Genomic DNA, 53,669 nt, shown 5'->3' on the forward strand with positions numbered 1-53,669 from the left:
GGCAGCCAGCCGGCTCGGCTACCGGCGCCTGGCATTGGCGGCCACGCTGGCCGTGGCCAGCGCCATCGTGGTCAATGCCCTGGCGCCATCGCGCGCCGACGCGGCCGCGCTCGACCAGTTCAAGCAATTCGTGGCCAGCACCCAGTCGGCCAAGGGCGAATTCACGCAGCGCCAGGTGCGCACCGAGAACGGCGTGGCCAAGGTGGTCAATACCTCCAGTGGCAGTTTCGTGTTCTCGCGGCCCGGCAAGTTCATCTGGACCTACCAGAAGCCGTATGAACAGTTGATCCAGGCCGATGGCGAAAAACTGTTCATCTACGACAAGGACCTGAACCAGGTCACCACCAGGAAGCTGGGCAATGCGCTCGGATCGTCGCCGGCGGCGATCCTGTTCGGCAGCAACGACCTCGAAAAGAACTTCACCCTCAAGGAGGGAGGCACCAAGGAAGGCCTGGAATGGCTGGAAGCGGTGCCGAAGAGCCGCGACACCACCTTCGAGCGCATCGGTATCGGCTTGAAGAATGGCACGCCGATGGCCATGGAGTTGCACGACTCCTTCGGCCAGGTCTCGCTGCTGACGTTCGGCAGTTTCGAGAAGAACCCGACATTGAAGGTAAACAGCTTCAGCTTCACCGTGCCCAAGGGCGCCGACGTATTTAATAACTGAATTGGCGCCGGACGTGAAATGAACCACGCCGTGCAATCAGCGGCATGCCGCTCGGTCATCTGCCGAGCGGCTTTTTTGTTCCGGGAGTTCGTACTGGCTGGATCCGCCGGATCGTATCGAAGGCGTTCCGGCGCAACGGCAGGCGCGCCTTCGATACGCTGCCAAGGCAGCTACCCGGTGCGAACGGGAATAGATTGTTTTTTGTCGACCACCTGAAAACCGTTCGGGCTGAGTAGGTCCGCAGGACCGTATCGAAGCCGCGCACGCGGCAAAGTCGTCAGCGCCTTCGATACGCTGCCAAGGCAGCTACCCGGTGCGAACGGCGATAAACAGGGTGATGCCGCAATTGATCGTACGCCGGTGCGGCAGTCGGTGTGCTGCGACGTTACTGCCCGGGGTCATCCAACTGCAGCAGCGGCAGCTTGTCGGGCACGTCCTTCCACTGCGCATGCCCGGCCATGGGCGCCTTGGCCTGGGTGATCGGCTTCCAGCCGGGGTGCTGCGCCAGCCTGGCATTGAGGTCTTCGAAGTGCGCCATTGCCGCAGGCAGGTCGGTGGCGTTATAGATGGCGCCGACCGGGCACTCGGGCACGCACATCGAGCAGTCGATGCAGCCATCGGGGTTGATCGCCAGGAAATTCGGTCCTTCGACAAAGCAATCCATCGGGCAGACGCTGACGCAATCGGTGTACTTGCACTGGATACAGGAATCGGTGACGACGAAGGGCATGTGGGCTCTCGAGATGACGAGGCCGTATTCTAACCGTTTGCGCCATGCCGCACCGGGCACGGCACGGTGCGTTAGACTAGCGCCTTTGACGCGGCGCCCGCTGCAGCTGGCAGCGCCGCATTGCTACCGAAACGAAATCTCCATGGTTGATCTGTTCGCACAGGAGCCTGTTGCTCCACTGGCCGAAGCCCTTCGCCCCAAGACCCTCGACGAGGTGGTCGGACAGTCGCACCTGCTGGCCGAAGGCAAGCCGCTGCGCCTGGCTTTCCAGTCGGGCAAGCCGCATTCGATGATCTTCTGGGGTCCGCCGGGCGTGGGCAAGACCACGCTGGCGCGCCTCACCGCCAGCGCCTTCAAGTGCGAATTCATCGCGCTGTCGGCTGTGTTCTCGGGCGTCAAGGATATCCGGGCGGCGATGGAGCAGGCCGAGCAGAACCTGGCACTGGGCAAGCACACCATCCTGTTCGTCGACGAAATCCACCGTTTCAACAAGTCCCAGCAGGACGCGCTGTTACCCTACGCCGAAAGCGGCCTGGTGACCTTCATCGGCGCCACCACCGAAAACCCGTCCTTCGAGGTCAATTCGGCCCTGCTGTCGCGGGCGCAGGTGTATGTGCTCAAGTCGCTCACCGACGACGAGCTGAAGCTGTTGCTCAAGCGCGCGCAAGAAAAGGCGCTGGGCGAGCTGGTGTTCGACGCGCCTGCCACCGACACCATCATCGGCTATGCCGATGGTGACGCCAGGCGCTTCCTGAACCTGCTGGAACAGACCGGCACCGCAGCCAGGACCTCCGGCATCACGCTGATCACCGCCGAGTTCCTGCAGAACGCCCTGACCTTGAATTCACGGCGCTTCGACAAGGGCGGCGACAACTTCTACGACCAGATATCGGCGCTGCACAAGTCGGTGCGCGGCTCGCATCCCGACGCCGCGCTGTATTGGCTCACGCGCATGCTCGACGGCGGCGCCGACGCCCGCTACCTGGCGCGACGCATCGTGCGCATGGCCTGGGAAGACATCGGCCTGGCCGATCCGCGAGCCATGCAGATCGCCAATGACGCCGCCCTGACCTATGAGCGGCTGGGCAGCCCGGAAGGCGAACTGGCCCTGGGCCAGGCGGTGATCTACCTGGCAGTCGCGGCCAAGAGCAATGCCGGCTACAACGCCTACAACCAGGCGCGGGCGTTCGTGAAGCAGGACAAGAGCCGCGAAGTCCCGGTGCACCTGCGCAATGCGCCCACCAAGCTGATGAAGGAGCTGGGCTATGGGCATGAGTACCGCTATGCCCATGACGAGCCCAATGCTTATGCCGCCGGCGAGACGTATCTTCCGGATGACCTGGCCGAGCCGGGCTGGTACCAGCCGGTGCCGCGCGGGCTGGAGATCAAGATAGCCGAGAAGCTGGCGCTGCTGCGCAAGTGGGATGAAGAGGCGGGGCAAGGCTGAGGGTGTCGAGCCGATGTCAGGGCCGACGGTCTGATGGAGAAATCACAGGTATTCGGCCCAGAGTGCATTCGAGAATTTGCCTGTGGGATCGATTGCATGCTTGAGCGCGCGTAGCGCCGAAGCTTCCGGATAGGATCGAGCGAACTGCTTCCCGGTGGCATGCAGCTGGTAGGGCAGGTAATAACGCCCGTCGTATTTCAACGCCGTAGCGATCATTTCCCGGGTCCAATCCCCGGCGCGTCGCATGGCAGCCTGATGGATGCGCTGCTTGTAATAGACCACGAACGAAAAAACCTCATCCTTGGCCCAAGGCAGCAATGCCAGGGTGTCTGGCGGCGAATGACGTATTGAGATATTCAGGACGTTGGCCTCATGCTTGCGGATGACGCTGGCCATTTCCCGGGTAAATTCCATGAAGTGCCGTGGTGGAACGAAATATTCCTGGAGCGCATAGGTCGACATTCGCCTGGTGCGTGGTTCCAGCTCGGCCACGTCCAGGCTGGCCGCGAAGTTGCGCCAGACGACGGCGGGTTTTTTCAGCAAGAGCGGATCGATCAGCTTGGCGCGAATGGCTGCGCCACCAGGCAATTCGGTCAACGTGAAGATGACATTCTGCTCGGTGCCGTATGACTTGTTGCGTGCGATCAGTTTCGCCGGCTCGGTCAGCGGCTGGTTGGTTCGTCGCCATGATATCGCGACCGGGGCATTGAACAGCGGAGGCAAGAGGTCTGCATTATGCAGGATGCAATCAGCGTCGCCTTTTACCGATTCCTGGAAATAGGCGGGATAGTCCTCTAATGCGACCGGGATCACGCTTCGTTCGATGCGTTCGTTGAGCGCCAGATCCAGTTCGACCTCCGTGATCGCGCCGATGGCGCCATAGCCGCCGATCGCTGCCCTGAACATCTCGGGTCGCTGCGTGCGTGAGGCTTCGATGACGGCCCCATCGGCCAACACCAGTTGCAATGCGCGCACCGAATAGCCCACCGGCCCGTTGCCGACATATCGTCCATGGGCATTGACGGAAACGGCACCCCCGATGCTGAAGTTGGAATAGCTCTGCATGGTCATGACCGCCAGGTCAACCCGATCTATTGCTTCTTGCAGGTCGCGCCAGGTCATTCCAGCCTGAACGCGTACCGTCTTGGCAGCGGCATCGAGCCACACCAGTTGGTTCATTGCCCGCATGTCGAGGTGAAGGCCTCCAGTGATGGCGATTTGCCCGCCCATGCTGTACCGGCCACCGCCTATGCAGATTTTTCCGGGCCAGGCCCGGATCGCCCTGGCAACATCCGAGGTGGACCTCGGCGTCGCTACCTTGGCGACCACCACCGGATACAAACCAGTGATGTTCGCAATCGAAACGCCTGGGGCCGATTGCGCCCGTACTGGGGCAATGGTGAGCAAGCCGGCGCTGGCAAGGGCGCGGGCCATGAACGTGCGACGAGAAATTGGCATTGCGCTGGTATACCGACCCGGCACAGCTTGCGGCAATACTTGGCGCGTTTCTCTAAATGGTTTCGGATGGTTGCGAGGGCTTTATGGCCGGATCAGGCAGTCGGGCGCTTCCATATCGCAAAGCTGCCCTCCAGCGCCGACATCGCCGCGATCACGCTCTGGTAGGTCCGGTCGTCGCTGAAGCCGGGCAGGCGCGCTTTGAATGCCTCGGTCAAGGCGTCCAGTCCCTCGGCGTCGTTGGGTACCAGCACCCCCTTGACGTCGTCGCCGACGCGCCCGGCGATGATCCATTGCGGCTGCGGCAGTGCGCCCTCGCTGATGCGGATGGTGATGTCGCTCAGGTCGTTCCAGGCGATGCCCTCGCGGCGCACGCCGCGCACCGTGGTACGGATCTCCAGCTCGTCGAATTCGACGTCGATCCTGCGCGCGGCCTGGGCCGCCAGCTTGGCCGGGCTGAGGCCGGCCGCATCGACTTTCCAGCTGCTCTTGCGCGCGCGCGGTGGCACGAAGTGATGCTTGATCTGTTGGCCGAAGGCAAATGCGGCGCCGAACGACAGGCCCGCGGCCAGGCCGTAGAACAGGCTGGCATCGTTGCGCATGTAGTGATTGCCGGCCCATAGCGCGATGCCGATGGCGGCGGCCAGGCCGAACAGGGAAAACGGCAGCGAAATCTTGCGGGGGGCGGGTTTGGGTTCGGACATGGGGCGCATCAGGCAGAAATCGGGATGGCGCATGGTAACCGGTTGCGGCCCGCTACGCCATCCTGCCAGCGGCGCGCCGGGCTTGGTACAATCGCGCTTTCGCGCATCAATTCCATTTGCCTATTTGTTCCCATGATTGACATCCAACTCCTCCGTAAAGACATCGACAGCGTGGCAGCGCGCCTGGCGGCCCGCAAATTCCAGCTCGACGTGTCCGGTTTCAATGCGCTGGAAGCCGAGCGCAAGCAGATCCAGACCCGTACCGAAGAACTGCAGGGCAAGCGCAACAGCCTGTCCAAGCAGATCGGCATGATGAAGGGCCGTGGTGAGGATGCCTCGGCGCTGATGGCCGAGGTCAACGGCATCGCCGACGAGCTCAAGAGCTCGGCTGCGCGCCTGGAGCAGGTGCAGGAGCAGCTCAATGCCTTCCTGCAGGCAGTGCCCAACCTGCCGCACGAATCGGTGCCGGTGGGCAACGACGAGAGTGGCAACGTCGAATTGCGCAAGGTCGGCACCCCGCGCAGCTTCGACTTCGCCATCAAGGACCATGTCGACGTCGGCGCTGCGCTGGGCCTGGATTTCGATACCGCCACCAAACTCACCGGTTCGCGCTTTGCCGTGCTCAAGGGGGGCATCGCCCGCCTGCATCGCGCACTGGCGCAGTTCATGCTCAACACCCACACGCTGGAGCATGGCTATATCGAGTGCTACACCCCGTACATCGTCAATGCCGATTCATTGCGCGGCACCGGCCAGTTGCCCAAGTTCGAAGCCGACCTGTTCGCGGCCAAGAAGGGGGGGCAGGAAGGCGAGGCCGAAAATGCGGCGCTGTACCTGATTCCCACGGCCGAGGTGCCGCTGACCAACTTCGTGCGCGACGAGATCGTCGCCGGCGATACGCTGCCGCTGAAGTACACCGCCCACTCGCCGTGTTTCCGCTCCGAAGCCGGCTCCTATGGGCGGGATACCCGCGGCATGATTCGCCAGCACCAGTTCGACAAGGTCGAGATGGTGCAGATCGTGCATCCTGAGCAGTCCTATGCGGCGCTCGACGACATGCTGGGCCATGCCGAGAACATCCTCAAGCAGCTCGGCCTGCCGTATCGCGTCATCACGCTCTGTACCGGCGACATGGGCTTTGGCGCGGCCAAGACCTTCGATATCGAGGTCTGGCTGCCCGCTCAGGATACCTATCGCGAGATCTCGTCGGTGTCGAACTGCGAAGCGTTCCAGGCGCGCCGCATGCAAGCCCGCTTCCGCAATGCCCAGGGCAAGCCGGAACTGCTGCATACCCTCAACGGTTCGGGCCTGGCCGTGGGGCGCACCCTGGTGGCAGTGCTCGAGAACTACCAGCAGGCCGACGGCAGCGTCGACATCCCCGCCGTGCTGCAACCCTACATGGGCGGCGTGACCAGGCTGGTGCCCGGCGCCTGAGCGGCGGCATGCATGACGCAACGGCCGGTCCCTCGCGGGGCCGGCCGTTTTGCATGGCAGCCTGCGTTCAGGCCTCCTTCACGGCCCACGAGAAGGTGGTAGGGATGCGGCGCTCGATGAACAGGCTGTTGCCGACCATCTTCTTGGCCTGCTTCTTGGCACGGGTGGCGGCCGAGGCGATCTGGTGCGGCGACGAATACTGCGACGGCTCGATCTTGACCGCGCCCAGCGACACGCCCACCAGCGGGTGCAGCACCCGGTTGCCCTGGCGATCTTCCGAATGGTAGCCGCCGCGCACCCGGTCCTCGTCGTAGTAGCAGGCGGCCGATTCGACGGCGAAGTTGTCGAGCAGGGTGCGGCAGCGCTTTTCCCAGTCTTCGCTCTGGAACATGATCAGGAAGTCGTCGCCACCGATGTGGCCGATGAAGTCCAGGTCCGGGTCGCACGCCTGCTGCAGGATACGGCCGGTTAGCTGGATCATGTCGTCGCCCTTGCGATAGCCATAGACATCGTTGAAGGGCTTGAAATGGTCCAGGTCGCAATAGCAGATGCAGAATTCGACGCCGCTTTGCAGCAGGTATTCGATATGGTCGTTGATCGGTACATTGCCCGGTAGCTGGGTCAGCGGATTGGCATGGCGCGCCGCGTCCATCTGCATCTGGGTGATCTCGCGCAGCAGGTCGTGGCCGGTGCCCAGGCCCACGTACTGGCCGCGATCGGTGATGATGAAGCCATTCGACAGGTGATGCGATTCGGCGTGTACCAGCAGGTTGGACAGGTCCTGCAGGCTGGTGTCCTGCTCGGTGATGATGGGGCTCGGGTCCATGAAGAAGGCGCACGACTTCTTGCCGTACAACTCGCGGCCATACAGGCGGGCGAAACGCTCGACCATGCTGTAGCGGTTGATCAGGCCGATCGGCAGGCCATTGCTCACCACCGGCAGCGCCTGCAGTTCGGGGTCGTTGACGAACATGCTGTAGACCTGGTCATTGCTGACCTCGGGGCTGACATAGCGGGTCTCGCGCAGCAGCTTGAAGACCGTCGCGCGGCCCTTGCCGGGGCCGTATTTCTGCGCCGCCAGCGGCACCTTGTCACGGCGCAGGGTCTTGGTGACGTCGTCCGAGATCGCCGTGGGCGGGTCGGCCAGCGGGCGGCCGATGTGATAGCCCTGGCCGCAGGCAATGCCAAGGTCGCGGATGGTCAGCAGCTCGGCCTGCGACTCGATGCCCTCGGCGATGACGATCGAGCCGGACTTCTCGGCGATTTCCTGGATCGAGCGCACGAACTGCAGCTTCATGGGGTCGTGATTGATCCCTTGCACGAAGTGCATGTCGATCTTGACGTACTCGGGCTGGAGTTCCGACCACAGCCGCAGGCTGGAAAAACCCTCGCCGAGATCGTCGATGGCGATCTGGAAACCCATGTCGCGATAATGCATTGCGGCATTGCGCAGCAAGGCATAGTCGTAGGTAGGTTCGTTCTCGGTCAGCTCGATGATGATGCGTTGCGGGTTGATGCCCAGGCGCTCGAGGTAACGCAGCGTCTCGCCCTGGATCGCCTCGGGTTGCATCAGCGCGCCAGGCGTGACGTTGAGGAAAAGGTTGCCGGGCAGTCCCGACTGGGCGAAGCGCGCCAGCACGATGTGACGGCACAGGTACTCCATCTGCACCGACAGGTTGTGCGCACGGGCCACCTTGAACAAGGCCAGCGGCGAATGCAGGGCGGTATTGGAGGGGCCGCGGATCAGGCCTTCATAGCCCAGGATCTCGCCGTTGCGCATGCGCACGATGGGCTGGAACAGTGCCGACAGCTTGCGCTGGGCGATGATCTCGTGCAGCAGTGCCAGCATCGGATCGTCGGTGTCGGCGGGCAACGCGCCGTGGGAACGGGCGAACAGCTCGACAGACAGGCCATCGAGCGGGAATTGGGCGTTGGAAAGAGGGGCCATGTTGGCGTTGTCCCGGTGGACAGAACTTAGTAAACGGAAAATTGTTTGCGGATGCTAGAAGTGATTTGTGACAAGACGATGATATGCGGGGTGTTTATCTTTTTTGCTGCGTCAGTTAAGTTTTTTTAAAAATAGGTATTCCATTCTAAAAAACGTTCTGATATAGTTGCGTGCTTTGCTGCTCCACGCAGTAAAGCGACCGTAGTACTGGAGAGGTGGCAGAGTGGTCGAATGTACCTGACTCGAAATCAGGCGTACGTTAAATCGTACCGTGGGTTCGAATCCCACCCTCTCCGCCAGTATTGAAGGCTCCGAGCCTGGAGGAAATCCCGCCTAGTGCGGGATTTTTTTTGCCCGCATTCCGGACACTGGGGAAGGTCCGGCTCCCGGCGTCCGGGAACCGATGCGCGCGGGCCATTGCGACTTGTCGCTTATTTTCATTCCGGCTGACGAAACCCTGCCGCCGATCGTGCGGCCTTGTTATATTTCTAAATTAATAGAAAGATTTCGACTCGGGTCTCACTACATGTCCTTGAACCGACTGTTCCGGCTGATCTCCAGTGCGTTGCTGATGCTGTTTTTGGCGCTGGCGGTATCGCTGGTCTGGATCCAATGGGGCTTGTACCAGCGCGGCACCTACAGCGTGCCGGCATTGCAGAACTTTCGCCTGGGCCTGATCGCGATGGAGAAGGTGTCCAGCGAACGCGGGCCGTCCAATGCCTATATGGGCGCGCGTGCGCACGAGCGTCACGGTTTCTACCAGAACCTGCAGGCGGCACGGGTGGCCAGCGACGCCGCCCTGACCAACCTGCTCCTGGCGATGGAAAAGGACCCGCGCCTGGAAGGCGCGGCCACCGTCGGCAATATCCAGACGGTGCAGCAGGCGCTGTCGGCTTCGCGCCTGGCGGTCGACCGCCTGGGCGCCCAGGCCGAGGACGACCGCAACCAGATGTACGTGCTTTCGGCGGTCAAGAGCACCATCGACATGATGCCGCTGCTGGTGCGGGTGGTGGCCGAGCTGGCCAGCGTGGCCGACCAGGCCGATCCGGAGCTGCGCGATGGCCTGGCGGCGGTGCGCGCCACGGCCAGCCTGCGCGAATATGCCGACCAGGCCGGCTCGGCCTTCATCGCACCGCTCATCGCCCATCGCATGCTGGATCCGGAAGAGGTGGTCGAGATCGGTCGCATGTACGGGCGCATCGAATTGCTGCGCTCGCTGCTGTCGGCACAATTGCGTACCTATTCGTCGGAGCCGGCCTTCAAGCGCGGCCTCGATGAGCTCGATCGCCAGTATTTCGACAACGGTTTCCAGTTCCTGGATTACCTGTTGCAGGTAGGGTTGAAGTCGGGCGAGTACGGGCTTACGCCGGCTGAACTGACGCAGCGCTACGGCCCGCGCTTGCAAAGCATCCTCGACCTGAGGGACTTGGTGCTCGACGACATGCTGGTGCAGGCCGAGCTGCGCAACCTGCGGGCACGCAATTTCCTGATCGCGGTGATCTTGCTCACGGTGATCGCCTGCCTGTTCTTCCAGCTGCTGATGGTGCTGATACGCCGGCGCGTGGTGCAGCCGCTGGTCAATGCCACCGAGCTGGTGGTGGGCCTGGCCGAAGGGCGGCTCGACCGCGAGATCCCGGCCACGCCTTACAACGATGAGATCGGCGGCATGCTGGGCGCATTGACGGTGCTCAAGGAGCGTATCCTCGAGCGCAATAGCCTGGCGCGCGAGCGCGAGGCCCTGATCACGCAGTTGCAGGCCTCGTCCAATACCGATTTCCTGACCGGCGTGCTGAACCGGCGCGCCTTCTTCTCGCACGGCCAGCAGCAGATGGCGGTGGCGCAGCGCTACGGGCGCGACCTGTCGGTGGTGTTGTTCGATATCGACCATTTCAAGCGCATCAACGACAGTCATGGCCACCTGGCCGGCGATGCGGTGCTGCGGGGCGCGGCACAGACGGCGTTGCAGTTGCTGCGCAAGGTCGATGTGCTGGCCCGGTACGGTGGCGAGGAGTTCATCATCCTGTTGCCCGAATCGGACCTGCAGCAGGCCGTGCAGGTGGCGCAGAAGCTGCGCCTGGCGCTGCGCCAGCAGTCGTTCGAGATCGATGGCGGCGAGCGGGTCGGTATCAGCGCCAGCTTCGGCGTGGCCGCACTGGCCGACGGGCGCACCCTGGAGCAACTGGTCAAGCTGGCCGACAACGCCCTCTATCTGGCCAAGCAGACCGGGCGCGACCGGGTCGAGGCCAGCAGCTAGGCTGGCAGGTTTCGTCGATGCCGGTGTTGACGCCGGTTTTTTTGCGGCCTATGATGTTCGCGCGAACATTGCATTTGCAGCATGCCGCGACAGGCATGCGGGACAAGCCATCCGGCGCCAGGACAAAAGGAGACAGTGATGATTACGCAACAACAGGTTTCGCAATACCGGGAAGAGGGCTGGCTGGTGGTGCCGGATCTGCTCAACGACATCCTGCGCCACCGGATGAAGGATGCGCTGGCCCAGTGGATAGAGCAGTCGCGCTCGGTCACCGACCACACCGATGTGTTTGACCTGGAGCGCGGCCATAGCGCCGAGGAGCCGCGCCTGCGGCGGATCAAGCAGCCGCACCTGAACCATCCGGTGTTCGACGAATTCATTCGTTCGCAGCCGGTGCTGGACGTGCTGGCGGCCCTGCTGGGGCCAGGCCTGCGGCTGCAGGGCTCCAAGCTCAACCTGAAATCGCCGCGCTTCGGTTCGCCGGTCGAATGGCACCAGGACTGGGCCTTCTATCCGGCCACCAACGACGACATCCTGGCCGTGGGCGTGATGCTGGACGATACCTCGCTGGAAAACGGTGCCATGCTGGTGGTGCCCGGTTCGCACAAGGGGCCCACCTACGATCACCACGACGCCGCCGGTCGGTTCTGCGGCGCGCTCGACCCGAATGCACCGGGCCTGGGACTGGAGCGGGCGGTACCCATCGTCGGCCGCGCCGGCGCGGTGTCGTTCCACCATGTGCGGGCGATCCACGGTTCGGCCCAGAATCGCTCGACCATGTCGCGCAATTTCCTGCTCTACGAAGTTTGCGCCGCCGATGCCTTCCCGTTGATGGGGGTGCCGGATTTCGACGATTTCAATGCGCGCCTGCTGCAAGGCGAGCCGACCATCGTGCCGCGCTTTCGCGACGCCCCGGTGCGCATGCCCTTGCCGCCGGCGCAGAACCAGGGATCGATCTACGAGAACCAGTCGGCCAGCGGCAAGCGCTTCTTCGAGCAGGTCGAGGTGCCGCGCCAGGCAGCCAGCACCTGAGCCGGGGCGCCGGCAGACCAGACGTGCCCGCTGCCGTCGGCGGCGGGCCACCCGCACTCTTTGCAACAGGTCATCCCCATGCAAACGTTTCGCGTGTACCAATCGCTGTGGGCCATGGAGCGCCGTCGTCCGGATGGCCTCGAATGGTCGCTGGAGCAGAAGCTGGCCATGATCCGGGACGCCGGTTTCGACGGCGCCGGCGTGCGCTTCGCCGATTACCAATATGCCCGCACCGTGACCACTTTCCTGCGCGAGCATGGCATGAGCTGGCAGGCCCAGTGCTACCCGCGCACGGTCGACGAGCTCAAACCCATCATCGAGCACGTGCAGGCGCTGGGCGCCGATCATATCAACCTGCAGGCCGACGTACGGCCGGCCACGCTGGCCGAGTGCATTCCCTATGTCGAGGGCTGGACCCGGCTGGCCGATGACGCCGGTATCGCCCTGCATATCGAGACCCACCGTGACCGCATGACCACCGACCTGTTGTTCACGTTGCAGCTGCTGGAGCGCTTCCCGACGCTGCGCTTGACGGCGGACCTGTCGCATTACGTGGTGGGGCGCGAATTCGCCTGGCCGATCTCGGCCGAGAACCATGCCCTCATCAAGCGCATCCTCGACCAGTCCTGGGGTTTTCATGGTCGCGTGGCCAGCCGCGAACAGATCCAGCTGCAACTGGGCTTTGCCCAGCATCGCCAATGGGTCGACCTGTTCATGCGCTGGTGGCGCGAAGGCTTTACCGACTGGCGCAAGCGTGCGCCCGATGGCGCGGTGCTGACCTTCCTGTGCGAGCTGGGTCCGCCCGAATATGCCATGACCGGTGCCGACGGCTACGAGCTGTCGGACCGCTGGCACGAAGCGCAAGAACTCATGCGCATGGTGCGTGCGCTATGGAAGAGCACGGAGTTGGACCTCGATGCAGCATTCACCAAGGAGCAAGCCCCCAGCAACATCTGACCGCAGCAAGACGAGGACGGCGCCGCAGCGAACAATAAAACAGCCGGCCGTCGCACCAGCGACGCCAGCCGCCCGTCCCATAAAAGGAGAGAGACAATGAACACAATCGCCAGCTCCCGGACCCATCCGGGCCATGTCGGCCGTGCGCAGCCTGCCGGCCAACCCGATGCAATCGAGCCCGGGCAGCAGGACGCGCCCAGTGCACTGGAGATCCGACAGCGGCGCATGGCGCTGCGCTCGTCGGTGATCGGCACCGCGCTGGAATGGTATGACTTCTTCCTGTACGGCACTGCCGCGGCGATCGTCTTCAATGTGCTGTTCTTCACCAAGCTCGATCCGATGATCGGCACGCTGGCCGCGTTCGGTTCGTATGCGCTGGGATTCGTGGTGCGGCCGCTGGGCGGCTTCGTCTTCGGTCACATCGGCGACCGGATCGGGCGCAAGAACGTGCTGGTGGTGACGCTGCTGATGATGGGCTTGTCGACCACCCTGATCGGGGTGCTGCCGACCTACGCCAGCATCGGCATTGCCGCGCCCATCCTGCTGACCTTGCTGCGACTGGTGCAAGGCTTTGCCGCCGGCGCCGAGTTCGGCGGTGCGGTGACCATGTCGGCCGAATATGCGCCGGTACACAAGCGCGGCTATTACGCCAGTTGGCCGGGAGTGGGGGTAGCCCTGGGCGTGGTGTTGTCGGCCGGGGCCTTTGCCCTGGTGCGCATGCTGCCCGAGGACGATTTCATGCGCTATGGCTGGCGCATTCCCTTCCTGCTCAGCTCCGTGGGGCTGGCCGTGGGCATCTATATCCGCCTGTTCGTGCAGGAGTCGCCCACCTTCGAAAAGATGAAGCAGCGCAAGACGGTCGAGAAATCGCCCATCAAGGCGGTCTGGCGCGAGCAGAAGCGCAGCCTGCTCATCGCCATCGGGGCGCGCTTTTCGGAAAACACGGCCGGCTACATCTTCCAGGTCTGGGCGTTGTCGTATCTGACTAGCCAGTTGAAGGTGCCCACCAGCATCGGCCTGATGGCCGTGCTGATCGGTGCCGGCATCGGCGCCTTGCTCAATCCGCTGTGGGGCGCCTTGTCGGACCGGGTGGGGCGGCGGCCGGTCTATATCTTCGGCATCCTGGTGATGATCTTCGGCGCCTTGCCGTTCTTCTGGATGCTGGAGACCCGCCAGACGCCGATGATCATCGGTGCCTTCGTGATGATGATCGTCTTCGGCCTGTATCCGATGTTCTCGGTGCAGGCGGCGTTCTTTGCCGAGTTGTTCCCGCCCCGCATGCGCATGAGCGGCATCTGTACCGCGCGCGAGCTGTCCTCGGTCATCACCGGTGGCATGGCGCCGGTGATCGCCACCGGGCTGCTGGCCTACTACGGTGGCAGCTACACGCCGATCGTGGCCTACATCGTGTTCATGGGAGCGGTGGCGTTGGTGGCGCTGGTGATGGCGCCCGAGAGCAGGGGCATCGTCTACGACGAAGACCAGTGAGCGCGGCTACGTGCTTTCGCGTTCGATGATGCAATAGCCCAGGTCGCAGATGGGCTGTTGCACGCCTTCGTCGTTGAGGCGTGCCACCAGCATGCTGGCGGCCGTGGCGCCGATCTGGTGGCCGCTGATCTGGACCGTGGTCAGCGCCGGCATCACCTCGGGCGCGATCTCGAGATTGGCAAACCCGGCCAGGGCCAGGCGTTGCGGCACCTGGAGGCCGCGTCGCAGGCATTCCATGGCGGCACCGGCGGCGATGACGTCATTGCTGAAGAAGGCGGCATCGACCTGCGGATGGTCGGCCAGGAGGCGGCCCACGACTTCGCGCCCGGCGTGCAGGAAGGAGCCCAGCGCAATCTTGATATGCACCGGCTCGGCCGCCTGCTGCGCCAGCAAGGCGTCGCGCAGGCCCGAGAAGCGCGCCATGCCGCGCGGGTCTTCGCCGCCGACGAACGCCATCTGGCGATAACCCTTGCGGTACAGGTAGTCGCCCATGGCGCGCCCGGCGTCGTGGTTGTCGAAGCCGACCAGCATGTCGATCGGGCGCTGCGTCAGGTCCCAGGTTTCCACCACCGGGATGCCGGCGGTCTTGAGGCGCTGCCGGGTGCGCGCCGAATGCTGCACGCCGGTCAGCACCAGGCCATCGACGCGGCGCCCGATGAAGGCTTCCACCAGGGCCGTTTCGGCGTCTTCCGAATAGTTGGTCTGGCCCAGCAGCAATTGGTAGCGCTCGCCGCTGAGGTGTTCCGACAGTCCGCGCACCGTTTCGGCGAAGATCGAATGGCTGATGGTGGGCACGATGGCGGCGATGATGCGGGTCCGGCGCGAGGCCAGGCCACCGGCCAGCAGGTTGGGGATATAGCCCATGCTGGCAATGAAGGCCTCGACCTTGGCGCGGGTCGCGGGCGATACCTTCTCGGGCGTGTTGATGACGCGCGAGACGGTGATGTGCGACACGCCGGCGGCGCGGGCGACGTCTTCCTTGGTGATGGCGCGCACCGGTACGGTGCCGGGAGACGTCTCGGTAGCGGTTTTTCTTTTCATTTAGCGGGAATGACAGGCCTGGTCTGCAAGCATAACAGCAACTGCGCCGGGATCGAGCAACGGATGCCGGCACGATGACGCCGTGCTAGTCGCGGTCATTGAAGGCCGAGATGTGCGACACCTGGAATACCCCCGACAGGGATTGCAATTCGTTGCGATGCAGTTGCGCCAGCCGGTGCAGGTACTGCTCGCCCAGTTCGGTCAGTCGCACCTGCACCAGGCGCTTGTCGCGATCGTCGGGCGAGCGCGTGACCAGGCCGGCCTTGACGCAGCGCGTGACCAGCGCCACCACCCCATGGTGCTGGGCCTGCAGCCGCTCGGCCAGTTCGCTGATGCTGGCCCACTCGCGGCCGGGAAACCCCTTGATGTGCAACAGGAGCAGGTATTGCAGGGGCGTGAGGCCTTCGCCTTGTGCCGCGTCCTCCGAGAAACGCAGGAAGCGGCGCAACTGGTAGCGAAAATCGGAGAGCGCTTCGAAGTCTTCCTTTTGCAGGCGAGAGCCTTTCATCGGGCCGCTCCGATGTCACTTTGGCAAGCCCGATGCGAGAGCCATGCCGGCGAAGCGGGAGCGAATGCGGACATATGTATCATCTTGTGATGTAATTGGATATGGTCTGCGCCGCCAACGGCGCGGCATCTTATCAATTGATCAACCAATCGACCGCGACAGGTCGAAAGAGCAGGGCATGCCCGATTCTATCTTGCAGTGGTTCAAAAGTTTCATTCCCTTGCCCGGCAATGTCGATCGCTTCGAGCGCATGCGCGCCTGCGCCGGCAGCCTGTTCGGGATCCTGCTGGTCGGCCTGGCCAGTATGGCGCTGCTGCGCGCCAGACGGGCACGATCTGGTTGATCGCGCCGATGGGGGCCTCTGCGGTGCTGCTGTTCGCGGTGCCTTCGAGTCCATTGGCGCAGCCATGGTCGATCATCGGCGGCAATCTCAGTGCGGCGCTGATCGGCGTGACCTGCGCCAGGTTGCTGCACGAGCCGGCGCTGGCGGCGGCACTGGCCATTGCGCTGGCCATCGGCGCGATGTTCTTGCTGCGCTGTCTGCATCCGCCCAGCGGTGCGGTGGCCTTGACCGCGGTGCTGGGCGGCCCGGCGGTGCACGACATGGGGTATGCGTTCGTGCTCTCGCCGGTGGGCTTGAACTCGATCCTGCTGCTGGCCACGGCGCTGTTCTTCAACAATGCCAGCGGCCGTCGGTATCCGCACGCGCCGCGCAACGACACCCGCCATGCGCACCAGGGCGCAGACCAGCCGGCGCCGACGCCACTGGGCTTTTCGCATGACGACCTGGACGCGGTGCTCAAGCAGTACAACCAGGTGATCGATATCGGTCGCGATGATCTCGAGGAGATCTTCCTGCAGACCGAGATGCGGGCCTATCACCGGCGCTTCGGCCAGACCAATTGCGCCGAGGTGATGTCGCGCGACATCGTGGCGGTGGAGTTTGCCACCGGCCTGGACCAGGCCTGGGCGCTGCTGCGATACCACCGCTTGCGTGCCTTGCCGGTGCTGGACCGGGCGCGGCACGTGATCGGCATCGTCAGTCGCAGCGATTTCCTGGCGCATGCCGAGGCCGGGTCGAGCGGGCCGGGCGGCTGGGCGGAGAAGCTGCGTGGCCTGTTGCGGCGCGTGCCGTTTTCGCACGCCGACAAACCCGAGGTGGTGGGGCAGATCATGAGCCCAACGGTAGTCACGGCCGGCGTCGACACGCCGCTGCTTGAGCTGGTGCCTCGCATGGCCGACGGCTTGCACCAGATCCCGGTGGTCGACGCCGATGGCAGGCTGGCGGGCATGTTGAGCCAGTCCGACATGATCGCGGCGTTGGCCGGGAAGCACCTGGCGGCCACATGGGCCGGCATGCGCCATGCGGCTTGACAGCCCGCCCGGGCGGGTGGATTCTGGCGAACATCCGATGAACCGGCTGCAATCGAGGAGCTTTTCATGAAGACAATGTTGTTGCCCCTGACGCTATTGGTGGCAGTGCTCGCCATGAGTGGCTGCGATCGAAAGAATGGCACGCCACCCAAGCCGGTGACGTCCTCTCTGCCGACCGTGGGCGCCACCGCCCACGGTTGATGGTCGCCGAGTTATCTTTTTCGTGAATATCTGCTATTGCCACAATAAAGCAGACTGGCCGGGAGGCGATCGCTATAGTGGCACCTGTCTCCTCCAATCTCCTCCTTAAGAAATTGGATTGAAGCCCGCAGCCAATAGGCTCGCGGGCTTTTTTTTGTCCTGCGAAAAGGTCGTCGATGCAGCAAGGCGGCAGTATCGCCGTGCATCTTGTAAGATGTCGGTCCGGGCTCGCCAATGTGCCGTAGCCTCATCTGTTGTTGTGTCTTAGCCAGAATCGTCAATGTCCCAGTCTCCCGCTTCCCCTCCTGCAGCGCCGCTGCCGGAGCGCCCCGATACACCCTGTGTGGCGGTCTGCTCGACCACGTTCGACGATGTCTGCCGCGGCTGTGGGCGCACCGTCGACGAAGTGGCGCAATGGGTCTTCATGGCGCCCGAGGAAAAAGAGGTGGTGTGGCTGCGCATCCTGGCGCAGGGCTACCCCCGCCGCAACTATTGATTCATTGTCCGGGGCGGCCGAAGAAGCCGACCCCTGCATGGCGCAGCATGTCGGTCAAGGCGATCAGCGGCAGGCCGGTCAGCGCGGTGGGATCGTCGCTGCGTATGCTTTGCAGGATGGCAATGCCGAGGCCTTCGTTCTTGGCGCTGCCGGCGCAATCGTAGGGTTGCTCGATCTTCAGGTAGGCGTCCAGTTCGGCGTCGGGCAGGTCGCGAAACTGCACCACGGTCTGGATGTTGCGCACCTGCGCGGCGTCGGCGGCATCGGCGCGCCGCCCATCCCACAGGCACAGTGCGGTATGAAAGACCACTTCACGCCCGCGCATGGCCTGCAGTTGCCGCAAGGCATTGGCGTGGTCGCCGGGTTTGCCGATTTGCCGACCGTCCAGCGTCGCTACCTGGTCCGAGCCGATCACCAGTGCCGCGCCGGCACGCGCGGCGACCGCCGCGGCCTTCTCGCGCGCCAGGCGTAACGCCGTGGCGTGCGGTGTTTCGTCGGCGCGCGCCGTTTCGTCGATGTCCGGCACCATGGTCTCGAAGGGCAGGCCCAGGCGACTGAGCAATTCGCGCCGGTAGATGGAGCTCGAGCCCAGGATCAGGCGCGGCAGGGCGGGGAAGATGGCTTGCTGGAGCATGGCAGAGGCAAATGGAAGGGGGCCGAAATGAACAGTCTCAGGTGGCCGATGCACCGGGGTGCCACAGTCGTGCATCGAAAATCGCAGGAACTGCGCTAAGGCTTTGACTGGTAAGGAATTTCTCTGTTATTATCGCAGGTTTTCCGGATTCCAGCTTTGATTATGAATGCACTGGTGATCGACGCGTTCGAATTCTGCCGCCACAAGCAGCAGGCCCAAGGCCAGATTCCGGTTGCTGAATTAGGTCGTCTGGCGCAAGAGACGGTTGACCGCACCGGTGTGATTTCCTGGACCTTGTCCGGTGACATCGACAAGCTGGGGCATGCTCAACTTAGTCTGGCAGTGTCGGGAGTAGTCAATCTGATCTGTCAGCGTTGCCTGACGGCATTGCCCTTCGAGATTGATTCGAGGTCGCTGCTGGTATTGGCAAAAGATGAGGCGCAGGCCGACGCGATCGAGCAGCTGCTCGACGATGACCAGATCGATGTCATCGTTGGTACAGCCGCTTTCGACGCAGCCAACCTGGTCGAGGACGAGGCGTTGCTGGCTTTGCCGGTGGCGCCCAAGCATGCGGTCTGTCCTGACGGTGGTGTGGTGGCCGAGGCCACGGGTACTGAGCGGGCTTCCCCGTTTGCGGTACTGAAGAAATTGAAGCAGTAATGTTTCGGGGATGTCCGGCTGGTGCCGGGCAGCACACGTCGCTTGCAGAAAAACTGTGTTCGATGTGTTAAAATTTTCAATCTTAAGGTTTAGGAGTAATCATGGCCGTTCAACAGAACAAAAAGACCCCGTCCAAGCGTGGTATGCACCGCGCACACGACTTTCTGACTGCACCTCCGCTGGCTGTCGAGCCGACAACGGGTGAAACCCACCTGCGTCACCACATCAGCCCGAACGGTTTCTACCGTGGTCGCAAGGTGCTGAAGACCAAGAACGACGAGTAAGCTCATTCATTGAGCTTGCTGTTTTTCAAGAAAAGCGGCGCAATGAGCTTCTGTACAAGGAGGTTCATTTTGCGCCGCTTTTTTACGCCCGCACCATCTGCCGCTTGATCGCCGCAGCGCCTTTCGCCGCTGTGTCGACACTTGGCGCGACCTGCGCCAGCCATTTGCGCGACGTCATGTCGAGCGGCGCCGGAACTGCCTCATAATGTGGGCTGGCAAGGCTCTGAAACAAATAAATGACCATCAAAATATCCATCGACTGCATGGGCGGAGATCACGGCCCGTCAGTCACGCTGCCGGCCGCTGCCTCCTTCCTGCGCCAGGAACCCGACGCCGAGCTGATCCTGGTGGGCGCCGAAGCGGTGCTGCAGCCGTTGCTCAAGAAGTACCGCCTGGCCGATGAGCCGCGCGTGCGCATCCAGCACGCCTCCGAGGTGGTCACCATGGAAGATCCGATCGAAGTGGCCCTGCGTCGCAAGAAGGATTCGTCGATGCGCGTGGCCGTCACCCTGGTCAAGCAGGGCGACGCCCAGGCCGCCGTGTCGGCCGGCAATACCGGTGCGCTCATGGCCGTGTCGCGCTACGTGCTCAAGACCCTGCCGGGCGTGGACCGTCCGGCCATCTGCACCATTCTCCCCAATCAGAAGGACGGTCCGACCTACATGCTCGACCTGGGCGCCAATGTCGACTGCGAGCCACAGCATTTGCAACAATTTGCATTGATGGGTTCGGCGCTGGTGTCGGTGATGGAAGGCAAGCCACGGCCTACGGTCGGCCTGCTCAATATCGGCGAGGAAGACATCAAGGGCAACGAGGTGGTCAAGGAGACCGCCGCGCTGCTGCGGGCCGATCATGCCAAGGGAGTGCTCAACTTCTATGGCAATGTCGAGGGCAACGATATCTTCGAAGGCACTACCGACCTGGTGGTGTGCGATGGTTTCGTCGGCAACGTCACGCTCAAGGCATCCGAAGGACTGGGCCGCTTCGTCAAGATCGTGCTCACGACCGAGTTCAAGAAGGGCATCATCAACAAGCTCGGGGCGCTCATCGCCTATGGCGCCATCAAGGCGCTGTCGCGTCGCCTCAATCCTTCCCGGTACAATGGCGCCAGCCTGCTCGGTCTCAAGGGGCTGGTATTCAAGAGTCACGGCGGCGCCGACGTCTATGCCTTCGAGTGGGCCATCCGGCGCGCCTACGATGCGGCCAAATACGACGTGCTCTCGCGCATCGCCGCCAGCATGGCAGAATTGATGACCCAGGAGCCGGTGGAGGCGGTAATGGCCGATACGCTTGCCGCCGCGGCCCCGTTGCAATCATCGAACTAACAGAACAGAGACGCAATGACCATCTATAGCAAAATCGTCGGCACCGGCAGCTACCTGCCGGCAAAACGCGTGACCAACCACGAGTTGGCGGCGCAACTGGCGCAGCAGGGCATAGAGACCTCGGACGAGTGGATCGTCACCCGCAGCGGTATTTCGGCGCGCCACTACGCGGCAGCCGACGAGCGTTCCAGCGACCTTGCCCTGCAGGCGTCGCAGCGCGCGCTGGAAGCCGCCGAATTGCAGTCCAACGATATCGACCTGATCATCCTGGCCACCTCCACCCCCGATCACCTGGGTGGTTTTCCCAGCACCGCGTGCGTGCTGCAGAACAAGCTGGGCATCAAGAACGGCGCCCCAGCCATGGATGTGCAGGCGGTCTGCAGCGGCTTTGTCTATGCCATGTCGGTGGCCGACAGCTTCATCAAGTCCGGCGCCCACAAAAATGTGCTGGTGGTGGGGGCAGAGGTGTTCTCGCGCATCCTCGACTTCAAGGATCGCACCACCTGCGTGCTGTTCGGCGACGGCGCCGGTGCCGTGGTGATGAGCGCCTCCAGTGAGCCAGGCGTGCTATCGACCAAGTTGCATGCCGATGGCAGCCACGGACATATCCTTTGTGTGCCGGGCAATGTCGACGGCGGTGCCATCGCCGGTAGCGCCTATCTCTACATGGACGGCCCGGCGGTGTTCAAGCTGGCCGTGTCGGTGCTCGACAAGGTGGCGCGCGAGGCGCTCGATGCCGCCGGCGTTGCCGCCAGCGAAGTCGACTGGCTGATTCCGCACCAGGCCAATATCCGCATCATGCAGGGTACGGCCAAGAAACTGGGCCTGCCGCTCGAGCGCATGGTGGTGACCGTCGACGAGCACGGCAACACCTCGGCTGCTTCGATCCCGCTGGCGCTCGACCAGGCGGTGCGCGACGGGCGCGTCAAGCCCGGGCAGACGGTGATGATGGAAGGCGTCGGCGGCGGCTTCACCTGGGGCGCCGTGCTGGCCAGAATGTAATGCAGGCGCAGGCCGGCACGGTCGGCAAGCTGCCTTTTTCATCCAACTACACATCAAATCAAGCATGACAAAATTTGCTTTTGTTTTTCCGGGCCAGGGTTCGCAGGCCATTGGAATGCTCAACGGTTTTGCCGACAACGAAGTCGTGCGCCAGACCGTGGCCGAAGCGTCTGACGCATTGCAATTCGACCTCGCCGGCCTGATCGCCGAAGGTCCCAAGGAAGCGCTGGACCTGACGACCAATACCCAGCCGGTGATGCTCACGGCGGCAGTGGCGTTCTATCGCGCCTGGCTGGCAGCCGGCGGCGCGATCCCGGCGCTGGTGGCCGGTCACAGCCTGGGTGAATATTCGGCGCTGGTGGCCGCCGGCGTGATCTCGTTCAAGCACGCCGTGCCGCTGGTACGTTTTCGCGCCCAGGCCATGCAGGAAGCCGTGCCGGTGGGGCAGGGCGGCATGGCCGCCATCATCGGCTTGTCCGACGACGACGTGCGCGCGGCCTGTGCCGAGGCGGCGCAGGGCGAGGTGGTCGAGGCAGTCAACTACAACGCGCCCTCGCAGGTCGTGATCGCCGGCCACAAGGCTGCCGTCGAACGGGCCTGCGAAGCCGCCAAGGCGCGTGGTGCCAAGCGTGCCTTGCCGCTGCCGGTGTCGGCGCCGTTCCATTCGTCGCTGCTCAAGCCGGCATCGGATCGCCTGCAGGCCTATCTGGCCGGGATCGATTTCGCCTCGCCGCAGATCGCGGTGATCAATAACGTCGATGTGGCGCTGGTGAGCGATCCGGCTGCCATCAAGGACGCCCTGGTGCGCCAGGCGGCCAGTCCGGTGCGCTGGGTCGAGACGATCCAGAAATTCGGCGCCGAGGGAATTACCCATGTCATCGAATGCGGCCCCGGCAAGGTGCTCACCGGCCTGACCAAGCGCATCAATGGCGAACTGGTGGGTGAAGCCATCGTCGACCAGACCTCTTTGGATAAAGTATTGGAGTTGCTCAAATGAGTACGCAGAACCTGCAGGGACAAATCGCGCTGGTGACCGGTGCCTCGCGCGGCATCGGCCGTGCCATCGCTGTCGAGCTGGCCCGCCAGGGCGCCAAGGTGGTCGGCACCGCTACCAGCGAGGCGGGCGCCGCGGCGATCTCCGGATACCTGGCCGAAGTGGGCCCCGATGCCGGTCGCGGGCAGGTGCTCGATGTCAATGACGCCGCTTCCTGCGGTGCCATCGTGGAGCAGGTGCAGAAGGACTTCGGCGGCTTGTCGATCCTGGTCAACAATGCCGGTATCACGCAGGACCAGCTGGCCATGCGCATGAAGGACGAGGAATGGGATAGCGTCATCGCCACCAACCTGTCGGCCGTCGGTCGGCTTTCGCGTGCGGTGCTGCGCGGGATGATGAAGGCCAGGTATGGTCGCATCATCAGCATCACCTCGGTGGTGGGGGCGGCGGGCAATCCGGGGCAGATGAACTACGCGGCGGCCAAGGCCGGCGTGGCGGGCATGAGCCGCGCGCTGGCGCGCGAGATCGGCAGTCGCAACATCACCGTCAATTGTGTCGCGCCGGGCTTTATCGACACCGACATGACGCGCGGGCTCAACGAACAGCAGTCGGCTGCGATCCTGCAGCAGATCCCGCTGGGTCGCCTGGGCGCGGCCGAGGAAGTGGCGGCGGCCGTGGCCTTCCTGGCGTCGGGCCAGGCCGGTTACATCACCGGCAACGAACTGCACGTCAACGGCGGTATGTATATGGGCTGATGCCCCCGTTTAATGCCGGTTTTATCGCTTTTTGATCGAAGTTAAACCTGACTTGGCGCAATCTTGCCAAGAATAGTTAAAAGTAAATTTTCCCCGCGCAAACCTGCTAAAATGCGCGCACTTTTGTAACCTATCTATCCCCTGGAGGAACAATATGTCCGATATCGAACAACGCGTTAAGAAGATCGTCGCTGAACAACTGGGCGTCGCCGAAGCCGACATCAAGAACGAATCGTCGTTCGTTGACGACCTGGGTGCCGACTCCCTGGATACCGTCGAGCTGGTCATGGCACTGGAAGACGAATTCGAAATGGAAATCCCTGACGAGCAGGCAGAAAAGATCACCACCGTGCAACAGGCGATCGATTACGCCACGTCGCACGTCAAGGCCTGAAGCAGGCTTTGAATCTAAGTTTCAGGAGAATTGCTTGAGCCGCACTCGTGAACGTCGTGTAGTCATCACCGGTCTGGGGTGCATTTCGCCTGTCGGCAACAATATTGCCGATACGTGGAGTGCCATCAAGGAAGGCAAGTCCGGTATCGCCACCATCACCAAGTTCGACGCTACGCCATTCACCACGCATTTCGCTGGTGAGGTCAAGGGCTTCAATATCGAGGATTACATCCCCGCCAAGGAAGCCCGTCACATGGATACCTTCATCCACTACGGGATGGCAGCGGGTATCCAGGCCCTCAAGGATAGCGGATTGACCGACGACCAGAAGTTGCTGGTCGGCGAGGAGGATGCCGAGCGTATCGGTGTGATGATCGGTTCCGGTATCGGCGGCCTGCCGCTGATCGAAGAAACGCATGCAGAACTGACCAATCGCGGCCCGCGTCGCATCAGTCCGTTCTTCATTCCGGCCTCGATCATCAACATGATCTCGGGCAACCTGTCGATCAAGTTTGGCCTGAAGGGCCCCAACCTGGCCATCGTGACGGCCTGCACCACCGGTCTGCACTGCATCGGCGCTTCCGCCCGCATGATCATGTATGGCGATGCCGATGTGATGGTGGCCGGCGGTTCCGAGTCGAGCGTATCGCCGCTCGGTATCGGCGGCTTTGCATCGGCGCGTGCGCTGTCGACCCGCAACGACGATCCCGCCACCGCATCCCGTCCCTGGGACAAGGATCGTGACGGTTTCGTGCTGGGCGAGGGCGCCGGCGTGATGGTGCTCGAAGAGTACGAACATGCCAAGGCGCGTGGGGCCAAGATCTATGCAGAGTTGCTCGGCTTCGGCATGAGCGGCGATGCGTACCACATGACCGCTCCCAGCCAGGACGGTCCTCGTCGCTGCGTGCTCAATGCATTGCGCGACGCGGGTGTCAACGGCGATGAGGTGCAGTACCTCAATGCCCATGGCACATCGACGCCGCTGGGCGACAAGAACGAAACCGAGGCGATCAAGGCCGCCTTCGGCGACCATGCCTACAAGCTGGTGGTCAATTCGACCAAATCGATGACCGGTCACCTGTTGGGTGGCGCAGGCGGCCTCGAGACTGTCTTGTCGGTGCTGGCCGTTCATCACCAGGTTTCGCCACCGACGATGAACATCTTCAATCAGGACCCGGACTGCGATCTTGATTATTGTGCAAATCAGGCGCGCGACATGAAGATCGATGTTGCCGTAAAGAACTCTTTCGGGTTCGGCGGCACCAACGGTACCCTGGTCATCGGCAGGATTTGATGCGGTGCCCGGCTTCTGCAAGGAAGCCGGGTTTGTCGTTTTGATGGCCTCTTATGTCGATAGCAGTTTCCGCGGATATCAAGCCCTCCCGCCTGCTGTTTGTAATCATGGCTGGCGCCTGCTTGAGTGTTGCCCTCGTAGGCAGCCTTGCCTGTCTCCTGGTGCCGCTGCATCTCTCCTTTGCCATACGCAGCCTGTTGGGGCTGGCTTGCCTGTTGGCAGCCGCTGTCGCCCTGTTCCAGGTGTTGCGTTCGCGCAAGACAATCTGGCTGCATATCTCCGCCACCGGCCAGATCAGGGTGGTGGAGCACCTTGTCAGGGGTAATGCGCGCGCCAAGCCGCAGGTCGTCAAGGCGGGGGTGGCGAAGTTGCTTGCCGGCACTACCATCTGGCCCGGGATGTTGTTTTTGCGCTTGCGGCTCGAGAGCGGCAAGACCCGCACCATTCCGATCCTGGCCGATTCGGTGTCGGCGGATACATTTCGTGCACTCTCCGTCGCATGTCGCTGGCTGATCAGTCACAATACGGCAAAGACCCGCATGCTGGAAAAATAAAACCGCATGGCTTGAAAATTGCAAGGCCGCAATCATCTGGCTAGGGCAATCACCATAGAACAACAAGGCCATACAAGGAACCCGGTTTGACGACAGAACGCGAAATAGACCAGCAGCTCGTGGAGCGTGTCCAGCGCGGTGACAAGAAGGCGTTCGAGCTTTTGGTGGTCAAATATCAGCGCAAATTGATGCGACTGGTGTCGCGCCTGGTGCGCGACCAGGCCGAAGCCGAGGACGTGGTGCAGGAAGCCTTCATCAAGGCATACCGTGCATTGCCGCAATTTCGCGGTGATTCGGCCTTTTATACGTGGCTTTACCGCATTGGTATCAATACCGCAAAGAACTATCTCGTCACCTTGGGACGACGTGCCCCAACTTCTACCGAGGCAGATGCCGAAGAGGCGGAAACTTTTGAGGACGGGGACCACCTAAGGGACATCAACACTCCAGAGTCGATGCTGGCGACCAAGCAGATTGCGCAGACCGTCAACATCGCGATGGAAGCATTGCCAGAAGAATTACGTACTGCCATCACGTTGCGCGAGATCGAGGGGTTGAGCTACGACGAGATTGCAGATGCGATGAATTGTCCGATCGGTACCGTGCGCAGTCGTATTTTCCGTGCCCGGGAAGCAATTGCCGAGAAGTTGCGTCCGTTGCTAGATACCGCCGCGGACAAGCGCTGGTGATGTGTTGTCAGAAATAAAACAAAAATCGGGATATGGAACCAAAGTTTTTTGCCGGGTGACTGTTTATGGATACCAAAGTAATGACCAGCGAACGAATTTCAGCGCTTGCCGATGGCGAGCTGAGTTCTGACGAATTAACCATTGCGCTTGCTGCGCTGCGTGCCTCCGAAGACGAGCGCGATAACTGGGAGGTTTATCACCAGATCGGCGAGGTGCTGCGTTCGGACGACATGGACGTGGCGCTCAGCCCAGGCTTCAATGCCAGGATGAGCGCTTTGCTCGACGCCGAACCGACCATCGTCTCGCCGCAGGCGGTGCCGGAGGCTGCGGTGCCTGTTCCCCAGGCCACGCCTGCCAACGGGGATCACCGCGCCGCACCGTCGCGCCTGAGCCGGTTCTTCCTGCCCAGCGCGGCAGCAGCGGCGGCGGCCGTGGCAGCGGTGTTTGTCGCCATGCCGCAGCAGGCCATCGTCAGCGCCGATTCGGGCAAGCCAGCCGCGCAGGTAGCCGTGGTCAGCGTGCCTTCGGCTATCTCGACCGTGGCCAGCAGCACGGGGGGCAACGCAACGCCTCCCAATGCGGCCCAGGGCAGCGCATTGGCACAGCAGGGGGAAGTCAAGCGCGATCCGCGTATCGACGAATACCTGTTTGCCCACCAGCGTTTCTCGCAGCCGCTCAATTCGGCGCAGTACACGCGCTCGGCAGCATTTTCTGTTGACACCAACAAGTAAGATGCCGAGAGCGGGGCGATTGCTTGACGCAGTCGCGCCTGTCCGTTCCTCCGCACTGTCCGTCCTTGTCGACGGCAGTGCGGCGCTTCTAGCATCAGCAGAAGTTGTCGCCCGACCTGGTTCCAGCGTTGCGGCGTTTCTCCATTTGAAGGTCTATCATTGCTGCCTCGGCTTGCGACGGCATGCCGTGCGCCAGCGCGTTCGTGTGGCGCATCGATGCGGGTGTTGTTTTCGTCGTCTATCGGCCGCCTACGTGGCTGTCGCGGACCTCGATCTCGATACCGCGAGGGCCGCTTCCTGGGTAGTACGGTGATAGATTGTTTTTCCGGTTTCCCATCCGATCGAGTTGAAAACCAAGCAGAAGAAGAGAAAGATTCCATGATGCGACTGAACAAGACCCGTTTCACCCGTGCCTTGCTGGCAGCTTCCGTGTTTGCCGGCGTGCCGCTGGCGCAAGCCGCGCCAGCTGCTTCGCCCGCCGTGGTGGCACCCAGCGTGGCTGCCTTGCCCGATTTTGCCGATATCGTCGATCGTACCGGGCCGGGTGTGGTCAATATTCGTACCACCGAGCGCGTGCGTGGCAATGCGCAGGCGCAGGGCGGGATGGATGATCCCGAGATGCAGGAATTCTTCCGGCGCTTCTTCGGTATTCCGATCCCGCGCCAGCAGCAGCCCGGTACCCCCCGTGGCGGCAACGGCAAGCAGGGCCAGCAGGAAGAGGTTCCGCGTGGGGTGGGCTCCGGCTTCATCATCTCGGGCGACGGTTTCATCCTGACCAATGCCCATGTGGTCGAGGGGGCCAGCGAGGTCTACGTCACCTTGACCGACAAGCGTGAATTCAAGGCCCGCATCGTCGGTTCCGATACGCGTACCGATGTGGCCGTGTTGAAAATCGACGGCAGCAACCTGCCGCGACTGACCATGGGCGACTCCGACAAGATCCGCGCCGGCGAATGGGTGCTGGCGATCGGCTCGCCGTTTGGCCTGGAAAACACCGTGACCGCCGGCATCGTCTCGGCCAAGGCGCGCGATACCGGCGACTACCTGCCCTTGATCCAGACCGACGTTGCCGTCAATCCCGGCAATTCGGGCGGCCCGTTGATCAACCTCAAGGGCGAGGTGATCGGAATCAACTCGCAGATCTACAGCCGGTCCGGCGGCTTCATGGGCATCTCGTTCGCGGTACCCATCGATGAAGCGTTGCGTGTGGCCGACCAGCTCAAGGCCAGCGGTCGCGTCACGCGCGGACGTATTGGCGTACAGATCGGTGAAGTCACCAAGGACGTGGCCGAGTCGCTCGGCTTGGCGCGCGCCCAGGGTGCGTTGGTGCAGCGGGTCGAGCCGGGTGGGCCGGCGGAGAAGGGTGGACTGGAGGCCGGTGACATCATCCTCAAGTTCAATGGTACCGCCATCGAGCGCCCCAGTGACCTGCCGCGCATGGTCGGCGCGACCAAGCCGGGTGCCAAGGCGACGGTCAGCGTCTGGCGCAAGGGTAGTGCGCGCGATGTTTCGCTGACGGTGGTCGAGCTCGAGGCCGACAAGCCGGCCAAGCCGGCCGAAGAGAAGAAGGCCAAGCCCGACAATGCCCCCAACGCCCTTGGCCTGATCGTCAGCGACCTGTCAGACGCCCAGAAGAAGGAGCTCAAGACCGACAGCGGTGTCCTGGTCGAATCGGCAACCGGTGCGGCTGCGGCCGCCGGTATCCGTCCGGGTGACGTGGTGCAGCGCCTCAACGAGGTCGATATCGCCGACGCCAAGCAATTCAACCAGTTGGTGTCCAAGCTCGATAGCAAGAAGCGTGCGGCAGTGCTGGTGCGGCGCGGCGATTCGTCGCAGTTCGTGCCCTTGCGTCCGAACGGCGGCAATTAAGCCCTGGTATCAGGCTATCGAGGCCGCATGCCATGTGCATGCGGCCTCGTTTCATCTGCAGGAGGCAATATGCGACCGGCCCGTTTTGTCATCTATTCACGCAGCTATTGCCATCTATGCGATGACATGAGGGATGCGTTGCTGGCTCGCTTCGGATTGGCCCAGGACCAGGTCGAGATGGTCGACGTCGACGCCGACGCCGCGCTCGAGGCACAGTACGACGAGCTCGTTCCGGTATTGATGGGACGGGGCGTGGACGGCAGCATGAGCAGGCTGTGCCATCACTTTCTCGATCCGGCCGCGGTGCAGGGCTTCATGCAAGCGAACGGCTGAGGCGAAGTTTCGAGTGTCGTTGGCACAGGTGATGGTGGGGTCGACAATATTTCCTTTTGTCAATACTTGTCGATTGCCAGTGCAAGCAGGGCAGTATGCCTATGGGGAAAGTCGGATTCCGGGGCCGAATTCCGGTAGAATGCGGGGTCGAACAAGCTGTTGCAAAGGCGCTCGGCCGGGACTGCTCCCGCACCTGGGCGCCTTTTTTCATCGTTTCCCCGTCTGTTAATGAACAATATCCGTAATTTCTCGATCATCGCTCACATCGATCACGGCAAGTCCACGCTGGCCGATCGCATCATCCAGCTCTGTGGCGGCCTCTCCAACCGCGAAATGGAAGCGCAAGTGCTGGATTCGATGGACATCGAGCGCGAACGCGGCATCACCATCAAGGCCCAGACTGCCGCCCTGTCCTATAAGGCGCGCGATGGCCAGGTCTATAACCTCAACCTGATCGATACCCCGGGCCACGTCGACTTCAGCTACGAAGTCAGTCGCTCCTTGTCGGCCTGCGAGGGCGCGCTGCTGGTGGTCGATGCCTCCCAGGGCGTGGAGGCGCAAACGGTCGCCAACTGCTACACCGCGCTGGAGCTGGGGGTCGAGGTGGTACCGGTGCTCAACAAGATCGACCTGCCATCGGCCGACCCCGACAACGCCAAGAACGAGATCGAGGAAGTCATCGGCATCGACGCCTCCGACGCCACTCCCTGTTCGGCCAAGACCGGCCTGGGCGTGGAAGACGTGCTCGAAGCCATCGTGGCCAAGGTGCCCTCTCCCAAGGGCGACGTCGATGCACCGCTGCAGGCCCTGATCATCGATTCCTGGTTCGACAACTACGTCGGTGTGGTCATGCTGGTGCGTATCGTCAACGGCACCCTGCGCCCCAAGGACAAGATCCTGTTCATGGCCACCGGCGCGCAGCACCTGACCGAAAGCATCGGCGTGTTCACGCCCAAGTCGCAGTCGCGCGAAAGCCTCACCGCCGGCCAGGTCGGCTTTGTCATCGCCGGCATCAAGGAGCTCAAGTCGGCCAAGGTGGGTGACACCGTGACCCTGGTGGGCAAGCCGGCAGCGGCACCGCTGCCTGGTTTCAAGGAAGTCCAGCCGCAGGTGTTCGCCGGCCTGTTCCCGGTCGAGGCCAACCAGTACGATGCGCTGCGCGACTCGCTCGAGAAGCTCAAGCTCAACGATGCCGCGCTGATGTACGAGCCAGAGGTATCGCAGGCGCTGGGCTTCGGTTTCCGCTGCGGCTTCCTGGGCCTGCTGCACATGGAAATCGTGCAGGAGCGCCTGGAGCGCGAGTTCGACATGGACCTGATCACCACCGCGCCGACCGTGGTCTACGAGGTGCAGATGCGCGACGGCACGATGTTGATGGTGGACAACCCGTCGAAGATGCCCGAGGTGTCCAAGATCGAGGAGATCCGCGAGCCGATCGTCACGGTCAACCTCTACATGCCGCAAGAGTACGTGGGATCGGTCATCACCCTGTGCACGCAAAAGCGCGGGGTGCAGATGAACATGAGCTACCACGGCAGGCAGGTGCAGCTGACCTACGAAATGCCGATGGCCGAGATCGTGCTGGATTTCTTCGATCGCCTCAAGTCGACCTCGCGCGGCTATGCATCGATGGATTACGAGTTCAAGGAATACCGTGCCGCCGACGTGGTCAAGGTCGACATGCTGATCAACAGCGAAAAGGTCGATGCCCTGGCCATCATCGTGCACCGGGCTGCAGCGCAGTTCCGGGGGCGTGCGGTGGCGGCCAAGATGCGTGAGCTGATCCCGCGCCAGATGTTCGACGTGGCGATCCAGGCCGCCATTGGCGCCACCATCATCTCGCGCGAAAACGTCAAGGCGCTGCGCAAGAACGTGCTGGCCAAGTGCTATGGCGGCGACATCAGCCGCAAGCGCAAGCTGCTCGAGAAACAGAAGGCGGGCAAGAAGCGCATGAAGCAGGTCGGCTCGGTGGAAATCCCGCAAGAGGCTTTCCTGGCAATCTTACAAGTGGAAGATAAATAACATGCAGGCACTGTTGGGCAACTTCGCATTGATTCTGTTTGTATTGATGGTGGTCACCGGTATCGTCTGGTTCGCCGATGTATTCTTTCTTGCCAAGCAGCGCCGCGCCCGCGCCGACGCTGCGCTGGCAGAGTTCGATGCCCGCGCGGCGCGCCTGTCGGCCGATGGCGTACGCGCCGATGCCGCCACCGCCGGCGGTCGTGCCGAACTGCAGGCCCGCTTGCTCAAGCAACCGGCCTGGATCGAATACTCGGGCAGCTTCTTCCCGGTCATCGCCCTCGTGTTCTGCCTGCGTTCCTTCCTCTACGAACCATTCAAGATCCCGTCGGCGTCGATGGTGCCAACGCTGCTGGTGGGCGACCTGATCCTGGTGAACAAATTCACCTACGGTATCCGGCTGCCGATCATCAACAAGAAGATCATCGAGATGAACCAGCCGCAACGCGGCGATGTGATGGTGTTCAAGTATCCCAAGGACCTGACGGTCGACTACATCAAGCGGGTCGTCGGTGTGCCTGGTGATAAAATAGTCTATAAAAACAAGCGCTTAACGGTGAATGGTGAAGAAATTTCTTATAAACCGTTGCCGGATTATCTGGACGAGGAAAATCTGGCGTACTATAAGCAATGGCAGGAAAACCTGACCGGCGTGGAGCACAAGATCCTCACCGATGATCGTGCGCCAAATTTCGTGCCCAATCCCGATGCGTTCCCGCATCATGAGCTGTGCACCTACAACGCCGACGGTTTTGCCTGCACCGTACCGCCAGGCGAGTACTTCATGATGGGCGATAACCGCGACAACAGCCTGGACAGCCGCTATTGGGGCTTCGTCCCGGACCAGAACATCGTCGGCCGAGCCTTCTTCGTCTGGATGAACCTGGGTAACCTGAAGCGGATCGGCGCTTTCAAGTAACAAGCCGTATCCTGATCAAGCAGTTTCCATCGAGCATTTTTTGCAGTGGAGGCAAACGCCTGAAGGGACGTCTGGACTGGCCGGATCGCCATCGTACTGCGGCAACGCGGGACGGCGATGACCGGCCCGAATGACGGATGAACAAATGGATCCTCAACTCTTGCAACATCGGCTAGGCCACACCTTCAAGGATGCTTCATTGTTGCAGCAGGCCTTGACGCACCGTAGCCATAGCGCCTTGCATAATGAGCGGCTGGAGTTTCTTGGCGATTCGATCTTGAACTGTGTCGTGGCATCGCTGCTGTTCGACCGCTACGACAAGATCGACGAAGGTGACCTCTCACGCCTGCGCGCCAACCTGGTCAAGCAGCAATCCCTCTACGAAATCGCCCAGCGCCTGGAATTGTCCCAGTTCTTGCGACTGGGCGAGGGCGAGCTCAAGTCGGGCGGTTTTCGCCGCCCTTCGATCCTGGCCGATACGCTCGAGGCCCTGTTCGGCGCGATCTTCCTGGATTCCGGCTTCGAAGCGGCACGCGATGTGATCCAGGCGCTATATTTGCCGGTACTGGACCATGTCGATCCGCGTACCCTGGGCAAGGACGCCAAGACGCTGCTGCAGGAATTCCTGCAGGGCAAGAAGATCCCGCTGCCACAATACAACGTGATCGCCACCCACGGGGCGGCCCATAACCAGGAGTTCGAGATCGAATGCCTGGTACCCAAGCTCGATATCCAGGTGTTCGGCACCGGCGGCAGTCGACGCGCGGGCGAGCAGGCCGCGGCCAAGCTGGCGCTCGAAGCGGTCCAGCTGGCGCTGGTCAAGAGCCCGGCCACTACCCGCAAGCCGCGCGCCCGTACCGCCCAGCTGAAGCTGGCCGGTATCGCCACCATCCAGCCGGATGCGCCGGTCGAGCCGGACGAGGCGGTCGCCCGCGGCAATCGCCCCGAGGCCATCGAACGCGGCGCCGCTCGCACCCCCAAGAATGACCTGGTGGATAAGGCCGAGCGCGCCGAAAAAGCGGACAAGGCCGACAAGATGGACAAGGCCGAGAAACCCGAAAAGGCCGAAAAGATCGAAAAAGCCGAGGGCGACAAACCTGCCAAGCCCGCCAAGCAAGCCCATCCACCGGCCAAGCAGGAAGGCCGCCATGACCCCGTGGCGGCAGAACCCATCTCGGCAGCCGCGGCTGCCACGCAATCGAAGACAGCATGACTGATTCCCCCATGACCGGCACTGCGCCGGCGCCCGCGGCCGACGACTATCGTTGCGGCTATATCGCCATCATCGGCCGCCCCAACGTGGGCAAGTCGACCTTGATGAATGCCCTGGTGGGCGCCAAGGTCAGCATCACCTCGCGCAAGGCCCAGACCACGCGCCATCGTATTACCGGCATCCAGACACTCGACAATACCCAGTTCGTCTATATCGACACCCCGGGTTTCCAGACACGCCACAGCAACGCCCTCAACAAGACCCTCAACCGGACCGTCACCAGCACCTTGACGGCCGCTGACGTGATCCTGTTCGTGATCGAGGCTGGCACTTTCGGCCCGGCCGACCAGCTGGTGCTCGACCTGGTGCCGCCCTCGGTGCCGTGCATCCTGGTGCTCAACAAGTCCGATCGCAGCAAGGACAAGGCCGCGCTGATGCCGTTCGCCCAGGAAGTGGCGTCGCATCGCGACTTTACCGCCGTGGTGCCGGTGTCGGCCAAGCAGCGTTTCCAGCTGGACCGCCTGCAGGAAGAAATTCGCCGTCACCTGCCCAACAATCCGCCGATGTTCGACGAAGACGACATCACCGACCGCAGCGAGAAATTCCTCGCCTCCGAGATCGTGCGCGAGAAGGTGTTTCGCTACGTCGGCGAGGAATTGCCCTATACCAGTACCGTGGTGCTCGAGAAATTCGAGCAGGAAGGCAACCTGCGCCGCATCTTCGCCGCCATCCTGGTCGAACGCGACAACCACAAGGCCATGGTAATCGGCCAGAAGGGTGCGCGCCTGAAAGAAATCTCGACCCAGGCGCGGCTCGACATGGAGCGTTTGTTCGGCGGTCCGGTCTATCTCGAGATCTGGGTCAAGGTCAAATCGGGCTGGGCCGACAACGAAGCCGGCCTGCGCGCCTACGGCTACGAGTAAGCTCGCCCGCCGCCGGGCCCATCATCGTCGGTATTGCAGTTCAACGCATCCAGGACATCCATGACTACCGTGCTCTCCGAATCCCAACTGGTCGCGCCGGTGCAGGCAGAACAGGGAGTCGTCGCCCGTACCGGCACGCCCACCCGCAAGCCGCGTGCGGCCGGCGGCCCCGCACGCGGGCGCAGCAGCCCACTCGAGAAAGAACACAAGGTGCAGGCGCAGCCTGGCTTTGTGCTGCACAGCTACCCCTACAAGGAAACCAGCCTGATCATCGACGTGCTTACGCGCGACCATGGTCGGGTCGCGCTGGTGGCCAAGGGCGCCAAGCGCCCGCATTCCAAGTTGCGGGGTGCCTTGCAGACCTTCCAGCCGCTCTCGCTGTCGTGGAGCGGCAAGTCCGAGATGCGCACGTTGACCGAGGCCGAATGGGTGGGCGGCTTGTTGCCGCTGGAAAAATCGGCGCTGCTGTGCGGTTTCTACCTCAACGAATTGCTGGTCAAGCTGCTGGCGCGCGAGGATGCGCATCCGGCGCTGTTCGACCACTACGTGGCCACGCTCAACAAGCTGGCTCATGGCGAGAACGCACCCATCGTGCTGCGCCAGTTCGAACGCGCCCTGCTGCGCCAGACCGGGGTGGCCGGCAACTGGGGCCACTGCACGCTCAGCAATCGGCCGGTGCAGCCTGGCGCTACCTATGTGGTCGACCCGGAACACGGCACCCGTCCCGAGCGGTTGTCCGACCGTGCGCCGAAGGTCTCGGGCAAGACGCTGCTGGATATGGAGCGGGAAGACTACAGCGATCCCACCACGCAGTTGCAGAGCAAGTTCCTGATGCGTTACCTGCTGGCGCACCACCTGGGAAATGCCCAGCTCAACACGCGTCAGATCCTGATCGACCTGATGCAGCTGTGAACCCGCTTTCGATGTGGCGCCGGCGATCTTGCCTGGTCGCGCCACGCGCGCATTTCACCCACTGAACCGACATACCATGAGTTACCTGCAGCCCGCCGGCCCGACCATTGAACTGGGCATCAACATCGATCACGTGGCTACCTTGCGCAACGCGCGCGGCACCGCCTATCCGGACCCGATCAGGGCCGCGCTGGAGGCCGAGCAGGCCGGCGCCGACGCCATTACGCTGCACCTGCGCGAAGACCGGCGCCACATTCGCGATGCCGACGTGCGGGCGATTCGTCCGCTGCTCACTACGCGGATGAACCTGGAAGCGGCCGTGACCAGCGAAATGCTCGACTTCGCCTGCGTCATCGCACCACAGGATGTCTGCCTGGTGCCCGAAAAGCGCACCGAGATCACTACCGAAGGCGGGCTCGATGTGGTTGGGCATTTCACTCAGGTGCAGGCCGCCGTGCGTCAATTGCAGCAACAGGGCATCCGCGTCTCGCTGTTCATCGATGCCGAACCCGACCAGATCCGAGCCGCCGCCGAGGCGGGCGCGCCGGTCATCGAGTTGCATACCGGGCGTTATGCCGATGCCCACGACCAGAGCGAGCAGGCGCTCGAACTCGAACGCATCCGCAGCGGCGTGCTGCAAGGCGTGCGCCACGGGCTCAAGGTCAATGCAGGGCATGGCTTGCACTACACCAATGTGCAGGCCATCGCGGCCATCGAGGACATCGCCGAACTCAATATCGGTCACGCCGTCGTGGCGCAGTCGGTATTTGCCGGCTGGCGCAACGCGGTGGCCGACATGAAGGCCATCATGGTCAAGGCGCGCATCGATGCCATCGGCCGCTCTGCCCGGAACGAAAAATGATCTACGGCATCGGCACCGACATCCTCCAGATCTCGCGCGTGCAGGCGGCGTTGCAGCGGCATGGCGACCGTTTCGCCGAGCGCATCCTGGGGCCGGAAGAGCTGCAGAAGTACCTGCGCCGCAAGGCCAAGGTCGAAGCGCGCGGCATACGCTTCCTGGCGACCCGCTTTGCCGCCAAGGAAGCCTTTTCGAAGGCCATCGGCATGGGCATGCGCATGCCCATGACCTGGCGCTCCATGCAGGTGCTCAACGCGCCCAGCGGCAAGCCGGTGGCGCAGTGCAGCGGGGCCTTGCAGGAGTGGATGACGCACCAGGGGCTCACGGCCCAGGTCAGCATCACCGATGAGGCCGAATACGCCGTGGCCTTCGTCATCGTGGAGAAATCATGAACCCGCTCGGCCCCGTCATGCTCGATGTGGTCGGCACCACGCTCGACCAGGCAGACACGGCGCGCATTGCCCACCGCCTGACCGGCGGCGTGATCCTGTTCGCCCGCAATTTCCAGGACCGCGCGCAACTGTTGGCGTTGACCTCGGCCATTCGCGCCGTGCGTGCCGATGTGATCATTGCGGTCGATCACGAAGGCGGCCGTGTGCAGCGTTTCCGTACCGATGGCTTCACGCGCCTGCCGGCCATGGGGCGCCTGGGCCAGCTGTGGGATAGCGATGTCCTGCAGGCCACCCGCATGGCGACGGCCACCGGCTATGTGCTGGCGGCCGAATTGCGCGCCTGCGGCGTGGACCTGTCGTTCACGCCAGTGCTCGATCTCGACTATGGCGAATCGACCGTGATCGGCGACCGCGCCTTCCACCGCGATCCGCGGGTGGTCACCTTGCTGGCCAAGAGCCTCAACCATGGCCTGGCATTGGCGGGCATGGCCAACTGCGGCAAGCATTTTCCCGGGCATGGTTTCGTTGCCGCCGATTCGCACGTCGCCATTCCGGTCGACGAGCGTGAGCTGGAGCAGATCCTGGGCCAAGACGCCACCCCCTACGACTGGCTCGGCATGAGCCTGGCCGCGGTGATGCCGGCGCACGTGATCTACCCGAAGGTCGATGCGCAACCGGCCGGCTTCTCGCGCAAGTGGCTGTCGATGTTGCGCCAGCGCTTTGCGTTCCAGGGCGTCATCTTCAGCGACGACCTCAGCATGCACGGCGCCAGCGTCGCCGGTGGCGCGCTCGACGCCGCGCGCGCCGCGCTTGATGCCGGCTGCGACGTGGCGCTGATCTGCAATTCGCCGCACAAGGCCGACCAGATCCTGGCCGGGCTCGACGACGCCATCGACGCTGCCTCGGCCGCGCGCCTGGCCGCACTCAAGCCGGGCGCCGCCGCCCTCGACTGGGACGCGCTGCAGCGCGAGCCGCGTTACCAGGCCGCGCGCGCATTGGTGTCGTCGCTCTAGGCCGTCCCGTCGCCAGTTGCCGCCATGTCCGACGCCATCGACACCCGCTTGCCCGATCCGCGCGAACTCGTGCTGGAAACGGTTGCCCGCCTGCCGCACCTGCCCGGCGTCTATCGCTACTTCGACGCGCAGGACAACGTGCTCTACGTGGGCAAGGCGCGCGATCTCAAGAAGCGGGTGTCGAGCTATTTCCAGAAGACCCTGACCAGCCCGCGCATCGCCATGATGGTCGAGCGCATCGCTCGCCTTGAAACCACGGTCACCCGCAGCGAAGCCGAAGCGCTGCTGCTGGAAAACAACCTGATCAAGACGCTGCGTCCGCGCTTCAATATCCTGTTTCGCGACGACAAGTCGTATCCGTACCTGAAGATCACCGGGCATGCCTACCCGCGCATGGCCTACTATCGCGGCGCGGTCGACAAGCGCAACCAGTATTTCGGCCCTTTCCCCAACGCCAGCGCGGTCAAGGAATCGATCCAGATCCTGCAGAAGGTGTTCTTGCTGCGCACCTGCGAGGACACCGTTTTCGCCAATCGCACGCGGCCTTGCCTGCTGCACCAGATCCACCGCTGCAGCGCTCCTTGCGTGAAGCTGATCGACACCGAAAGCTACGCCATCGATGTCGAGAATGCCTCCAAGTTCTTGCGCGGCCGGCAGAACGAAGTGATGCAGGCACTGGAGCAGAAGATGCACGCCTTCGCCGCCGATCTCAAGTTCGAGCAGGCCGCTGCCGTGCGCGACCAGATAGGTTCGCTCTCCAGCGTGCTGCACCAGCAGAGCATGGAAACGGTCAGCGACGCCGATATCGATGTGATCGCGGTGGTGGTGCAGGGCGGTCGCGCCTGCGTCAACCTGGCCATGGTACGGGGCGGCCGGCACCTGGGGGATCGCGCGTATTTCCCGACCCACGTCGACGATGCGCTGGCCACCGGCGAAGACAGTCTCGAGGTCGAGGTACTCAAGGCCTTCATGGCGCAGCACTACATCGACAAGTTCATCCCGTCGGCTCTCATCGTGGGCACCGAGTTCGACGATCCGGCGCTGATGGTGGCGCTCATGGAGCAGTGCGGGCATCGTATCGCGCTGACCTTCCAGCCGCAGGGCCAGCGACGCCAATGGCTGGAGATGGCCAGCAAGGGCGCCGAGCTGTCACTGGCGCGCCTGTTGGCCGAGCAGGGTTCGCAACAGTCGCGCACCCGCGCGCTGGCCGACGTGCTCGAGCTGGAGACCGAAGACCTCGACAGCCTGCGCGCCGAATGTTTCGACATCAGCCACACCCAGGGCGAGGCGACCCAGGCCTCATGCGTGGTGTTCCACCATCACGCCATGCAGAACGGCGAATACCGTCGCTACAACATCAACGACATCACGCCCGGCGACGACTACGCGGCCATGCGCCAGGTGTTGATGCGCCGTTACGAAAAGGTCGCCAACGGCGACGGCGTGATGCCCGACATCGTCCTCATCGATGGCGGCCGTGGGCAGGTCGAGATGGCACGCCAGGTACTCACCGAGCTGGGCCTGGACATCGGACTCATCGTCGGCGTGGCCAAGGGCGAGGGGCGCAAGGTCGGGCTGGAGACATTGATCTTCGCCGACGGCCGTGCCCCGCGGGAACTGGGCAAGGAATCGGCGGCACTGATGCTGATTGCCCAGATTCGCGACGAGGCGCACCGCTTTGCCATTACCGGCATGCGGGCCAAGCGGGCGCGGGCGCGCCAGAGTTCGCGCCTGGAAGAAATCGAAGGCATCGGCGCCAAGCGGCGCCAACGCCTGCTGGTGCGTTTCGGCGGCTTGCGGGGGGTGGCCGACGCCAGCATCGACGACCTGGCCTCGGTCGACGGCATCTCGCGCCAGCTGGCCGAACAGATCTACCGCCAACTGCATTGAGGCAGGCAGGGCGGGGCGCTGCCGGCGCGTGCCTATAGCATGCGACTACCGCGGCACGCCGCAGCCTGGCGACTCTGCTACTATTCGTTAAATTTTTTTTGTGTACGCCGCACCCTCGAACAAAGACGTATGCCTTTCAATATTCCCATTTTGCTGACCTGGTTGCGGGTTGCCCTGATTCCGCTGGTGGTCGGCGTGTTCTATCTTCCCGAACTGGGACTATCGCGCTACGAACAGGGCATCGCTTCGACCGTGATATTCGTGGTCGCCGCGCTCACCGACTGGTTCGACGGTTTCCTGGCACGCCGCTGGAACCAGACCTCGGCCTTCGGCGCCTTCCTTGATCCGGTCGCCGACAAGCTCATGGTGACCGGCGCGTTGCTGGTGCTGGTGCACCTGGGGCGGGTGCACCCGGTGATCGCCTTCATCATCATCGGGCGCGAGATCGCCATCTCGGCACTGCGTGAATGGATGGCGCAGCTGGGCGCTTCCAAGTCGGTGGCGGTCAGTTCGCTGGGCAAGATCAAGACCACCGCGCAGATGATCGCCATTCCCATGCTGCTGTACTACGACTGGCTGTTCGGCGTCATCGACACCCGCCTGTGGGGCGCGGTGCTGTTGCTCGTCGCGGCCGTGCTGACGGTCTGGTCGATGCTGTATTACCTGCGTCGCGCGATGCCGTTGATACGAAAAGTGCAGGAAATTAATAAATAATGTTGACAATTTCCAACGGGGGCCTATAATGGCGCTCTGTTGTTGATGCGGGAGTAGCTCAGTTGGTAGAGCGATACCTTGCCAAGGTATAGGTCGAGAGTTCGAGCCTCTTCTCCCGCTCCAGGTTACTTGGAAAAAAGGAAGCCTTATAAAGCTTCCTTTTTTTATTGTAGAAAGTGAGCGCACATCAACGATGCAGTCCAGCGATGCTGGGGCCAAATCGAAAAAAGATGTTTGCAAACGATACGTGTTTTAGGTAGTATGCGTGTCCCCAAGGCGGGGTAGCAAAGTGGTTATGCAGCGGCCTGCAAAGCCGTGTACGCCGGTTCGATCCCGACCCCCGCCTCCAGAACAATACTCCATGCGGGAGTAGCTCAGTTGGTAGAGCGATACCTTGCCAAGGTATAGGTCGAGAGTTCGAGCCTCTTCTCCCGCTCCAGTTTTGAAGGTGAAGTAGTTGGCGTTACTTCACTTGTTTTACCCAGCTTTATGCGGGAGTAGCTCAGTTGGTAGAGCGATACCTTGCCAAGGTATAGGTCGAGAGTTCGAGCCTCTTCTCCCGCTCCATAAAGAAAAAGGAAGCCTTCGGGCTTCCTTTTTTCATTTCCGGCCCCCTTGCCAGCTATCGCGCAGGCCACTGCGCGGCCGGTTGTCAACAGCGTTGCAACGTTGTCGAATAGTGAATTTCCTGATTGCCCCCGCCAGTTTTCCCGTCTACATTGGCGAATGCCGTTATCGCAGGCCAATCCATTCAATTCGGGGGAACGATGGACACTTTTCAGCAGGAAATCGATGAGCGCACCAATCTGACTGCAAACAACAAGTTCGAACTGCTGCTGTTTCGGCTGGGGACCGATCCACACGGCGAGCGTTCGGAACTGTTCGGCATCAATGTCTTCAAGATCCGCGAGATCGTACCGATGCTGACCATCAACAAGCCTGCCGGCACCCAGTCGCCGATGTTGGGCGTGGTCAATATCCGCGACCAGATCATTTCGGTGATCGACCTGCCGGCCGTGGTCGGATGCGTGCCCAAGACCGGCCTCAACATCCTGCTGGTGACCGAGTATGCCCGTAGCACGCAGGCCTTCGCGGTGGAATCCGTGGAAGAAATCGTGCGCCTGGAATGGAGCAATGTCCTGTCGGCCGAATCCAGCGCCGGCGGCAACTTCGTGACCAGCATCGCCAGGCTGGACGACGACCGGGACAACACCCGGCTGGCCCAGGTGCTGGATGTGGAGCAGATCCTGCACGAAATCATGCCGACCGACCGCAACTTCAAGGTCGACAGCCTGGACGATCTGATCCAGCGCGCCATCAAGCCCGGTGCGGTGGTGATCGCCGCCGACGACTCGAAGGTGGCGCGCAACCTGATCGAAAAGGGCCTGCACGAACTCAAGCTCAATTTCGAGATGTACAAGACCGGCAAGGAAGCGTGGCAGCGGGTGCAAGCGCTGGCCCAGGAGGCGCGTGCCGCGCGGCTGCCGATCTCGGACAAGATCTCGTTCGTGCTGACCGACCTCGAGATGCCTGAAATGGATGGCTTCACCTTCACCCGCAATATCAAGAACGAAGATTTCCTCAAGAATCTTCCGGTGATCATCCACTCGTCCCTGACCGGTTCGGCCAATGAAGACCACGTCAAGCGAGTCGGTGCCGATGCCTACGTGGCGAAGTTCGACATCACGGAAATGGGGCAGACCATTTCCGATATCCTGCGCATGATCATCGCCAAGGCGCCGCGCACCTGAACACCGCTTGATCCTCGCTTTGCCAGGAGCCTCCTTGGAGGCTCTTTTCACGTCTGATCACTTATACTGTGCGCTGTTTCGACCAAGCGGTCCCCAGCCCGGTATGCCATGCAGATTCCCTCCATCCCCTTCATCGACGACGATGCGCTGGCCGCACGCCTGGACCAGCTCATCGACCACAAGACCAAGCCACGCGGCAGCCTGGGCGTGCTCGAGCGCCTGGCGCGCCAGATCGGCCTGGTGCAGGGCAGCGACCGGCCTTCGGTACGCCAGGCGGCCATCGTGGTGTGTGCCGGTGACCACGGCGTGACCGCCGAAGGGGTCTCGGCCTATCCGCAAAGCGTCACCTGGCAGATGGTCGAGAACTTCCTGGCAGGGGGCGCGGCAATCAATGTCTTCGCGCGCCAGCACGATTGCGCCTTGACCATCGTCGACGCCGGCGTCAATCACGATTTCGGCCCACGCGCCGGCCTGCTCGATCGCAAGCTTGCACCCGGCACCCGCAATTTCTGCCAACAGCCGGCCATGAGCCGCGCCCAGTGCGAGCTAGCCATGCAGCATGGCATGGACCTGGTCGATACCTTCGAGGGCAATGTGCTGGGTTTTGGCGAGATGGGGATCGGCAATACCACCGCCGCGGCTGCCCTGATGGCCATGTTCACCGGCATCGCCGTGGGCGAGTGCGTCGGCGCCGGCACCGGCCTGGATGCGCAGGGCATCGAACACAAGCGGCAGGTGATCGAGCGCGCATTGCAGCTGCATCGCCACGCCAGCGATCCGGTGGACCGCCTGGCCGCGGTGGGCGGCTTCGAGATCGCCTTCATCGCTGGCGCCATGCTGCGGGCGGCACAGCGACGCCATGTGCTGCTCATCGATGGTTTCATCGTTACCTCGGCCTTGCTGGTGGCCAGTGCCTTGCAGCCGGCGCTGCTCGACTACTGCGTGTTCTCGCACTGCTCCGACGAGGCCGGCCACCGTCGCATGCTCGATCATCTCGGCGCGCGGGCCTTGATGCAGCTGGACCTGCGCCTGGGCGAGGGCACCGGTAGCGCGCTGGCGTTGCCCTTGCTGCGTTCGGCCACGGCATTCCTGGCCGAGATGGCTACATTTTCATCGGCCAGTGTGAGCCAGCGTCATGCGTGATCGTCCCGACCCCGCGCCGGGGCGGCCAGGCGTCGTGCACCAGGTACGCCTGTTTTTCATCGCACTGCAATTCTTCACCCGGCTGCCGATCCCGCGGGCGGTAGGCTTTCAACCCGAGTGGCTGCAGCAGGCGACCCGGTATTTTCCGCTGGTGGGTTGGGTGGTGGCGTGGGTGACGGCACTGGTCTATCTGCTGGCGGTACAGTTCTGGCCGCAGACGGTGGCGGTGCTGCTGTCGACGGCCGCCGGCATCTGGCTCACCGGTGCCTTTCACGAGGACGGCCTGGCCGATGTCTGCGACGGCCTGGGCGGCACCGCCTCGCGTGAACGGGCGCTCGAGATCATGCGCGACTCGCGCCTGGGCACCTATGGCGTGATCGGTATCGGCCTGCTGCTGGCGACCAAGATCGCCAGCCTCGATGCGATGCTGCCGTTGCAGTTGCTGGCGGCGTTGGGCATGGCGCATCCGCTGTCGCGCTGGCTGGCCAGCTGCCTGATCTGGCGCCTGCGGTACGTGCGCCAGGAGGGGCGGGCCAAGCCGATGGCCCAGCACATGAGCGGTGCCAGTTTCCTGCTGGCGACCTGCTTTGCCATCGTGCCGTTGGCCTTCTGTCTCGGGCTGGGGCTGATGGCATGGCAGCGCATCGTCGCCGGCATGCTGTGTGCGGTATTGGTCACTGCCTGGCTGGCGCGGCTGTTCGTACGGCGCCTGGGCGGTTATACCGGCGACTGCCTGGGCGCGGTCCAGCAATTGAGCGAAGCTGCTTTTTACCTGGGCGCACTGGCGACGGCGCCCGGGTTCATGGACAACTGAATCGATGAATCTGCACCTGGTGCGCCATCCGGCGCCTATCCTCGACAAGAGCTATTGCTACGGCCGCAGCGACATCGCCGTGGCGCCCGAGACGCTGGCGTTGTGTTGCGAACGGGTCAGTCGATTGCTGCCTTCGCCGGTGCTGCTGTGGACCAGTCCGCTGCAGCGCTGCGCCGACCTGGCGCTGGCATTGGCCACCACGCTGGGCATGAGCGAGCTCGGCGTCGACGCCGACCTGCAGGAGATGGATTTCGGCACCTGGGAGTTGCGGGCCTGGGACGACATCGCCTGGGACGAAGTGGAGGCGTGGAACCGCGACCTGCTGCATCACGCCCCTGGTGGCGGCGAGACTTTGCTGGCGATGGCAGCTCGCGTGTGGCGCTGTTTCGATGCATTGCGCCACCAGCCGGACGCCGACTGCGCCGTGGTCAGCCATGGTGGCCCGATCCGCCTGCTGCGGGCGTGCGCGGCCTGGCATGCCGAGCATGACGCCAAGCACGCCGATACGCCGGTCGCACCCGATGCGCGCGCGCTGGAGGCGATCGCCTTGCGTGCCGTGGCCGACAAGCGCGACATCGCCTTTGGAGAAGTCATCACGCTGACGCTGGCGCCGCCGCGCTAGCGGCCTTCCAGGCGCTGCCATTCCACCGCGAACTTGATCAGCTCCGCCTGGCCGTCGATGGCCAGCTTGCGCTTGATGTTGAGGCGATGGGTCTCCACCGTGCGCACGCTCAGGTCCAGCTCGCGCGCAATATGCTTGTTGGATTCGCCATTGGCAATGTGCTTGAGCACCTCGCGTTCGCGCAGCGTGAGCAGGTCGCGTTGCGGCAAGGGCTCGCCGAGCTGGCCGGCCAGCGCCGCGCTGTAGTAGATGCCACCGCGACGTACCGTCTCGATGGCGTGCACGATGTCCTGGCCGGGGGCGTCCTTGAGCACATAGCCGCGCGCGCCGGCCTGGATCGACTGGATCACATATTCGCTCTTGTCGTGCATCGACAGGATCAGCACCGCAATGTCGGGGTAGCGGCTATGCAACTTGGCAGTGAGTTCGATGCCGTTGACGCCGCGCATGTTGATATCCATCAGCGCCAGGTCGATCGGCTGGCTGGCCGCCAGCTGCAATGCCTCGTCGGCGCTGCCGGCCTCGGCCACGATGTGCAGGCCAGGCACGGCTTCCAGGCGGGCGCGCAGTCCATCGCGCACCAGCGGGTGGTCGTCCACCAGCATGACGCGGCTGACGATGGCGGTAGCCGCCGGCAGGTGTGGTTCAGTCATGGGACGGCGCAGCGCAGGGGCGATGCGGGATGACCGCCACCAGCTTGGTGCCGGCGGCGCTGGAGTCGAGCGAGAGGTGGCCACCCACGGCCTCGACCCGCTCCTGCATGTTGCTCAGCCCGATGCCGCGGCGCGGGTGCTCGCTGACCTGGGCCAGGTCGAAGCCCTTGCCATCATCTTCGACCTGCAGCATCACGAAGGTCTTCGCGCCCAGCAGGCGCACCGTGACGCGCCGTGCCTGGGCATGTCGCGCCACGTTGGTCAGGGCCTCCTGGGCCACCCGGAACAGCACCGTGTTGGTGACGTCGGTCAGCGAGGCCAGCTCGCCCTCGGATTCGAATACCAGTTCGGCGCCATTGCTTTCGCCGGCCGCGGCGCGCCACTCGCAGCACAGGTGCTCGACCGCCGCCGCCAGCCCCAGGTCGTCCAGGATCGCCGGGCGCAGGGCATGCGAGATACGGCGCACCTCGGCCAGCACGTCGTTGATCTGGGTGGCCGTCTTGTGAAACGTTGCCCGTGCCGCCACGGCCTGTTCCGGCGAGCCCTTGATGCGGATCAGCGCGGCCTCGATCTGCAGCTTGATCGATACCAGCCACTGGCTGATGCCGTCATGCAGGTCGCGCGACAGGCGCGCCCGTTCTTCTTCCTGCGAGCGCACCACCCGTTGCGCCAGGTGGCGCAACTTGGCGTCGGCCGCGCGCTGCTCCGAAAAATTGAGCAGTAGCCCGGCAAACGCCACCATCAAGGCGCTCAGCACGGCAATGGCGGCGATGAGCAGCATGGTGTGGCGCAGGTGGCCCGAGACCTGCTGGTCGATCTCGGCCAGCGCCGTCTCGATGTCGTCCAGGTACAGTCCGGAACCGACCACCCATCCCCAGCGCGGCAAGCTATCGACGTAGCCCATCTTGGGCGCCACGGTCTGGCTGGACGGTTTTTGCCAGTTGTAGCGCACGAAGCCGCCGCCCTGGTTGGCGCGATTGATGAGCAACTGGACGGTGAGCGTGCCATTGCTGTCGTGCCAGTCCCACATTTCGCTGCCGACCAGTTCCGGCTGGCGCGGATGCATGATGTTGCGGCCATTGCGGTCGTAGATGAAGAAGTAGCCGTCGCCGCTGAATTCGAGGTCGGCCAGGATCTGCTGCGCCTCGTTCTTGATCGCCGCGTCGCTGCGACCGGTGTCGTAGAGATGGCGGATCGCATGCAGGGCAAGCTCGACGTAGTGCTTGAGCTCGGCTTGTTTGCTGGCGACATAGGCTGCCTCGATGCTGGCGCGCTGCTGCAGTCCGAGTTCAGCCGCTTGCTGGCGCACCACGACCGTGATCGCGGCCAGGGCCAGCGACAGCGGTGCGACGGCCAGGAAGATGATTTTGTGACGGAGCATCATGGCTTGATTCAGGGAAGGATTTTTCATATTCGATGAAAACCCGACCTCTTAGCAATGCCCGCCGCGCGCCGCCGCCGACGCCCAGGACTGCGCGCGGCTCGCCGTATCGGCCGCAAAACCCGGATGGTTGCTGCTCGTATGCGTAGTGCTACGTACCCGGGCTGCGTAATATTGCGCACCTTGCGAGACGCTTTGACAACTGTTACTAGCGGCCATTTCTCGAACTTGTATGAGACCGTTTTGGCAAGTTCATGCACGCCGGGATCGCATGCGTTCCTGTCGGCAACGCCCATAGGGAAATGCCTCATACGACCGGAGATAATTTTTTATTACTATTTGATACAGAGCGTCGGCGAGTGCCGTCGGCATCGCTAAAATAGTGCAAGAACGACAACGTGTCGCAGCAATCACAGGAACGGCAATGAATACAGCAGCAGCAAGGACGGTATTGATCGTGGACGACAGCAAGGTCTCGCGGATGGTGATCAAGGCGCATATCCTGGCCGCCCATCCCGACTGGCAGGTGGTCGAGGCCGGCACCGGAAGTGATGCCATCGACGCCGTCGAGCGTGCGGTGCCCGACTTCTGCACCATGGACATCAATATGCCCGGCATGCTCGGCACCGATGCGGCCGCGACCATCCTGCAGGCGCATCCCGGGATACGCATTGCGATCTTCTCGGCCAATATCCAGGAGAGCGTTCAATCCCGGGCGCAGCAACTGGGCGCGATCTTCGTCGCCAAGCCGGTCACCGAGAAGTCCATCGCCCAGGCGCTGCATCACTTCGCGGGTGCGACGTGACCAGGCTGTCCGAGATCGAACTCGATGCGCTGACCGAGATCTTCAATGTCGGCGCCGGACGGGCCGCGCTGAGCCTGTCCGAGATCGTTGCCGACGAGGTGCGGCTGTCGGTGCCATCGGTCGAAGTGCTGCGCACGCGCGAGATCGACGAGCGGGTGCTGGCGCTGGGCAACGCCCGCTTCGCCACCGTCAGCCAGGTATTCGATGGCCCCTTCGACGCCGAGGCGGTACTGCTGTTTACCGAGGCGCACGCGCTGGAAATCGTGCGCGACATGATGGGCTCGCAGATGAGCCTGGACGACCTGGCCGAATTCGAGCAGGAAGCCATGTGCGAGCTGGGCAACATCATCCTCAATGCCTGCCTGTCGGCCATGGCCGACATGTTGGGCATCACCTTGAACAGTTCCCTGCCGGACTACGTGGTGTCGTCGCCGCGCGAAATATCGCTGCGGCTGGCCGCCGGCGAGAGCGATGAAACCTATGTCCTGGTGCTGCATATCGACCTGGTGATCGAGAAGCACCAGACCCAGGGGCACCTGATCTTCCTGCTCAGTTCGAGCTCGCTCAGCCGGTTGGTGGCGCAGCTCCAGCGTTACCTGAGCAGCATCCTATGAGTTGCGTCATGCCAGGCCGGATCAGCGCCCAGGAGGTGTTGAACAACCTGCACCTGGGATTGATCGCGCTTGACCGCGATTTCAACATCCTGCTGTGGAACGACTGGATGGAGCGCCATAGCGCAGTGCCGGCCCAGCGCGCGCTGCAGGCCAACTTCGTGTCGCTGTTTGGCCAGCAGCTCACGCCTGGTTTCCTGCGCGCACTGAGTAATACCGTCAGCTACGGCTTGCCGGCGGTGCTGTCGAGCGCCTTGCATCGCTCGCCGTTGCCGTTGTATCCGAGCCTGGCCACGCCCGCTGGCGAGCCGCCGGTACGGATGGTGCAATCGGTGGTGATGACGCCTATCCGGGGCGAAGACGGCAGCCGCACCTGCCTGATCCAGGTCAGCGATGCCAGCCACTCGGTCAAGCGCGAGAAGATGCTGATGTCGCACTCCGAGGCACTGCGCCGGCAGGTCGTCACCGATGGCTTGACCGGTGTCAACAATCGCCGCTTCTTCGACGAGCACTTTGCGCTGGTGCTGCAGCAGGCTCGCCGCAATCGCAGCCCGTTGTCGCTGTTCATGATCGACATCGACTTCTTCAAGCAATACAACGACCATTACGGTCACGGTGCCGGTGACCGCGTGCTCAAGCGCGTGGCAGAAGCCTTGAAAGAGGAATTGACCACGCCCGGCGGGGTGTTCGCCCGCTACGGCGGCGAAGAATTCATCATGGTCACCAGCGGCATGGACGCGGCCCATGCCACCATCTTCGCCGAACGGCTGCGCCAGTCGGTGACGGCGCTGCAAGAGCCGCATGCCAAGTCGTTGATCGGTCACCACATGAGCGTGAGCATCGGCGTCTGTACCCGTGGCGACGAACTGGAAGACGATCCCGAGGGACGCAATCTCATGGCCAGCGCCGATGCCGCCCTGTATCGGGCCAAGTTGGGCGGACGCAACAAGGTCATTGCCACCGACTGACACAAGCTTTTCGTGGCGGCCTGAGCAAATTCCGAGCAATTTATTGGAAACCCTTTGCCCATGAGGCTGTGGGACCAGGCGACAAGGCTTATCAACAGACTTGTTCACATTTTTTGTGAATAACTTTCCGCATGCCGAACGGCTGCAACCGACGCAGGTGCGTATAATGTCGGGCTGCCCGCCGGGCTGCACCAGAATCGGCCGCGACCGGCTCCGCGAACTTGCCTTTCTTGCCACCATTCGATGCGACGACTGCTGCTATTGCTGTTGACCTTCCTGCTGCCGCTGCAATTGCTGGCGGCCACGGTGGGTGACCTCTCGGCACCGCGTATTGTCGAATCGGCATCCCAGGCCTGCCCGCCGTCGGCCACGACCGGGCATGCGGCGCAGCAGGTCGCCATGGTGGCGGGCACGGCCTTCGATGCCTGGCATGCCGACACGCCCTCCAGCCCGCAACCGGGCGATGACGACGACGCCGACGCGCCAGCGGTGCAGGCCGATTGCGAAGACCACACCTTGCCGGGCCACCTGGCTACCCCGGGCATGTGCTGGCATCCCTTTCCGCATGCCTTCGTGCATCCACTCCACTGGTCATCGTTCGATCGCGACCAGCTGCGTCCTCCACCACTAGCCTGATTCCGGTCGCATTGCCACAGCGCCGCCGGCCCCTGGCCGCGCTCGCTGTCGTCGCGGCCCGCCTCGCAGTTTCCAGCCACGCGCGGTCCATTGCGCGCGCGCCCCAGCCATTCCACAGGAAAAATCCATGAAACGTATCGTTCTGTTCCTTCTTACCAACCTGGCGGTCATGCTGGTGTTGAGCTTCACGGCCAGCCTGCTGGGCGTGAACCGCTACCTCACCGCCAACGGCCTCAACTTCGGCATGCTGCTGGTATTTTGCGCATTGATGGGGTTTGGTGGTTCCTTCATCTCGTTGTTCATGTCCAAGACCATCGCCAAATGGTCGACCGGGGCACGGGTGATCGACCAGCCCCAGAATTCGACCGAGCTGTGGCTGGTCAACACCGTGCACAGCCTGGCCACCCGGGCCCGCTTGCCGATGCCGGAAGTGGCGGTCTACGACGGCCCGCCGAACGCCTTCGCCACCGGCGCCAGCAAGAGCAATTCGCTGGTGGCGGTGTCGACCGGATTGTTGCAGGGCATGACCAAGGAAGAAGTCGAGGCCGTGCTGGCCCACGAGGTGGCGCACATCGCCAACGGCGACATGGTCACGCTGACCCTGATCCAGGGTGTGGTCAACACCTTCGTCATGTTCATCGCACGCGTGGTCGGCTATTTCGTCGACTCGGCCCTGCGCCGCAACAACGAGCAAAGCGGTCCCGGCATCGGCTACATGGTCACGGTGGTGGTGTGCGAGATCGTGTTCGGTATCCTCGCCAGCATCATCGTCATGTATTTCTCGCGCCAGCGTGAATATCGGGCCGACGCCGGCGCGGCTTCGCTGATGGGGTCCAACCTGCCGATGATCAATGCGCTGCGCCGCCTGGGCGGACTGGAGCCCGATGGCTTGCCGCAGAACCTGCAGGCCGCCGGTATCTCGGGCCGCCAGTCGTGGCTGGGGTTGTTTTCCAGCCATCCGCCGCTGGAAACCCGTATTGCCGCCTTGCAGGCGCGTCGTTGATGGCGCGCTGAGCGGCCCGGGCGCGCATGCTAACCTTGCAGCGCCGCGCCCGGTCGCAGGCGGCTAGTCCGGCCCCACCAGTCATTTCCATAACGCCAATCATCCATTTGAAAAAGGACCACTGACTGATGCCCCACCACACCCCCCTGATTGCAACCATCGTAGGCGGCCTCGTGCTGGCCTTCATCTTCGGCACGCTGGCCCATCGGCTCAGGATGCCGCCGCTGATCGGCTACCTGGTGGCCGGCATTGCCATCGGCCCCTTTACGCCTGGCTTCGTCGGCGACGCCGACCTGGCGCAGGAACTGGCCGAGATCGGTGTCATCCTGCTGATGTTCGGGGTCGGGCTGCACTTCTCGCTCAAGGACCTGATGTCGGTCAAGACCATCGCCATTCCCGGTGCGGTGGTGCAGATCACCATCGCCACCTTGCTCGGCATGGGATTGGGGTGGGCACTGGGCTGGCCGATGGGGGAGGGGTTCCTGTTCGGACTGGCGCTGTCGGTGGCCAGTACCGTGGTGCTGCTGACGGCCTTGCAGGAGCGCCGCCTGGTCGAGACCAAGCGCGGGCGCATCGCGGTCGGCTGGCTGATCGTCGAGGACATCGCGATGGTGCTGGCGCTGGTGCTGATCCCGGCGCTGTCGGGCGTGCTGGGTGGCAAGGGCGAGGCGATGACCGGCAGCGCATTGATGGTGACGCTGGGCATGACGCTGGGCAAGGTGGTGGCGTTCGTGGCGGTCATGCTGATCGTAGGTCGGCGGGTCATCCCGTGGATACTCGAACGCATTGCCGATACCGGTTCGCGTGAGTTGTTTCGCCTGGCGGTGCTGGCCATTGCGCTGGGCTTCGCGCTGGGCTCGGCCTATGTATTCGGCGTGTCGTTCGCGCTGGGCGCCTTCTTCGCCGGCATGATCCTGTCCGAGTCCGAATTGAGCCACCGCGCCGCCGAGGAGTCGCTGCCCTTGCGCGACGCCTTCGCGGTGCTGTTCTTCGTATCGGTGGGCATGCTGTTCGATCCCTCGGTGCTGGTCCGCGAACCGTTGCTGGTGCTGGCCACGGTCTTCATCATCGTGGTCGGCAAGTCGCTGGCGGCGTATTTCATCGTGCGCCTGTTCGGCCATCCCAAGTCGACCGCGCTGACCATCTCGGCCAGCCTGGCGCAGATCGGCGAGTTCTCGTTCATCCTGGCCACCCTGGGCTTGTCGCTCGAACTGCTCTCGCCGGTGGCGCGCGACCTGATCCTGGGTGGCGCGATCCTGTCGATCCTGATCAATCCTTTCCTGTTCTCGCTGCTGGATCGGCTCAAGCCCTACATCGAAAAAAGCGAAGGCATGCAGGCGCCGGTCGAGGCGATCCAGCAATCGGTCGACATGCGTGGGCACGTGGTGCTGGTCGGTTATGGCCGCGTGGGGCGCGCCATCGGTGCGCAACTGCGCGCGCAGGGTACGCCGCTGGTGGTCATCGAAGCCCAGCTCGAAAGTGTCGAGGCGCTGCGCGCCGAGGGCGTCCCCGCGCTCTATGGCAATGCCGCCCAGCCCGGCGTGCTGACGGCCGCCTGCATCGAACAGGCGCGCTGGATGCTGGTGGCGATCCCCGAAGCGTTCGAGGCCGGCCAGATGATCGAGCGCGCCCGTGCCTGCAATGCGCAATTGCGGGTGGCCGCGCGAGCGCACTCCGATGCCGAGGTCGAGCACCTCGAAAAGCACGGCGCCAACGAGGTGATCATGGGCGAGCGCGAAATCGCACGCGGCATGCTGGCCCTGGTGTCGGCCGCCTGAGCAGGTGCCGGCGCCGTCCTGCAGCATCGCATCGATCGTGATACAGTCCTGCCTGCCGCGTCGGGCTGGATGGCCTGGCGCGGCATTGTTCTCGGGGCGGGGTGCAATTCCCCACCGGCGGTAATCAGGCGCGTCATGCCCTGTAGCCCGCGAGCGTTCGTGCAGTGCCGCGCGAAGTCAGCAGACCCGGTGTGATCCCGGGGCCGACGGTCATAGTCCGGATGAAAGAGAACGGGATGCCTGCCGATCTGCGCTGCCAAGCGCATGCGGCCGCGCATTCCCACGCCCTGTTTATTCATCAAACAGGAGTCCTGAACCATGTCGCATCCGCAGTCCCATCTTTCTGCAGTCAATTCCACCCAGACCAAACGTATCGCCTTCGTGCAGGCCAGCTGGCACAAGGACATCGTCGACCAATGCCGCATCGCCTTCACCGACGAAATGGCCAAGCTCGGCTGGCCGCTCGAGAGCATCGATTTCTTCGAGCTGCCGGGCGCCTACGAGATCCCGCTGCACGCCAAGGTGCTGGCCCAGAGCGGCAAGTACGCCGGCGTGGTGGCCAGCGGCCTGGTGGTCGATGGCGGTATCTATCGCCATGATTTCGTGGCCCAGGCGGTCATCACCGGCCTGATGCAGGTCCAGCTCGAGACCGGCGTGCCGGTGTTTTCGGCAGTGCTCACGCCGCACCATTTCCACTCGCATGGCGAACACCAGCAGTTCTTCCACGAGCATTTCCTGGTCAAGGGACGCGAAGCCGCACACGCCTGCGCCACGACCGTCGCCAAGCTGGAGGCAATCCGCGCGACCGACACGGCGCGCGCGACCCTGAACGCAGCGTGAGCCTGAACGGGAGGCGTCAGCATGTATCCCGCAGCGCACCAAGTGTCGGGTCGATCTTGATGTTTGTGAACATTTGCTTACAAACATTACGGTTTCGGTCTAGCCGGGGGGCGCCGCCGGGCATATATTCACGACATCTTTCGTTGCTTCATAAGGAGCCATCGTGAAAAAGTCGATATCCGTGATTGCCGGCATGCTCGTGGTTGCCGCCGCTGCCGGCGTGGCGAGCGCACCGGCCATGGCCGGTCATGTGTCGGTAGGGGTGAACATCGGCGTGCCGGTCTACGCGGCTCCGCAACCGGTCTATGTGCAGCCGGCGCCGGTGTATGCGCCACCTCCGGTCTATGTGCGCCCGGCCCCGGTCTACTACGGCCCGCCGCCCGTGTATTACGGCCGACCGGCGCCGGTGTACTACGACCGCGGCCATTATCGCGGTCATCATCATGGGCATCGTCCACCGCCACCCGGCCCATATTGGGGCCATCGTTGAGGGTCTCGTGGGGCGGTAGGTAGGATGTAGCGACAGTAGCGACGACAATGGCGGCCTCGGCCGCCA

Annotated in this window: 54 protein-coding genes, 5 tRNA genes, 1 pseudogene and 1 riboswitch; of the genes and pseudogenes, 50 read left to right on the top strand and 10 right to left on the bottom strand. The window is 63.1% G+C overall.

The genetic code is table 11. The annotated features are described in order from the left end of the window. The first annotated feature begins 34 nt into the window (after positions 1 to 34). The gene (lolA, locus tag PMI40_RS08750; RefSeq protein WP_238540923.1) at positions 35 to 667 is read left to right on the top strand and encodes an outer membrane lipoprotein chaperone LolA; all 633 of its coding nucleotides are present in this window, start codon (positions 35 to 37) and stop codon (positions 665 to 667) included. 385 nt (positions 668 to 1,052) lie between these two features. Here the strand turns inward: lolA and fdxA are convergent, their stop codons facing one another. After that, the gene (gene fdxA, locus PMI40_RS08755) at positions 1,053 to 1,397 is read right to left on the bottom strand and encodes a ferredoxin FdxA (protein WP_008114255.1); all 345 of its coding nucleotides are present in this window, start codon (positions 1,395 to 1,397) and stop codon (positions 1,053 to 1,055) included. Between the two features lie 142 nt (positions 1,398 to 1,539). Here fdxA and PMI40_RS08760 point away from each other — a divergent pair, with 142 nt between their 5' ends. Further along, a complete protein-coding gene (locus PMI40_RS08760; protein ID WP_008114256.1) occupies positions 1,540 to 2,844 on the top strand; it encodes a replication-associated recombination protein A in 1,305 nt (434 codons plus the stop codon). 42 nt (positions 2,845 to 2,886) lie between these two features. Here PMI40_RS08760 and PMI40_RS08765 read toward each other — a convergent pair whose 3' ends face one another. Beyond that, positions 2,887 to 4,278, bottom strand: coding sequence for an FAD-binding oxidoreductase (locus tag PMI40_RS08765; RefSeq protein ID WP_051001784.1), 1,392 nt, complete (start codon positions 4,276 to 4,278; stop codon positions 2,887 to 2,889). A gap of 116 nt (positions 4,279 to 4,394) precedes the next feature. Beyond that, positions 4,395 to 5,003 carry a hypothetical protein gene (locus PMI40_RS08770; protein WP_008114260.1) on the bottom strand — a complete coding sequence of 203 codons (609 nt, stop codon included), beginning with the start codon at positions 5,001 to 5,003 and terminating at the stop codon, positions 4,395 to 4,397. A gap of 132 nt (positions 5,004 to 5,135) precedes the next feature. Here PMI40_RS08770 and serS point away from each other — a divergent pair, with 132 nt between their 5' ends. Further along, complete coding sequence (gene serS, locus PMI40_RS08775) at positions 5,136 to 6,437, top strand: serine--tRNA ligase (RefSeq protein WP_008114262.1); 1,302 nt, start codon at positions 5,136 to 5,138, stop codon at positions 6,435 to 6,437. A gap of 67 nt (positions 6,438 to 6,504) precedes the next feature. Here the strand turns inward: serS and PMI40_RS08780 are convergent, their stop codons facing one another. Further along, positions 6,505 to 8,385: a GGDEF domain-containing protein gene (locus tag PMI40_RS08780; protein WP_008114264.1), complete on the bottom strand. Its 1,881-nt coding sequence runs from the start codon at positions 8,383 to 8,385 to the stop codon at positions 6,505 to 6,507. Between the two features lie 209 nt (positions 8,386 to 8,594). Here PMI40_RS08780 and PMI40_RS08785 point away from each other — a divergent pair. The 5 genes from PMI40_RS08785 (at position 8,595) to PMI40_RS08805 (ending at position 14,116) form a co-directional block, all read left to right on the top strand. Beyond that, positions 8,595 to 8,684: transfer RNA gene (locus PMI40_RS08785), tRNA-Ser, on the top strand. A 227-nt stretch (positions 8,685 to 8,911) separates the two neighbouring features. Next, the gene (locus PMI40_RS08790) at positions 8,912 to 10,639 is read left to right on the top strand and encodes a diguanylate cyclase (RefSeq protein ID WP_008114267.1); all 1,728 of its coding nucleotides are present in this window, start codon (positions 8,912 to 8,914) and stop codon (positions 10,637 to 10,639) included. 138 nt (positions 10,640 to 10,777) lie between these two features. Next, positions 10,778 to 11,671, top strand: coding sequence for a phytanoyl-CoA dioxygenase family protein (locus PMI40_RS08795; protein ID WP_008114268.1), 894 nt, complete (start codon positions 10,778 to 10,780; stop codon positions 11,669 to 11,671). A gap of 78 nt (positions 11,672 to 11,749) precedes the next feature. Then, positions 11,750 to 12,628 carry a sugar phosphate isomerase/epimerase gene (locus tag PMI40_RS08800; RefSeq protein ID WP_008114269.1) on the top strand — a complete coding sequence of 293 codons (879 nt, stop codon included), beginning with the start codon at positions 11,750 to 11,752 and terminating at the stop codon, positions 12,626 to 12,628. Positions 12,629 to 12,724: 96 nt separating this feature from the next. After that, entirely contained in the window at positions 12,725 to 14,116 is a 1,392-nt protein-coding gene (locus PMI40_RS08805) for an MFS transporter (protein ID WP_008114270.1), read from the top strand. Between the two features lie 6 nt (positions 14,117 to 14,122). On the opposite strand, the gene PMI40_RS08810 is transcribed toward PMI40_RS08805, so the two are convergent. Together PMI40_RS08810 and PMI40_RS08815 are read right to left on the bottom strand one after the other, a co-directional pair. Further along, on the bottom strand, positions 14,123 to 15,157 hold the full coding sequence (locus PMI40_RS08810; protein ID WP_008114271.1) for a LacI family DNA-binding transcriptional regulator: 1,035 nt from the start codon (positions 15,155 to 15,157) through the stop codon (positions 14,123 to 14,125). Positions 15,158 to 15,242: 85 nt separating this feature from the next. Continuing rightward, complete coding sequence (locus tag PMI40_RS08815; RefSeq protein WP_008114272.1) at positions 15,243 to 15,665, bottom strand: MarR family transcriptional regulator; 423 nt, start codon at positions 15,663 to 15,665, stop codon at positions 15,243 to 15,245. Between the two features lie 178 nt (positions 15,666 to 15,843). Between PMI40_RS08815 and PMI40_RS08820 the strand changes: the two are divergent. From PMI40_RS08820 to PMI40_RS08825, 3 genes and pseudogenes are all read left to right on the top strand, one after another. Next, positions 15,844 to 17,039, top strand: a pseudogene (locus PMI40_RS08820) (HPP family protein). Positions 17,040 to 17,105: 66 nt separating this feature from the next. After that, complete coding sequence (locus tag PMI40_RS24520) at positions 17,106 to 17,240, top strand: hypothetical protein (protein WP_008114275.1); 135 nt, start codon at positions 17,106 to 17,108, stop codon at positions 17,238 to 17,240. A 280-nt stretch (positions 17,241 to 17,520) separates the two neighbouring features. Further along, positions 17,521 to 17,736 carry a DUF1289 domain-containing protein gene (locus PMI40_RS08825; protein ID WP_008114277.1) on the top strand — a complete coding sequence of 72 codons (216 nt, stop codon included), beginning with the start codon at positions 17,521 to 17,523 and terminating at the stop codon, positions 17,734 to 17,736. 1 nt (position 17,737) lies between these two features. Here the strand turns inward: PMI40_RS08825 and PMI40_RS08830 are convergent, their stop codons facing one another. After that, positions 17,738 to 18,370, bottom strand: a complete 633-nt coding sequence (locus PMI40_RS08830; protein ID WP_008114278.1) for a Maf family nucleotide pyrophosphatase — start codon at positions 18,368 to 18,370, stop codon at positions 17,738 to 17,740. A 162-nt stretch (positions 18,371 to 18,532) separates the two neighbouring features. Here PMI40_RS08830 and PMI40_RS08835 point away from each other — a divergent pair, with 162 nt between their 5' ends. Further along, positions 18,533 to 19,030: a DUF177 domain-containing protein gene (locus tag PMI40_RS08835; RefSeq protein ID WP_008114279.1), complete on the top strand. Its 498-nt coding sequence runs from the start codon at positions 18,533 to 18,535 to the stop codon at positions 19,028 to 19,030. Between the two features lie 101 nt (positions 19,031 to 19,131). Further along, positions 19,132 to 19,314 carry a 50S ribosomal protein L32 gene (gene rpmF, locus PMI40_RS08840; protein WP_006463510.1) on the top strand — a complete coding sequence of 61 codons (183 nt, stop codon included), beginning with the start codon at positions 19,132 to 19,134 and terminating at the stop codon, positions 19,312 to 19,314. An 82-nt stretch (positions 19,315 to 19,396) separates the two neighbouring features. Here rpmF and PMI40_RS23790 read toward each other — a convergent pair whose 3' ends face one another. Next, complete coding sequence (locus PMI40_RS23790) at positions 19,397 to 19,558, bottom strand: hypothetical protein (protein ID WP_157221481.1); 162 nt, start codon at positions 19,556 to 19,558, stop codon at positions 19,397 to 19,399. Between PMI40_RS23790 and plsX the strand changes: the two genes are divergently transcribed. The 29 genes from plsX (at position 19,551) to PMI40_RS08985 (ending at position 44,438) form a co-directional block, all read left to right on the top strand. Further along, the gene (gene plsX, locus PMI40_RS08845) at positions 19,551 to 20,639 is read left to right on the top strand and encodes a phosphate acyltransferase PlsX (protein WP_040501842.1); all 1,089 of its coding nucleotides are present in this window, start codon (positions 19,551 to 19,553) and stop codon (positions 20,637 to 20,639) included. The two genes, PMI40_RS23790 and plsX, sit on opposite strands and share 8 nt — an antisense overlap. Positions 20,640 to 20,654: 15 nt before the next feature. Further along, a complete protein-coding gene (locus PMI40_RS08850) occupies positions 20,655 to 21,641 on the top strand; it encodes a beta-ketoacyl-ACP synthase III (RefSeq protein WP_008114281.1) in 987 nt (328 codons plus the stop codon). Positions 21,642 to 21,705: 64 nt separating this feature from the next. Continuing rightward, a complete protein-coding gene (gene fabD, locus PMI40_RS08855) occupies positions 21,706 to 22,638 on the top strand; it encodes an ACP S-malonyltransferase (protein ID WP_008114282.1) in 933 nt (310 codons plus the stop codon). Continuing rightward, on the top strand, positions 22,635 to 23,390 hold the full coding sequence (gene fabG, locus PMI40_RS08860; RefSeq protein WP_008114283.1) for a 3-oxoacyl-ACP reductase FabG: 756 nt from the start codon (positions 22,635 to 22,637) through the stop codon (positions 23,388 to 23,390). The genes fabD and fabG overlap by 4 nt, the downstream gene beginning before the upstream one ends. A gap of 154 nt (positions 23,391 to 23,544) precedes the next feature. Further along, positions 23,545 to 23,784: an acyl carrier protein gene (gene acpP, locus PMI40_RS08865; RefSeq protein WP_008114284.1), complete on the top strand. Its 240-nt coding sequence runs from the start codon at positions 23,545 to 23,547 to the stop codon at positions 23,782 to 23,784. Between the two features lie 34 nt (positions 23,785 to 23,818). Continuing rightward, positions 23,819 to 25,078 (top strand): beta-ketoacyl-ACP synthase II, encoded by a 1,260-nt coding sequence (gene fabF / locus PMI40_RS08870; RefSeq protein WP_008114286.1) that lies wholly within the window; start codon positions 23,819 to 23,821, stop codon positions 25,076 to 25,078. A gap of 53 nt (positions 25,079 to 25,131) precedes the next feature. Further along, a complete protein-coding gene (locus PMI40_RS08875) occupies positions 25,132 to 25,632 on the top strand; it encodes a protein YgfX (RefSeq protein ID WP_008114287.1) in 501 nt (166 codons plus the stop codon). Between the two features lie 86 nt (positions 25,633 to 25,718). After that, positions 25,719 to 26,321, top strand: a complete 603-nt coding sequence (gene rpoE / locus PMI40_RS08880; protein WP_008114289.1) for an RNA polymerase sigma factor RpoE — start codon at positions 25,719 to 25,721, stop codon at positions 26,319 to 26,321. 80 nt (positions 26,322 to 26,401) lie between these two features. Then, entirely contained in the window at positions 26,402 to 27,052 is a 651-nt protein-coding gene (locus PMI40_RS08885) for a sigma-E factor negative regulatory protein (protein ID WP_008114291.1), read from the top strand. Positions 27,053 to 27,430: 378 nt separating this feature from the next. After that, positions 27,431 to 28,921, top strand: a complete 1,491-nt coding sequence (locus PMI40_RS08890; protein WP_008114293.1) for a DegQ family serine endoprotease — start codon at positions 27,431 to 27,433, stop codon at positions 28,919 to 28,921. Between the two features lie 69 nt (positions 28,922 to 28,990). Further along, positions 28,991 to 29,254, top strand: coding sequence for a glutaredoxin family protein (locus PMI40_RS08895; protein WP_008114295.1), 264 nt, complete (start codon positions 28,991 to 28,993; stop codon positions 29,252 to 29,254). 228 nt (positions 29,255 to 29,482) lie between these two features. Continuing rightward, a complete protein-coding gene (gene lepA, locus PMI40_RS08900; RefSeq protein ID WP_008114298.1) occupies positions 29,483 to 31,276 on the top strand; it encodes a translation elongation factor 4 in 1,794 nt (597 codons plus the stop codon). A 1-nt stretch (position 31,277) separates the two neighbouring features. Further along, positions 31,278 to 32,192, top strand: a complete 915-nt coding sequence (gene lepB, locus PMI40_RS08905; RefSeq protein WP_008114299.1) for a signal peptidase I — start codon at positions 31,278 to 31,280, stop codon at positions 32,190 to 32,192. Between the two features lie 145 nt (positions 32,193 to 32,337). Beyond that, positions 32,338 to 33,405 carry a ribonuclease III gene (rnc, locus tag PMI40_RS08910; protein ID WP_040501849.1) on the top strand — a complete coding sequence of 356 codons (1,068 nt, stop codon included), beginning with the start codon at positions 32,338 to 32,340 and terminating at the stop codon, positions 33,403 to 33,405. Continuing rightward, positions 33,402 to 34,328, top strand: coding sequence for a GTPase Era (gene era / locus PMI40_RS08915; RefSeq protein ID WP_008114304.1), 927 nt, complete (start codon positions 33,402 to 33,404; stop codon positions 34,326 to 34,328). Before rnc ends, era begins: the two co-directional genes overlap by 4 nt. Positions 34,329 to 34,388: 60 nt before the next feature. After that, on the top strand, positions 34,389 to 35,240 hold the full coding sequence (recO, locus tag PMI40_RS08920) for a DNA repair protein RecO (protein ID WP_008114305.1): 852 nt from the start codon (positions 34,389 to 34,391) through the stop codon (positions 35,238 to 35,240). A gap of 76 nt (positions 35,241 to 35,316) precedes the next feature. Beyond that, positions 35,317 to 36,102, top strand: coding sequence for a pyridoxine 5'-phosphate synthase (pdxJ, locus tag PMI40_RS08925; protein WP_008114306.1), 786 nt, complete (start codon positions 35,317 to 35,319; stop codon positions 36,100 to 36,102). Further along, complete coding sequence (gene acpS, locus PMI40_RS08930) at positions 36,099 to 36,491, top strand: holo-ACP synthase (protein ID WP_008114307.1); 393 nt, start codon at positions 36,099 to 36,101, stop codon at positions 36,489 to 36,491. Before pdxJ ends, acpS begins: the two co-directional genes overlap by 4 nt. Next, positions 36,488 to 37,504 (top strand): beta-N-acetylhexosaminidase, encoded by a 1,017-nt coding sequence (gene nagZ, locus PMI40_RS08935; RefSeq protein WP_008114308.1) that lies wholly within the window; start codon positions 36,488 to 36,490, stop codon positions 37,502 to 37,504. Before acpS ends, nagZ begins: the two co-directional genes overlap by 4 nt. A gap of 24 nt (positions 37,505 to 37,528) precedes the next feature. Then, entirely contained in the window at positions 37,529 to 39,394 is a 1,866-nt protein-coding gene (gene uvrC / locus PMI40_RS08940; protein WP_008114309.1) for an excinuclease ABC subunit UvrC, read from the top strand. A gap of 129 nt (positions 39,395 to 39,523) precedes the next feature. Then, entirely contained in the window at positions 39,524 to 40,108 is a 585-nt protein-coding gene (pgsA, locus tag PMI40_RS08945; RefSeq protein ID WP_008114310.1) for a CDP-diacylglycerol--glycerol-3-phosphate 3-phosphatidyltransferase, read from the top strand. Between the two features lie 47 nt (positions 40,109 to 40,155). Then, a tRNA-Gly gene (locus PMI40_RS08950) sits at positions 40,156 to 40,231 on the top strand. 152 nt (positions 40,232 to 40,383) lie between these two features. After that, positions 40,384 to 40,457: transfer RNA gene (locus tag PMI40_RS08955), tRNA-Cys, on the top strand. Between the two features lie 14 nt (positions 40,458 to 40,471). Next, positions 40,472 to 40,547: transfer RNA gene (locus PMI40_RS08960), tRNA-Gly, on the top strand. A 52-nt stretch (positions 40,548 to 40,599) separates the two neighbouring features. Beyond that, positions 40,600 to 40,675, top strand: a tRNA-Gly gene (locus PMI40_RS08965). Between the two features lie 200 nt (positions 40,676 to 40,875). Further along, positions 40,876 to 41,859 (top strand): chemotaxis protein, encoded by a 984-nt coding sequence (locus tag PMI40_RS08970; protein ID WP_008114312.1) that lies wholly within the window; start codon positions 40,876 to 40,878, stop codon positions 41,857 to 41,859. Between the two features lie 108 nt (positions 41,860 to 41,967). Continuing rightward, the gene (gene cobT / locus PMI40_RS08975) at positions 41,968 to 43,002 is read left to right on the top strand and encodes a nicotinate-nucleotide--dimethylbenzimidazole phosphoribosyltransferase (protein ID WP_008114313.1); all 1,035 of its coding nucleotides are present in this window, start codon (positions 41,968 to 41,970) and stop codon (positions 43,000 to 43,002) included. Further along, on the top strand, positions 42,995 to 43,816 hold the full coding sequence (locus PMI40_RS08980; RefSeq protein WP_008114315.1) for an adenosylcobinamide-GDP ribazoletransferase: 822 nt from the start codon (positions 42,995 to 42,997) through the stop codon (positions 43,814 to 43,816). Before cobT ends, PMI40_RS08980 begins: the two co-directional genes overlap by 8 nt. Before the next feature lie 4 nt (positions 43,817 to 43,820). Continuing rightward, on the top strand, positions 43,821 to 44,438 hold the full coding sequence (locus tag PMI40_RS08985; protein ID WP_008114316.1) for a histidine phosphatase family protein: 618 nt from the start codon (positions 43,821 to 43,823) through the stop codon (positions 44,436 to 44,438). Here the strand turns inward: PMI40_RS08985 and PMI40_RS08990 are convergent. Both PMI40_RS08990 and PMI40_RS08995 read right to left on the bottom strand, forming a co-directional pair. Continuing rightward, on the bottom strand, positions 44,435 to 45,091 hold the full coding sequence (locus tag PMI40_RS08990) for a response regulator transcription factor (RefSeq protein ID WP_008114317.1): 657 nt from the start codon (positions 45,089 to 45,091) through the stop codon (positions 44,435 to 44,437). The genes PMI40_RS08985 and PMI40_RS08990 overlap by 4 nt on opposite strands. After that, entirely contained in the window at positions 45,084 to 46,475 is a 1,392-nt protein-coding gene (locus PMI40_RS08995; protein ID WP_008114318.1) for a cache domain-containing protein, read from the bottom strand. The genes PMI40_RS08990 and PMI40_RS08995 overlap by 8 nt, the downstream gene beginning before the upstream one ends. Before the next feature lie 421 nt (positions 46,476 to 46,896). Between PMI40_RS08995 and PMI40_RS09000 the strand changes: the two genes are divergently transcribed. The 8 genes from PMI40_RS09000 (at position 46,897) to PMI40_RS09035 (ending at position 53,603) form a co-directional block, all read left to right on the top strand. Then, positions 46,897 to 47,277 (top strand): response regulator, encoded by a 381-nt coding sequence (locus PMI40_RS09000; RefSeq protein WP_008114319.1) that lies wholly within the window; start codon positions 46,897 to 46,899, stop codon positions 47,275 to 47,277. Then, positions 47,274 to 47,891: a chemotaxis protein CheC gene (locus tag PMI40_RS09005; RefSeq protein WP_008114320.1), complete on the top strand. Its 618-nt coding sequence runs from the start codon at positions 47,274 to 47,276 to the stop codon at positions 47,889 to 47,891. Before PMI40_RS09000 ends, PMI40_RS09005 begins: the two co-directional genes overlap by 4 nt. A gap of 8 nt (positions 47,892 to 47,899) precedes the next feature. After that, complete coding sequence (locus PMI40_RS09010) at positions 47,900 to 48,856, top strand: GGDEF domain-containing protein (RefSeq protein WP_008114321.1); 957 nt, start codon at positions 47,900 to 47,902, stop codon at positions 48,854 to 48,856. Positions 48,857 to 49,099: 243 nt separating this feature from the next. Then, entirely contained in the window at positions 49,100 to 49,492 is a 393-nt protein-coding gene (locus PMI40_RS09015; protein ID WP_008114322.1) for a hypothetical protein, read from the top strand. A gap of 127 nt (positions 49,493 to 49,619) precedes the next feature. After that, positions 49,620 to 50,495: a protease HtpX gene (htpX, locus tag PMI40_RS09020; RefSeq protein WP_008114325.1), complete on the top strand. Its 876-nt coding sequence runs from the start codon at positions 49,620 to 49,622 to the stop codon at positions 50,493 to 50,495. Positions 50,496 to 50,623: 128 nt separating this feature from the next. After that, entirely contained in the window at positions 50,624 to 52,273 is a 1,650-nt protein-coding gene (ybaL, locus tag PMI40_RS09025; RefSeq protein WP_008114328.1) for a YbaL family putative K(+) efflux transporter, read from the top strand. 83 nt (positions 52,274 to 52,356) lie between these two features. Beyond that, a riboswitch (FMN riboswitch) is annotated at positions 52,357 to 52,510 on the top strand. 81 nt (positions 52,511 to 52,591) lie between these two features. Then, on the top strand, positions 52,592 to 53,113 hold the full coding sequence (locus tag PMI40_RS09030) for a 6,7-dimethyl-8-ribityllumazine synthase (RefSeq protein WP_008114329.1): 522 nt from the start codon (positions 52,592 to 52,594) through the stop codon (positions 53,111 to 53,113). Positions 53,114 to 53,276: 163 nt separating this feature from the next. After that, positions 53,277 to 53,603 carry a hypothetical protein gene (locus PMI40_RS09035; RefSeq protein WP_008114331.1) on the top strand — a complete coding sequence of 109 codons (327 nt, stop codon included), beginning with the start codon at positions 53,277 to 53,279 and terminating at the stop codon, positions 53,601 to 53,603. Positions 53,604 to 53,669: the final 66 nt, after the last annotated feature.

Origin of the sequence: Herbaspirillum sp. YR522, assembly GCF_000282575.1 — a bacterium.
Classification (GTDB): domain Bacteria; phylum Pseudomonadota; class Gammaproteobacteria; order Burkholderiales; family Burkholderiaceae_D; genus Herbaspirillum.

What these genes read in the sequence shown, in the direction of transcription:
- PMI40_RS09000 (WP_008114319.1), top strand. Translation starts at nt 46,897, where the DNA reads ATGAATACAGCAGCAGCAAGGACGGTATTGATCGTGGACGACAGCAAG.
- PMI40_RS08830 (WP_008114278.1), bottom strand. Translation starts at nt 18,370, where the DNA reads ATGCTCCAGCAAGCCATCTTCCCCGCCCTGCCGCGCCTGATCCTGGGC.
- ybaL (WP_008114328.1), top strand. Translation starts at nt 50,624, where the DNA reads ATGCCCCACCACACCCCCCTGATTGCAACCATCGTAGGCGGCCTCGTG.
- cobT (WP_008114313.1), top strand. Translation starts at nt 41,968, where the DNA reads ATGCAGATTCCCTCCATCCCCTTCATCGACGACGATGCGCTGGCCGCA.
- nagZ (WP_008114308.1), top strand. Translation starts at nt 36,488, where the DNA reads ATGAACCCGCTCGGCCCCGTCATGCTCGATGTGGTCGGCACCACGCTC.
- recO (WP_008114305.1), top strand. Translation starts at nt 34,389, where the DNA reads ATGACTACCGTGCTCTCCGAATCCCAACTGGTCGCGCCGGTGCAGGCA.
- era (WP_008114304.1), top strand. Translation starts at nt 33,402, where the DNA reads ATGACTGATTCCCCCATGACCGGCACTGCGCCGGCGCCCGCGGCCGAC.
- PMI40_RS23790 (WP_157221481.1), bottom strand. Translation starts at nt 19,558, where the DNA reads ATGGTCATTTATTTGTTTCAGAGCCTTGCCAGCCCACATTATGAGGCA.
- PMI40_RS08990 (WP_008114317.1), bottom strand. Translation starts at nt 45,091, where the DNA reads ATGACTGAACCACACCTGCCGGCGGCTACCGCCATCGTCAGCCGCGTC.
- PMI40_RS08890 (WP_008114293.1), top strand. Translation starts at nt 27,431, where the DNA reads ATGATGCGACTGAACAAGACCCGTTTCACCCGTGCCTTGCTGGCAGCT.
- PMI40_RS08780 (WP_008114264.1), bottom strand. Translation starts at nt 8,385, where the DNA reads ATGGCCCCTCTTTCCAACGCCCAATTCCCGCTCGATGGCCTGTCTGTC.
- PMI40_RS08895 (WP_008114295.1), top strand. Translation starts at nt 28,991, where the DNA reads ATGCGACCGGCCCGTTTTGTCATCTATTCACGCAGCTATTGCCATCTA.
- pgsA (WP_008114310.1), top strand. Translation starts at nt 39,524, where the DNA reads ATGCCTTTCAATATTCCCATTTTGCTGACCTGGTTGCGGGTTGCCCTG.
- fdxA (WP_008114255.1), bottom strand. Translation starts at nt 1,397, where the DNA reads ATGCCCTTCGTCGTCACCGATTCCTGTATCCAGTGCAAGTACACCGAT.
- PMI40_RS08825 (WP_008114277.1), top strand. Translation starts at nt 17,521, where the DNA reads ATGTCCCAGTCTCCCGCTTCCCCTCCTGCAGCGCCGCTGCCGGAGCGC.
- PMI40_RS08760 (WP_008114256.1), top strand. Translation starts at nt 1,540, where the DNA reads ATGGTTGATCTGTTCGCACAGGAGCCTGTTGCTCCACTGGCCGAAGCC.
- pdxJ (WP_008114306.1), top strand. Translation starts at nt 35,317, where the DNA reads ATGAGTTACCTGCAGCCCGCCGGCCCGACCATTGAACTGGGCATCAAC.
- fabD (WP_008114282.1), top strand. Translation starts at nt 21,706, where the DNA reads ATGACAAAATTTGCTTTTGTTTTTCCGGGCCAGGGTTCGCAGGCCATT.
- PMI40_RS08970 (WP_008114312.1), top strand. Translation starts at nt 40,876, where the DNA reads ATGGACACTTTTCAGCAGGAAATCGATGAGCGCACCAATCTGACTGCA.
- PMI40_RS08985 (WP_008114316.1), top strand. Translation starts at nt 43,821, where the DNA reads ATGAATCTGCACCTGGTGCGCCATCCGGCGCCTATCCTCGACAAGAGC.
- PMI40_RS08770 (WP_008114260.1), bottom strand. Translation starts at nt 5,003, where the DNA reads ATGTCCGAACCCAAACCCGCCCCCCGCAAGATTTCGCTGCCGTTTTCC.
- serS (WP_008114262.1), top strand. Translation starts at nt 5,136, where the DNA reads ATGATTGACATCCAACTCCTCCGTAAAGACATCGACAGCGTGGCAGCG.
- PMI40_RS08815 (WP_008114272.1), bottom strand. Translation starts at nt 15,665, where the DNA reads ATGAAAGGCTCTCGCCTGCAAAAGGAAGACTTCGAAGCGCTCTCCGAT.
- acpS (WP_008114307.1), top strand. Translation starts at nt 36,099, where the DNA reads ATGATCTACGGCATCGGCACCGACATCCTCCAGATCTCGCGCGTGCAG.
- PMI40_RS08795 (WP_008114268.1), top strand. Translation starts at nt 10,778, where the DNA reads ATGATTACGCAACAACAGGTTTCGCAATACCGGGAAGAGGGCTGGCTG.
- htpX (WP_008114325.1), top strand. Translation starts at nt 49,620, where the DNA reads ATGAAACGTATCGTTCTGTTCCTTCTTACCAACCTGGCGGTCATGCTG.
- PMI40_RS08995 (WP_008114318.1), bottom strand. Translation starts at nt 46,475, where the DNA reads ATGATGCTCCGTCACAAAATCATCTTCCTGGCCGTCGCACCGCTGTCG.
- uvrC (WP_008114309.1), top strand. Translation starts at nt 37,529, where the DNA reads ATGTCCGACGCCATCGACACCCGCTTGCCCGATCCGCGCGAACTCGTG.
- PMI40_RS08800 (WP_008114269.1), top strand. Translation starts at nt 11,750, where the DNA reads ATGCAAACGTTTCGCGTGTACCAATCGCTGTGGGCCATGGAGCGCCGT.
- PMI40_RS08885 (WP_008114291.1), top strand. Translation starts at nt 26,402, where the DNA reads ATGACCAGCGAACGAATTTCAGCGCTTGCCGATGGCGAGCTGAGTTCT.
- PMI40_RS08980 (WP_008114315.1), top strand. Translation starts at nt 42,995, where the DNA reads ATGCGTGATCGTCCCGACCCCGCGCCGGGGCGGCCAGGCGTCGTGCAC.
- PMI40_RS08875 (WP_008114287.1), top strand. Translation starts at nt 25,132, where the DNA reads ATGTCGATAGCAGTTTCCGCGGATATCAAGCCCTCCCGCCTGCTGTTT.
- PMI40_RS09030 (WP_008114329.1), top strand. Translation starts at nt 52,592, where the DNA reads ATGTCGCATCCGCAGTCCCATCTTTCTGCAGTCAATTCCACCCAGACC.
- acpP (WP_008114284.1), top strand. Translation starts at nt 23,545, where the DNA reads ATGTCCGATATCGAACAACGCGTTAAGAAGATCGTCGCTGAACAACTG.
- PMI40_RS08810 (WP_008114271.1), bottom strand. Translation starts at nt 15,157, where the DNA reads ATGAAAAGAAAAACCGCTACCGAGACGTCTCCCGGCACCGTACCGGTG.
- PMI40_RS08850 (WP_008114281.1), top strand. Translation starts at nt 20,655, where the DNA reads ATGACCATCTATAGCAAAATCGTCGGCACCGGCAGCTACCTGCCGGCA.
- lepA (WP_008114298.1), top strand. Translation starts at nt 29,483, where the DNA reads ATGAACAATATCCGTAATTTCTCGATCATCGCTCACATCGATCACGGC.
- PMI40_RS09015 (WP_008114322.1), top strand. Translation starts at nt 49,100, where the DNA reads ATGCGACGACTGCTGCTATTGCTGTTGACCTTCCTGCTGCCGCTGCAA.
- PMI40_RS08835 (WP_008114279.1), top strand. Translation starts at nt 18,533, where the DNA reads ATGAATGCACTGGTGATCGACGCGTTCGAATTCTGCCGCCACAAGCAG.
- fabG (WP_008114283.1), top strand. Translation starts at nt 22,635, where the DNA reads ATGAGTACGCAGAACCTGCAGGGACAAATCGCGCTGGTGACCGGTGCC.
- PMI40_RS08765 (WP_051001784.1), bottom strand. Translation starts at nt 4,278, where the DNA reads ATGGCCCGCGCCCTTGCCAGCGCCGGCTTGCTCACCATTGCCCCAGTA.
- PMI40_RS08805 (WP_008114270.1), top strand. Translation starts at nt 12,725, where the DNA reads ATGAACACAATCGCCAGCTCCCGGACCCATCCGGGCCATGTCGGCCGT.
- rnc (WP_040501849.1), top strand. Translation starts at nt 32,338, where the DNA reads ATGGATCCTCAACTCTTGCAACATCGGCTAGGCCACACCTTCAAGGAT.
- plsX (WP_040501842.1), top strand. Translation starts at nt 19,551, where the DNA reads ATGACCATCAAAATATCCATCGACTGCATGGGCGGAGATCACGGCCCG.
- PMI40_RS24520 (WP_008114275.1), top strand. Translation starts at nt 17,106, where the DNA reads ATGAAGACAATGTTGTTGCCCCTGACGCTATTGGTGGCAGTGCTCGCC.
- rpmF (WP_006463510.1), top strand. Translation starts at nt 19,132, where the DNA reads ATGGCCGTTCAACAGAACAAAAAGACCCCGTCCAAGCGTGGTATGCAC.
- lepB (WP_008114299.1), top strand. Translation starts at nt 31,278, where the DNA reads ATGCAGGCACTGTTGGGCAACTTCGCATTGATTCTGTTTGTATTGATG.
- PMI40_RS08790 (WP_008114267.1), top strand. Translation starts at nt 8,912, where the DNA reads ATGTCCTTGAACCGACTGTTCCGGCTGATCTCCAGTGCGTTGCTGATG.
- PMI40_RS09010 (WP_008114321.1), top strand. Translation starts at nt 47,900, where the DNA reads ATGCCAGGCCGGATCAGCGCCCAGGAGGTGTTGAACAACCTGCACCTG.